General features: G+C 65.2%; 50 protein-coding genes (1 of these 50 cut by a window edge). 27 read left to right on the forward strand and 23 right to left on the reverse strand.

Going from position 1 to position 56,680, the window contains the following annotated elements; genetic code table 11:
• The 4 genes in view from KSS90_RS11330 to qhpG are tightly spaced (at most 3 nt apart) and all read left to right on the forward strand, a layout consistent with a single transcriptional unit that may run on beyond the window.
• Positions 1 to 760 carry the end of a sigma-54-dependent Fis family transcriptional regulator gene (locus KSS90_RS11330; RefSeq protein ID WP_217869452.1) on the forward strand. 1,151 nt of this gene lie to the left of the window's left edge, so the window shows 760 of its 1,911 coding nt (coding positions 1,152-1,911); its start codon lies beyond the left edge, outside the window; it ends in the stop codon at positions 758 to 760.
• Between the two features lie 3 nt (positions 761 to 763).
• A complete protein-coding gene (locus tag KSS90_RS11335; protein WP_217869453.1) occupies positions 764 to 2,491 on the forward strand; it encodes an ABC transporter ATP-binding protein in 1,728 nt (575 codons plus the stop codon).
• A complete protein-coding gene (gene qhpE, locus KSS90_RS11340; protein WP_217869454.1) occupies positions 2,481 to 3,158 on the forward strand; it encodes a subtilisin-like serine protease QhpE in 678 nt (225 codons plus the stop codon). Before KSS90_RS11335 ends, qhpE begins: the two co-directional genes overlap by 11 nt.
• Complete coding sequence (gene qhpG / locus KSS90_RS11345; protein WP_217869455.1) at positions 3,151 to 4,449, forward strand: flavin-dependent monooxygenase QhpG; 1,299 nt, start codon at positions 3,151 to 3,153, stop codon at positions 4,447 to 4,449. Before qhpE ends, qhpG begins: the two co-directional genes overlap by 8 nt.
• A 36-nt stretch (positions 4,450 to 4,485) precedes the next feature.
• Here qhpG and KSS90_RS11350 read toward each other — a convergent pair whose 3' ends face one another.
• Together KSS90_RS11350 and KSS90_RS11355 are read right to left on the reverse strand one after the other, a co-directional pair.
• A complete protein-coding gene (locus tag KSS90_RS11350) occupies positions 4,486 to 5,799 on the reverse strand; it encodes an alginate export family protein (protein ID WP_217869456.1) in 1,314 nt (437 codons plus the stop codon).
• A 94-nt stretch (positions 5,800 to 5,893) separates the two neighbouring features.
• A complete protein-coding gene (locus KSS90_RS11355) occupies positions 5,894 to 7,387 on the reverse strand; it encodes an aldehyde dehydrogenase family protein (protein ID WP_217869457.1) in 1,494 nt (497 codons plus the stop codon).
• A 485-nt stretch (positions 7,388 to 7,872) separates the two neighbouring features.
• Here KSS90_RS11355 and peaA point away from each other — a divergent pair, with 485 nt between their 5' ends.
• From peaA to KSS90_RS11380, 5 genes are all read left to right on the forward strand, one after another.
• A complete protein-coding gene (gene peaA / locus KSS90_RS11360) occupies positions 7,873 to 9,438 on the forward strand; it encodes a quinohemoprotein amine dehydrogenase subunit alpha (RefSeq protein ID WP_217869458.1) in 1,566 nt (521 codons plus the stop codon).
• A gap of 36 nt (positions 9,439 to 9,474) precedes the next feature.
• Positions 9,475 to 10,905, forward strand: coding sequence for a quinohemoprotein amine dehydrogenase maturation protein (peaB, locus tag KSS90_RS11365; protein ID WP_217869459.1), 1,431 nt, complete (start codon positions 9,475 to 9,477; stop codon positions 10,903 to 10,905).
• Position 10,906: 1 nt separating this feature from the next.
• A complete protein-coding gene (gene qhpC, locus KSS90_RS11370; RefSeq protein ID WP_046855356.1) occupies positions 10,907 to 11,230 on the forward strand; it encodes a quinohemoprotein amine dehydrogenase subunit gamma in 324 nt (107 codons plus the stop codon).
• Between the two features lie 19 nt (positions 11,231 to 11,249).
• Positions 11,250 to 12,371 carry a quinohemoprotein amine dehydrogenase subunit beta gene (gene peaD, locus KSS90_RS11375; RefSeq protein ID WP_217869460.1) on the forward strand — a complete coding sequence of 374 codons (1,122 nt, stop codon included), beginning with the start codon at positions 11,250 to 11,252 and terminating at the stop codon, positions 12,369 to 12,371.
• Positions 12,372 to 12,509: 138 nt separating this feature from the next.
• Entirely contained in the window at positions 12,510 to 14,192 is a 1,683-nt protein-coding gene (locus KSS90_RS11380; protein WP_217869461.1) for an AMP-binding protein, read from the forward strand.
• A gap of 12 nt (positions 14,193 to 14,204) precedes the next feature.
• Here the strand turns inward: KSS90_RS11380 and KSS90_RS11385 are convergent, their stop codons facing one another.
• The 5 genes from KSS90_RS11385 to KSS90_RS11405 form a co-directional block, all read right to left on the reverse strand.
• Positions 14,205 to 14,762, reverse strand: a complete 558-nt coding sequence (locus KSS90_RS11385; RefSeq protein WP_217869462.1) for a TetR/AcrR family transcriptional regulator — start codon at positions 14,760 to 14,762, stop codon at positions 14,205 to 14,207.
• Between the two features lie 155 nt (positions 14,763 to 14,917).
• Positions 14,918 to 16,069, reverse strand: coding sequence for an acyl-CoA dehydrogenase family protein (locus KSS90_RS11390; protein WP_217869463.1), 1,152 nt, complete (start codon positions 16,067 to 16,069; stop codon positions 14,918 to 14,920).
• Between the two features lie 16 nt (positions 16,070 to 16,085).
• Positions 16,086 to 17,156 (reverse strand): enoyl-CoA hydratase/isomerase family protein, encoded by a 1,071-nt coding sequence (locus KSS90_RS11395; protein WP_217869464.1) that lies wholly within the window; start codon positions 17,154 to 17,156, stop codon positions 16,086 to 16,088.
• Positions 17,157 to 17,364: 208 nt separating this feature from the next.
• Positions 17,365 to 18,726 carry a S1 family peptidase gene (locus tag KSS90_RS11400; RefSeq protein ID WP_217869465.1) on the reverse strand — a complete coding sequence of 454 codons (1,362 nt, stop codon included), beginning with the start codon at positions 18,724 to 18,726 and terminating at the stop codon, positions 17,365 to 17,367.
• Entirely contained in the window at positions 18,723 to 19,586 is an 864-nt protein-coding gene (locus KSS90_RS11405) for a hypothetical protein (protein WP_217869466.1), read from the reverse strand. The genes KSS90_RS11400 and KSS90_RS11405 overlap by 4 nt, the downstream gene beginning before the upstream one ends.
• A gap of 233 nt (positions 19,587 to 19,819) precedes the next feature.
• Between KSS90_RS11405 and KSS90_RS11410 the strand changes: the two genes are divergently transcribed.
• The 3 genes from KSS90_RS11410 to KSS90_RS11420 all read left to right on the forward strand — a co-directional run bounded on the left by KSS90_RS11410 (position 19,820) and on the right by KSS90_RS11420 (position 23,640).
• Complete coding sequence (locus KSS90_RS11410; RefSeq protein ID WP_217869467.1) at positions 19,820 to 20,668, forward strand: helix-turn-helix transcriptional regulator; 849 nt, start codon at positions 19,820 to 19,822, stop codon at positions 20,666 to 20,668.
• A gap of 67 nt (positions 20,669 to 20,735) precedes the next feature.
• The gene (locus KSS90_RS11415; RefSeq protein WP_217869468.1) at positions 20,736 to 22,226 is read left to right on the forward strand and encodes an aldehyde dehydrogenase; all 1,491 of its coding nucleotides are present in this window, start codon (positions 20,736 to 20,738) and stop codon (positions 22,224 to 22,226) included.
• 22 nt (positions 22,227 to 22,248) lie between these two features.
• Positions 22,249 to 23,640 carry an aspartate aminotransferase family protein gene (locus KSS90_RS11420; RefSeq protein ID WP_217869469.1) on the forward strand — a complete coding sequence of 464 codons (1,392 nt, stop codon included), beginning with the start codon at positions 22,249 to 22,251 and terminating at the stop codon, positions 23,638 to 23,640.
• Between the two features lie 167 nt (positions 23,641 to 23,807).
• On the opposite strand, the gene KSS90_RS11425 is transcribed toward KSS90_RS11420, so the two are convergent.
• Positions 23,808 to 24,014: a tautomerase family protein gene (locus KSS90_RS11425; protein ID WP_046855364.1), complete on the reverse strand. Its 207-nt coding sequence runs from the start codon at positions 24,012 to 24,014 to the stop codon at positions 23,808 to 23,810.
• 16 nt (positions 24,015 to 24,030) lie between these two features.
• Positions 24,031 to 24,765, reverse strand: coding sequence for an SDR family NAD(P)-dependent oxidoreductase (locus tag KSS90_RS11430; protein WP_217869470.1), 735 nt, complete (start codon positions 24,763 to 24,765; stop codon positions 24,031 to 24,033).
• Between the two features lie 125 nt (positions 24,766 to 24,890).
• Between KSS90_RS11430 and KSS90_RS11435 the strand changes: the two genes are divergently transcribed.
• From KSS90_RS11435 to KSS90_RS11445, 3 genes are all read left to right on the forward strand, one after another.
• Complete coding sequence (locus KSS90_RS11435) at positions 24,891 to 25,811, forward strand: LysR family transcriptional regulator (protein WP_217869471.1); 921 nt, start codon at positions 24,891 to 24,893, stop codon at positions 25,809 to 25,811.
• A gap of 165 nt (positions 25,812 to 25,976) precedes the next feature.
• Positions 25,977 to 26,675 (forward strand): MOSC domain-containing protein, encoded by a 699-nt coding sequence (locus tag KSS90_RS11440; protein WP_217869472.1) that lies wholly within the window; start codon positions 25,977 to 25,979, stop codon positions 26,673 to 26,675.
• Positions 26,676 to 26,716: 41 nt separating this feature from the next.
• Positions 26,717 to 27,652: a 5'-nucleotidase gene (locus KSS90_RS11445; protein ID WP_217869473.1), complete on the forward strand. Its 936-nt coding sequence runs from the start codon at positions 26,717 to 26,719 to the stop codon at positions 27,650 to 27,652.
• 122 nt (positions 27,653 to 27,774) lie between these two features.
• Here KSS90_RS11445 and KSS90_RS11450 read toward each other — a convergent pair whose 3' ends face one another.
• Both KSS90_RS11450 and KSS90_RS11455 read right to left on the reverse strand, forming a co-directional pair.
• On the reverse strand, positions 27,775 to 28,092 hold the full coding sequence (locus KSS90_RS11450; protein ID WP_102684839.1) for a DUF2388 domain-containing protein: 318 nt from the start codon (positions 28,090 to 28,092) through the stop codon (positions 27,775 to 27,777).
• A gap of 66 nt (positions 28,093 to 28,158) precedes the next feature.
• Positions 28,159 to 28,935, reverse strand: coding sequence for an RHS repeat-associated core domain-containing protein (locus tag KSS90_RS11455; protein WP_225933152.1), 777 nt, complete (start codon positions 28,933 to 28,935; stop codon positions 28,159 to 28,161).
• Between the two features lie 291 nt (positions 28,936 to 29,226).
• On the opposite strand from KSS90_RS11455, the gene KSS90_RS11460 reads away from it, so the two are divergent.
• A complete protein-coding gene (locus KSS90_RS11460; protein ID WP_217869475.1) occupies positions 29,227 to 29,853 on the forward strand; it encodes a glutathione S-transferase family protein in 627 nt (208 codons plus the stop codon).
• Between the two features lie 157 nt (positions 29,854 to 30,010).
• On the opposite strand, the gene KSS90_RS11465 is transcribed toward KSS90_RS11460, so the two are convergent.
• On the reverse strand, positions 30,011 to 30,691 hold the full coding sequence (locus KSS90_RS11465; protein ID WP_217869476.1) for a class I SAM-dependent methyltransferase: 681 nt from the start codon (positions 30,689 to 30,691) through the stop codon (positions 30,011 to 30,013).
• A gap of 166 nt (positions 30,692 to 30,857) precedes the next feature.
• Between KSS90_RS11465 and KSS90_RS11470 the strand changes: the two genes are divergently transcribed.
• Positions 30,858 to 32,978, forward strand: coding sequence for a KAP family NTPase (locus KSS90_RS11470; protein WP_217869477.1), 2,121 nt, complete (start codon positions 30,858 to 30,860; stop codon positions 32,976 to 32,978).
• A gap of 78 nt (positions 32,979 to 33,056) precedes the next feature.
• Here KSS90_RS11470 and mrdA read toward each other — a convergent pair whose 3' ends face one another.
• A complete protein-coding gene (mrdA, locus tag KSS90_RS11475; protein ID WP_217869478.1) occupies positions 33,057 to 34,949 on the reverse strand; it encodes a penicillin-binding protein 2 in 1,893 nt (630 codons plus the stop codon).
• Between the two features lie 155 nt (positions 34,950 to 35,104).
• Entirely contained in the window at positions 35,105 to 35,275 is a 171-nt protein-coding gene (locus tag KSS90_RS11480; RefSeq protein ID WP_177182955.1) for a hypothetical protein, read from the reverse strand.
• Positions 35,276 to 35,478: 203 nt separating this feature from the next.
• Here KSS90_RS11480 and KSS90_RS11485 point away from each other — a divergent pair, with 203 nt between their 5' ends.
• The 8 genes from KSS90_RS11485 (at position 35,479) to KSS90_RS11520 (ending at position 44,732) form a co-directional block, all read left to right on the forward strand.
• A complete protein-coding gene (locus KSS90_RS11485) occupies positions 35,479 to 36,501 on the forward strand; it encodes a LacI family DNA-binding transcriptional regulator (RefSeq protein WP_217869479.1) in 1,023 nt (340 codons plus the stop codon).
• 72 nt (positions 36,502 to 36,573) lie between these two features.
• Positions 36,574 to 37,344, forward strand: coding sequence for a sugar phosphate isomerase/epimerase family protein (locus tag KSS90_RS11490; protein ID WP_217869480.1), 771 nt, complete (start codon positions 36,574 to 36,576; stop codon positions 37,342 to 37,344).
• On the forward strand, positions 37,337 to 38,296 hold the full coding sequence (locus KSS90_RS11495; RefSeq protein ID WP_217869481.1) for a sugar kinase: 960 nt from the start codon (positions 37,337 to 37,339) through the stop codon (positions 38,294 to 38,296). Before KSS90_RS11490 ends, KSS90_RS11495 begins: the two co-directional genes overlap by 8 nt.
• Before the next feature lie 57 nt (positions 38,297 to 38,353).
• Positions 38,354 to 39,631 (forward strand): MFS transporter, encoded by a 1,278-nt coding sequence (locus KSS90_RS11500; protein WP_046855376.1) that lies wholly within the window; start codon positions 38,354 to 38,356, stop codon positions 39,629 to 39,631.
• Positions 39,632 to 39,641: 10 nt separating this feature from the next.
• Positions 39,642 to 40,628 carry a 2-hydroxyacid dehydrogenase gene (locus KSS90_RS11505; RefSeq protein ID WP_217869482.1) on the forward strand — a complete coding sequence of 329 codons (987 nt, stop codon included), beginning with the start codon at positions 39,642 to 39,644 and terminating at the stop codon, positions 40,626 to 40,628.
• A gap of 238 nt (positions 40,629 to 40,866) precedes the next feature.
• Positions 40,867 to 41,613 (forward strand): gluconate 2-dehydrogenase subunit 3 family protein, encoded by a 747-nt coding sequence (locus KSS90_RS11510; RefSeq protein WP_217869483.1) that lies wholly within the window; start codon positions 40,867 to 40,869, stop codon positions 41,611 to 41,613.
• Between the two features lie 12 nt (positions 41,614 to 41,625).
• Positions 41,626 to 43,401: a GMC family oxidoreductase gene (locus tag KSS90_RS11515; protein ID WP_437180089.1), complete on the forward strand. Its 1,776-nt coding sequence runs from the start codon at positions 41,626 to 41,628 to the stop codon at positions 43,399 to 43,401.
• Positions 43,402 to 43,412: 11 nt separating this feature from the next.
• Complete coding sequence (locus tag KSS90_RS11520; protein WP_217869485.1) at positions 43,413 to 44,732, forward strand: cytochrome c; 1,320 nt, start codon at positions 43,413 to 43,415, stop codon at positions 44,730 to 44,732.
• 186 nt (positions 44,733 to 44,918) lie between these two features.
• Here the strand turns inward: KSS90_RS11520 and KSS90_RS11525 are convergent, their stop codons facing one another.
• The 3 genes from KSS90_RS11525 to KSS90_RS11535 form a co-directional block, all read right to left on the reverse strand.
• Positions 44,919 to 45,248 (reverse strand): hypothetical protein, encoded by a 330-nt coding sequence (locus KSS90_RS11525; protein ID WP_217869486.1) that lies wholly within the window; start codon positions 45,246 to 45,248, stop codon positions 44,919 to 44,921.
• A 74-nt stretch (positions 45,249 to 45,322) separates the two neighbouring features.
• On the reverse strand, positions 45,323 to 45,973 hold the full coding sequence (locus KSS90_RS11530) for a DUF998 domain-containing protein (protein WP_217869487.1): 651 nt from the start codon (positions 45,971 to 45,973) through the stop codon (positions 45,323 to 45,325).
• A 64-nt stretch (positions 45,974 to 46,037) separates the two neighbouring features.
• Positions 46,038 to 46,853, reverse strand: coding sequence for a sulfite exporter TauE/SafE family protein (locus KSS90_RS11535; protein WP_217869488.1), 816 nt, complete (start codon positions 46,851 to 46,853; stop codon positions 46,038 to 46,040).
• 109 nt (positions 46,854 to 46,962) lie between these two features.
• Between KSS90_RS11535 and KSS90_RS11540 the strand changes: the two genes are divergently transcribed.
• Both KSS90_RS11540 and KSS90_RS11545 read left to right on the forward strand, forming a co-directional pair.
• A complete protein-coding gene (locus KSS90_RS11540; RefSeq protein WP_217869489.1) occupies positions 46,963 to 47,730 on the forward strand; it encodes an AraC family transcriptional regulator in 768 nt (255 codons plus the stop codon).
• 79 nt (positions 47,731 to 47,809) lie between these two features.
• Positions 47,810 to 48,559, forward strand: coding sequence for a FadR/GntR family transcriptional regulator (locus KSS90_RS11545; RefSeq protein WP_023632887.1), 750 nt, complete (start codon positions 47,810 to 47,812; stop codon positions 48,557 to 48,559).
• A 163-nt stretch (positions 48,560 to 48,722) separates the two neighbouring features.
• Here the strand turns inward: KSS90_RS11545 and KSS90_RS11550 are convergent, their stop codons facing one another.
• From KSS90_RS11550 to KSS90_RS11575, 6 genes are all read right to left on the reverse strand, one after another.
• Positions 48,723 to 50,303, reverse strand: coding sequence for an aldehyde dehydrogenase (NADP(+)) (locus KSS90_RS11550; RefSeq protein ID WP_217869490.1), 1,581 nt, complete (start codon positions 50,301 to 50,303; stop codon positions 48,723 to 48,725).
• A 123-nt stretch (positions 50,304 to 50,426) separates the two neighbouring features.
• Complete coding sequence (gene garD / locus KSS90_RS11555; protein WP_217869491.1) at positions 50,427 to 51,980, reverse strand: galactarate dehydratase; 1,554 nt, start codon at positions 51,978 to 51,980, stop codon at positions 50,427 to 50,429.
• Positions 51,981 to 52,053: 73 nt separating this feature from the next.
• Positions 52,054 to 53,403, reverse strand: a complete 1,350-nt coding sequence (locus KSS90_RS11560) for an MFS transporter (protein WP_217869492.1) — start codon at positions 53,401 to 53,403, stop codon at positions 52,054 to 52,056.
• Between the two features lie 102 nt (positions 53,404 to 53,505).
• The gene (gene kdgD, locus KSS90_RS11565; RefSeq protein WP_046855388.1) at positions 53,506 to 54,417 is read right to left on the reverse strand and encodes a 5-dehydro-4-deoxyglucarate dehydratase; all 912 of its coding nucleotides are present in this window, start codon (positions 54,415 to 54,417) and stop codon (positions 53,506 to 53,508) included.
• A 380-nt stretch (positions 54,418 to 54,797) separates the two neighbouring features.
• A complete protein-coding gene (locus tag KSS90_RS11570) occupies positions 54,798 to 55,607 on the reverse strand; it encodes a gamma-glutamyl-gamma-aminobutyrate hydrolase family protein (protein ID WP_102685229.1) in 810 nt (269 codons plus the stop codon).
• Between the two features lie 364 nt (positions 55,608 to 55,971).
• Positions 55,972 to 56,637 carry an HAD family hydrolase gene (locus tag KSS90_RS11575; protein WP_217869493.1) on the reverse strand — a complete coding sequence of 222 codons (666 nt, stop codon included), beginning with the start codon at positions 56,635 to 56,637 and terminating at the stop codon, positions 55,972 to 55,974.
• Between the last annotated feature and the right edge of the window lie 43 nt (positions 56,638 to 56,680).

A 56,680-nucleotide genomic window follows, 5' to 3' on the forward strand; every position in this document is an offset into this window, starting at 1 on the left:
TGCCGACAAGCCATTCGTGGCGGTCAACTGCGCGGCGATTCCCGAGGGGCTGATCGAGTCCGAGCTGTTCGGCTACCGCGACGGCGCCTTCACCGGCTCGCGCCGGGGCGGCATGGTCGGGCGGCTGATGCAGGCCCATGGCGGCACGCTGTTCCTCGACGAGATCGGCGACATGCCGCTGGCCCTGCAGGCGCGCCTGCTGCGTGTACTGCAGGAGCGCCGGGTGGCGCCCCTTGGCGCTGGCGACGAGCAGGACATCGACGTGGCGCTGATCTGCGCCACCCATCGCGATCTCAAACGCCGAGTCGCCGACCAGCACTTCCGCGAAGACCTCTACTACCGGGTCAATGGCGTGTCCCTGCGCCTGCCGGCACTGCGCGAGCGCGACGACCTGGCAACGATCATCCAGGGCCTGCTGGACAAGGCCGGGGCCCGTGCTGTCAGCCTCGACCCGGCACTGGTCGCGCTGCTGGAGAACTTCGACTGGCCGGGTAACATCCGCCAGCTGGAAATGGTGGTGCGCACCGCCCTGGCAATGCGCGAGGAGGGTGAGCAGGTGCTGACCCTCGACCACCTCACCGACTGCCTGCTCGACGAACTGGCCAGCGGCGCCGCGCCGTCCGGCAGCCTGCGCGACAACGAACTGGAACTGATCCGCGCCGCGCTGGCCCGGCACCAGGGCAATGTCTCGGCCGCCGCCGAGGCCCTGGGCATCAGCCGGGCGACGCTGTATCGCAAGCTCAAGCAGTTGCGTGGTTGAGCCATGGGCGGACTGTTCTCCCGATTGATCGAATCCAGCGATCCGCAGTTGATGCGCCAGGCCCTGGCCTGGCTTTACGGCTTCGTGCGCCCGCAGCGTGGCGCCATCGGCGTGCTCCTGGGGTTGTCCCTGGGCGCCTCGCTGCTGGCCCTGGCGCAACCCTGGCTGGTCAAGACGCTGATCGACGAGGGCCTGCTGGCCAAGGATTACCAGACCCTCTGGCACATGGCGGCGATCATGATCGTTGCCGGCCTGCTCGGCACGTTGCTGGCGGGGATCAACCGCTACCTGCACACGCGCCTGTCCGGGCGCATCCTGTTCGCCCTGCGCGACGACTTGTACCGACACCTGCAACAACTTTCGCCGACCTTCTACGGGCGCCGGCGCACCGGTGACATCCTGTCGCGGCTCGATGGCGATGTCGCCGAGATCCAGCGCTTTGCCGTGGACTCGCTGTTCTCGGCGGTGTCGGCGCTGATCGGCCTGGTCGGCGCGGTGGCCTTGATGCTGATGCTGTCCTGGCAGCTGTCGCTGCTGCTGGCGTTGCTGATTCCGCTCGAAGTGCTGTGGCTGCGCTGGATGCGACGCAAGGTCGAGCGCGAGGTACGCAGCCTGCGCGAACGTTCGGCGGATGTGTCGTCGTTCCTGGTCGAGACGCTGCCGGCGATGAAGTTCATCCAGGCCGCCGGCCAGCAGCGGCGCGAGGCCGAGCGCCTCGAACAGTTGGGGCAGGGCTACATGGGGCAGTTGCTCAAGGTGCAGGTCACTGAGTTCTTTACCCAGGCGGTGCCCGGCACGCTGACTTCCTGGTGCCGGGCCTGCGCATTCCTGGTCGGTGGCTGGTGGGTGATCCAGGGCACCTGGCAACTGGGCGCGCTGATCGCCTTTTCTACCTACATGGGCATGGCTGTAGGCCCGGTGCAGAGCCTGCTGGGGCTGTACGTGGCGGTGCAGCGCATGGCGGTGAGCCTGGGACGGGTGATGGAGCTCAAGCGCGAACCGGTCGCGGTGCGGCCCGCCCAAGCTCCGCAGCCGATCGCCGACGGGCCCGGCACGTTGCGGCTCGAAGGCGTGCATTTTGCCCACGATGAGCGCCAGGGCGCTGTGCTGCGCGGTGCCGATGCCAGTTTGCCGGGCGGGCTCAAAATCGCCATCAGCGGCGCGTCGGGCGTCGGCAAATCGACCCTGATCGACCTGCTGCAGCGGTTCTACGATCCCGACACCGGGCGCATCCTGCTCGATGGTACCGACCTGCGCCAACTCGACTTGCAGGCCTTGCGTCGGCGCATTGCGGTGGTCAGCCAGGACATCGTGCTGTTCCGTGGCAGCCTGGCGCAGAACCTCGCCTACAGCACGCCCGAAGCGACCCGTGAGCAGCTGGAAGCGGTGGTGCGCCTGACCCGCCTGGATACTTTGCGCGACAGCCTGCCACTGGGCCTGGACGGGCTGCTCGGTGAGCGTGGGCAGCAGCTTTCCGGTGGCCAGAAGCAACGGATCGCCATCGCCCGGGCGCTGCTGCAGCAACCGGCGATCCTGGTGCTCGACGAGGCCACCTCGGCGGTGGACGAAGCCACCGAGCGCGAAGTGATCGCCGCCATCGATCAGCTGTTTGCCGGGCGCACGCGCATCCTGATCAGCCACCGTGCCTCGACCCTGGCCGATGCCGACCTGCACCTGCACTTGAGCGACGGCCTGCTGCGGGTCAAGGAGCCTGCCAAGCATGCCCAGTGAACTGCGCGTTGGCCTGATCGACAGCGGCTGCTCGCCCGCTCAGGCCGCCATGCTGCTCGATGCCCGGCGCTTCTGGTTGGCGGACGGCGTGCTGCAGGAAGGCGCAGTGCTGCCCGATGCCCTTGGCCATGGCAGCGCCGTGCTCGAGCGTTTTCGCAGTGAGGCCGGGGCCATGCCGCTGCTGCTGGCCCAGGTGTTCGAGGGCCAGTGGAGCACCAGCGCCCTGCAAGTGGCTGCCGCGCTGCTGTGGCTGGTGGAAGAGGGCGCCAGTGTGATCAACCTGAGCCTGGGCCTGCACCAGGACCGCCCGGTGTTGCGCCAGGCCTGCGCCGAAGCCCAGGCCGCCGGGGTGCTGCTGTGTGCCTCCAGCCCGGCAAGGGGTGAACCGGTGTATCCAGCGAGCTACCCCGGGGTGATCCGGGTGACGGGTGATGCCCGCTGTGCGCCGGGTCAATGGTCCTGGCTGGGTACCGCCCAGGCCGATTTCGGTGCGTATGTGGGTACTACCGGTGCGGCAGGCGCGAGCCTGGCCTGTGGTGCCTTCAGCGGTCGCCTCGCCGCGCTGTTGCGCAATCGGCCTGGGGCGGACCACCTGGCGTTGATCCACTGGTTGAAGCAGCACGCGGCGTTCACGGGCCCGGAGCGCAAGGGGCAGGCTGATGGCTGACGCACGCATCGTTGTGCTTGGCGCCGGCCCGGCCGGCGCGGCCACGGCCCTGGGGCTGCGCCGCCTGGGTTACGCGGTGACCGTGGTGAGCGACTGGCGCCGTTTCGCCGCCATCGAGGGGGTTTCCCAGCGCGTGCTCGACGGGCTCCGCCATGCCGGTCTGGGGGCGGCACTCGCGCAAGCCACCACCTCCGCCGCGCGGCAGGTGCAGTGGAATGGCCAACAGCTGCGCTTGAACCAGGAGTGCTTGCTCGACCGCCAGCGCTTCGACCGGGCGTTGCGTGATGACCTGCGCCGGGCCGGGGTCGAGGTGATCGAAGGCCGAGTACGCGAGGTGCTGCGCGAGGGTGGCCATCGGGTGCGCCTGGACGATGGCCAGGTCCTGCGCGGCGATTTTCTGGTCGAGGCCCGTGGCCGTCAGGCACCGCTGGCCGAAGGGCGTTTGCGCGGGCCGGAGACGGTCAGCCTGCTCAATCTCTGGCAGGGCGCACCGGGGCCCGCGGCTTCGGCGGTGGAGAGCCTGGCCGATGGCTGGGCGTGGATGGCGCGGCTGGCCGATGGCCGCTGCTACTGGCAAGTCACGCTGGATGCCGGTACGGCCAGCCTGCCGGGCAAGGCGCAGCTGGCGGCGTATTGCGCCGAACGCCGGCGTGCTTCGGCGCAGGTACTGGCGCTGTTCGATGAACAGGCCCTCGCTCCCGCGCAGGTGTATGCCCGTAGCAGCACGGCGACTTTGGCCTACGCCTGCGCAGGCGATGATTGGCTGCGGGTAGGGGATGCGGCGATGGCGGTCGACCCGCTGTCGGGCAACGGGATTTTCCAGTCGTTGTCATCGGCCTTGCAGGCGCCGGTGGTGATCAACACGCTGCTACGGCGGCCTGAGCACGCCGCCCTGGCGCAGCGCTTTCATCAGACGCGGATCGAGCAGTTGTTCCTGCGTTTTGCCCGGATTGGTCGGGACTTCTACGCCCAGGAGCAATTGCGGGCGAGTGCTGCGTTCTGGGCTGCGCGCCGCGCATGGCCGGATGCGCAACCGGTCCATGCGCAGGCCGCCTGGGGCGCGGTGACGCTCGAGCGTCGGCCCGTGTTGCGTGAGGATTTCGTGGAGGAGGCCGAGGTAGTGGTAACGGCAGACCAGCCGTTGGGGGTGTGGCACCTGCACGGGGTCGAGTTGGCGCCTGTGGTACGCGGGGTGCGGGCGGGGCTGTCGCTGCATGAGCTATTGCGAGATCGGTCTGCGCAGCAGCAGGCGATGGTGCGGCGGTGGCTGCTGGAACAGGGGTGTGTTTAAGACCCTGGGGCTGCGCGGCAGCTCCAGGGACTTGAGTCAGAAGAAGGTCCCGACCACCAGCTGCAGATAGGTCCCGGTTCCCCGGCTGCCCAGTTGCACGCCGCCGTTGTCGGCATTGCGCTCAGGTTTGTAGAAGCCCACCAACGGGCTGATCAGCCAGTGTTCGTTGACCATCCATTCCAGGTACAGGTCCAGTTCGCGCCCACCGAGGTTACCCCTGTCGGTGCTCAGCGGATCAAAGTCGAAGTACAGCGCGCCCAGGGCCAGCCCCTCCCGTGGCGTGGCCTTGAGCGCCACGTGGTGGACCTGGCTGTTGCTGTTGAAAGGCCCGGCGTAATTGGCCGCCACCTCGCCCTGGAACCAGGTGCCATAGCCCCGGCTCAGGCCATAGAACAGCGGGTCGAAGTGCTCCGAGAAGCGGCTGTAGCGGTAGGTGGCGGTGGGCGACCAGGGCAGTGCGGAGAAGGTCCAGTTGCCCTCCAGGTACCAGGCGTTCTCGCGCCCGTCGGTGCGGTCCTGGGTGACATACTCGGCGGCCAGTTCGAGGTCTTTCACTCCCAGGTTGCCACGCCCGCGCAGGCTCACCGTGTCCATGCCGTCGCGGTGCTCCAGGCCGAGGATCTCGGCGTAGCGCCGGTCGACATCCAGGCCGCGGATCCAGCTCAGGCCCAGGGTGCCCGCGTCGGCGACATGCTCGAGGTTGGCCACCGCCATGGCGGTGTCGGCCTGGAACGGGTTGTCGGACTTGAGCCACATCAGGTCGCCGCGCCAACCCTGCTTGCCGCCCAGACGCAACACGGCGGTGCGCTCGAACGCCTTGCGCGCCGCCAGGTAGTAGGCGCCGCCACGGTCGAAATCGGCGCCCAGGTCGACGTTGCCGGCATTGACCGGGTCGCCCTGGATCAGGAAACCGTCGCCGAGGGTGATGACCTGGCGCCCGCCGGAGAGGTCGATGCCATCTTCGCCAAGCGCCGGAAACAGGGTGCCCGAGCGCCATCCCAGGTAAGCGTCCTCGACGGCAGTGCGACGTTCGTCACCGAGCGTGAAACCCGCGGCGTCGCCATCGCCCCAGGTGGCCGAACTGAGCAGGCTGAAGGCGCCGTAAAACGTGCCGTTGCCGGCCAGCGCCTGGCTGGCGCTCAGGCCGTACTTGACGTAGCCCTCGCGCCAGTTGCTGCTGCCGGCCTGGCGGTTGCCGAACTGGTCGAAGCTTTCGTCGCTGTGGAATACGCCGAACAGCGCTTCGAGGTTGGCGTCCAGGGTGGTGCCGGCGTGGTTGTAGAGTTCGTGGGCCTGGGTGAGGGGAGTGGCCAGCAGCAGGGCCAACGTGCAGGCGAGCTTGTGCGTCATGGTGTGCTCCATGTTTTTGTTGTTTTCCGGCTTTTTCATTGCCTGGCCGGGCCTCATCGCTGGCTTGTCGACGATGAGGCCCGGCCAGGTGAAATCAGAGCTTGATCAGCACCGACTTGAGCTCGGTGTAATGCTCGATCGCCGCCGCGCCCATCTCGCGACCGACGCCCGACAGCTTGTAGCCGCCGAACGGCAGCGCCGGGTCCAGCGCGCTGTGGCAGTTCACCCACACCGACCCGGACTTGATCCGCGGGATCATCCGGTGCACCGCGGCCAGGTCGTTGGACCAGATGCTCGCGCCCAGCCCGTAGGGGTTGTCGTTGGCCAGGCCCACCACCTCGTCGAGGTCGTCGAACGGCATGGCCACCAGCACCGGGCCGAAGATTTCCTCTTGCACCAGCCGGTGACGCTGGTCGACATCGACGATTACCGTCGGCTTGACGAAGTAGCCCGGGCCGAAGCCTTCGCCGCCGCAGGCGATGGTTGCGCCCAACTCGCGACCCAGGTCGATGTAGCCGGTGACCCGCTCCTGCTGCTTGGCCGAGATCAGCGGGCCCATCTGTACCGACGGGTCCAGGCCGTTGCCGAGCTTCATGCCGTTGGCGATGCCGGCAATGTCGGCCACCACGTTGTCGAAGTGCTTGCGCTGCACATACAGCCGCGAGCCGGCGCAGCACACCTGGCCCTGGTTGAAGAAGATCGCCGTGGCGGCGCCGGCGGCGGCCTCCTGCAGGTTGGCGTCGGGCAGGACGATGGTCGGCGACTTGCCGCCCAGTTCGAGGGTGACGCGGGTCATGTTGTCCATGGCGGCCTTGCCGATCAGCTTGCCGACTTCGGTGGAGCCGGTGAAGGTCAGCTTGTCCACGCCCGGGTGGCGGCTCAGCGCGGCACCGGCGTTCAGCCCGGTGCCGGTGATCACGTTGAACACGCCGTCCGGGTAGCCGGCCTCGCTTACCAGTTCGGCGAGCTTGAGCGCGGTCAGCGGGGTTTCGTCGGCAGGCTTGAGCACCACCGTGCAGCCGGTGGCCAGGGCCGGGCCGAGCTTCCAGCAGGCCAGCAGCAGCGGGAAATTCCAGGCGACGATGGCGCCGACCACGCCCACCGCCTCGCGGCGCACGAACGCGTGGAAGTCGTCATTGGGCATCAGCGGCAGCGACGGCTCGACCGTGCTGCCTTCGAGCTTGGTCGCCCACCCGGCCATGTAGCGCAGGAAGTCGATGGCCAGTTGCACGTCCATCACTTGGGCCACGGCGGCACTCTTGCCGTTGTTCAGGCATTCCAGCTCGGCCAGCTCCTGGGCATCGCGTTGCATCAGGTCGGCCAGGCGCCACAGCAGGTTCTGCCGCTCGCGCGGACGCATCCGGCTCCAGGCCGAGTGCTCGAACGCCTGGCGGGCGGCCTGCACGGCGCGGTCCACATCCTGTGCCTCGGCCGCGGGCACCTCGGCGAGGGCCTCGCCACTGGCCGGGTTGCGCAAGGTCATGGTGCGGCCGCTGGCGGCGTCCTGCCAGTCGGCGCCAATGCGCATCTTCAGCGGGCGTGCGAGGAAGGCACGGGTGGCGGGCAGGATCGGCAGTTCGGAATGCATGGGGCGGTGCCTCTTGTCATGGTTGTGACCAGGGCAGGGCAATGGGCGTGCCAAGCCGGTCAACGCGTTCACAGCCCTTGATGCATGTGCTTTTCGCGTTACATGGCATGCAGTCAGGGAGGCTTGAGCTGTTGCACATTGAGACTTAGTGAGACGCAGATGACACGGACCGCTGTGCGGGCCAATCGCCGGCAAGCCGGCTCCCACAGGTACGGCGTTGGACTCGAAGGTGGCCAGATCCCTGTGGGAGCTGGCTTGCCAGCGATGGCCTGCGCAGCAGGCCCCCGTGTCTCAAGGTGAAACACCCCGTCGCGAAATGGCACGTTCGGCCACAGTCCGCGCTGCTGGGATTTACCCCAGCTTTTCGCCCAACTCGTTGATGCAAAACATATTTGCCGCAACTGGCACACTTTCTGTATCGCCATTGTCAGATGCACACCGCAGCGTGCGAATAACGATAAGAACGATACCGTGGAGGTCTGACCTTGAAGACGACTCGACTCCGGCGGCAGGCGGGCACACTGGCGCTGGTCGCCACCGCACTGCTGTCCGCCCAGGCCATGGCGGCCGAGCAGGGCCCGAGCCTGTTGCAGAACAAGTGCATGGGGTGCCATATCCCCGAAGGCAACGACAGCTACAGCCGCATCAGCCACCAGCGCAAGACCCCCGAGGGCTGGCTGATGAGCATCGCCCGCATGCAGGTGATGCATGGCCTTTCGATCAGCGACGACGACCGTCGCACCCTGGTCAAGTACCTGGCCGACAAGCAGGGCCTGGCGCCCAGCGAGACCGACGGTGTGCGCTATGCCATGGAGCGCCGGCTCAATACCGTCGAGCACTTCGACGACCAGCTCAGCCAGATGTGTGGGCGTTGCCACTCCGGCGCCCGGGTCGCCCTGCAACGGCGTCCGGCCAAGGAATGGGAACACCTGGTCAACTTCCACCTCGGCCAGTGGCCGTCCCTTGAATACCAGGCCCAGGCCCGTGACCGCGACTGGCTGGACATCGCCCTCAAGCAGATGGTGCCCGACCTGGCCAAGCGCTTCCCCCTCGACAATCCGGCCTGGGCCGAGTGGCTCAAGGCCCGGCCCGAGTCCAAGGTCCTGGCCGGGCAATGGGCGTTCAGCGGCCATATGCTGGCCAAGGGTGAAGTGCGTGGGGTGATGACGGTCAGCGCCGAGCAGGGCGATACCTTCAAGGTCGAGGTCAAGGGCGCCTACGCCGACGGTACGCCGTTCAACGGCAGCGGTGCGGCGATCCTCTACAACGGCTATGAATGGCGCGGCAACGTCAAGGTCGGCGAGGCCAACCTGCGCCAGGTGTTCGCCGCCATCGACGGGCAGATGAAGGGCCGCATGTTCGAGGCCGAGCACGACGAGCGCGGCCTGGACTTCAGTGCGGCGAAGGCCGGGCAGGGGCGCCTGCTGGCGGTGCAGCCGGCGTTCATCAAGACCGGCAGCGACAGCGAGATCACCCTGGTGGGCAGCGACCTGTCCGGCAAGCCCGACCTGGGCGCGGGCGTGCAGGTGACCGAAGTGCTGGAGTCGACGCCGACGCTGATCCGGGTCAAGGCACGGGCCGCCAAGGATGCCGCCGCCGGCCCCCGCGAGGTGGCGGTGGGCGCGCTCAAGGGCGTGCAGCTGGCGGTGTACGACAAGGTCGATGAGGTCAAGGTGGTGCCGGCGTTCTCCATTGCCCGCATCGGCGAGAACGGCGCCTCGGTGCCGAAGGTGCAAGGTCGCTTCGAGGCTGAAGCCTGGGGCAAGGACGCCAGTGGCCAGCCGCTGCGCATCGGCTACCTGCCGGCGACCTGGAAAGTCGAGCCGTTCAACGAACGGGCGGTGGAGGACGAGGACGTCAGGTTCGCCGGGCAGATGCAGGCCGACGGCGTGTTCGTGCCGGGCGGGGCAGGGCCCAACCCCGAGCGCAAGATGATGACCAACAACGCCGGCAACCTGAAGGTGATCGCCACCCTCGCCGACGGTGGCCAGCAGGGCGAGGGCCACATGATCGTTACCGTGCAGCGCTGGAACAATCCGCCGCTGCCATAGGCATCAACCTGACCAATTGCTTATCGGGAGGTCGCCATGGGCGTACTACTGAACCTGGTCGAACGCAACCTGCACGAAGTGCAGGTCGATGCCGACCGCATGCTGTTCCATATCCCCAGCAGTTCGCTGTTCGCCACCGATGCGGTGACCGGCGGCATCATCGACACCCTGCGCCGCCAGGGCTGTTCCGCCGAGGAGCTGCTGCAGCAGCTCGGCCAGCAGTTCGACGGGCAGGACATCGAGGAAACCCTGCGCGAGCTGATCGCCCTGGAAGTGGTCAGCGACGGCTCGCCGCTGACCCCGGAAATCGCCCTGAAACAGGTCGAGCGCACCGCGCTGAACACCGTGGTGCTCAACGTCAACACCGGCTGCAATCTGAGCTGCACGTACTGCTACAAGGAGGACCTCGACAAGCCCTCCGCCGGCAAGAAGATGAATAGTGCCACCGCCGAAGCCTCGGTGGAGATGCTGCTCGAGGAGTCGCCGAACGAGGAGCGCTACAGCGTGGTGTTCTTCGGCGGCGAGCCGCTGTCCAACCGGGCGTTGATCGAGCACATGGTGGCGTATTGCGAGCGGCGTTTCGCCGAGGCGGGCAAGCAGGTCGAGTTCATCATGACCACCAATGCCACGCTGCTCAGCGAAGAGATCGTCGACTGGCTCGATGCCCACCGCTTCGGCCTGTCGATCAGCATCGACGGGCCCAAGACCGTGCATGACCGCAACCGCATCACCGTGGGCGGGCAGGGCACCTACGACGTGGTGCGGCGCAAGGCCGACATGCTGCTGTCGCGCTACCGCAGCCGGCCAGTGGGCGCGCGGGTGACCCTGACCCGTGGCATCACCGATGTCGAGACCATCTGGAACCACCTGTTCAACGAGGTGGGTTTCGCCGAGGTGGGGTTCGCCCCGGTGACCTCCGGTGACATGGCCGACTTCAACCTCACCGGCGACGAGCTGGTGCAGGTGTTCGCCAACATGAAGGCCCTGGGCCGACGGTACCTGGAAGCGGCGCTGGAGCACCGCAACATCGGCTTCTCCAACCTGCACCAGCTGATCACCGACATTCACGAAGGCCACAAGAAGGCCCTGCCATGCGGTGCCGGGCTGAAGATGCTGGCGGTGGATCACGAGGGCGAGTTGAACCTGTGCCACCGCTTCACCGGCTCCAGCCTGCCGACCTTCGGCAATGTGCATCAGGGCGTGAAGCAGGCGCAGCTCAACGATTTTCTCTCGCAGCGCCTGGACCGCAGCGGCACCGGCTGCGACAGCTGCCGCATCCGCAACCTGTGTTCCGGCGGTTGCTACCACGAAAGTTACGCCCGCTACGGCGACCCGCAGCACCCGACCTACCACTATTGCGAGCTGATGCGCGACTGGGTCGACTTCGGCATCGAGGTCTACAGCCGCATCATGGCCGTTAACCCGGCCTTCATCGATCGCTACATCACTCCCCGGAAGGCGCACTGACATGAAGCACCTCAAACCGCTGAACAACAAGGCGCGCATCCTCGAGCAGGCGGCCGCCGAAGACCGCGTCGAGGAAGTGCTGGCGATGAGCGCCGTGGCCGGCTGCACCGCCACCACCGACCCGGGCTGGGAAGTGGACGCCTTCGGTGGCGTCAGCTCGCTGTGCCAGCCGATGGAGGCCGACTTGTACGGTTGCTCCGACCCTTGCTGGTGGCCAGCCCAGGTGCCGGACATGATGAGCACCTACCAGGACTGGAACGCCCAGGCGACCAACTCCGCCGAAGACTGGCGCAACCTCGGCACCGTATTCCCGAAAGACAAATAGAACGACAAGGGGAAACCGCATGAAACCTGGATTCTGCGCGCAACTCGCGCTCACCGTCGCTGCCACGGCCTGCGCCTGGGCGGCCCAGGCCGACGACGCAGGCAAGGCCCTGAAGGCCGGCCATGAATACCTGATCGCTACTAATTACCCGAACAACCTGCACGTGGTCGAGGTGGCCAGCGACACGCTGTACAAGACCTGCCGCATGCCCGATTCGTTCGGCCCCGGCACGGCGATGATGGCGCCGGACAACCGCACCGCCTACGTGCTCAACAATCATTTCGCCGATATCTATGGCATCGACCTGGACAGCTGCAAGACCACCTTCCACGCCAACCTGTCCAGCGTGCCGGGCGAGGTCGGCAAGGCCATGTACTCCTTCGCCATCAGCCCCGACGGGAAGGAGGTGTACGCCACGGTCAACCCCAGCCAGCGCCTGAACGACCACTATGTGGTCAAGCCGCCGCGCCTGGAGGTGTTCCGCACCGGCGACGGCCTGGATGCCAAGCCCGTGCGCACCTTCCCGATGCCGCGCCAGGTGTACCTGATGCGCGCCGCCGACGACGGCAGTCTCTATGTGGCCGGGCCGGATATCTACAAGCTGGACGTCAACACCGGCAAATACACCGTCGCGCTGCCGCTGCGCAGCTGGAACCGCCCGGGCTACAGCGCGCCGGACGTGCTGTACTTCTGGCCGCACCAGAGTTCGTTGCACGAGTTCTCGATGCTCTACACCATCGCCAGGTTCAAGGACGCCAAGCAGGACCCGGCCACCGCCGAGCCGCTTTACGGCTACCTGAGCATCGACCTGAAGACCGGCAAGGCCCATACCCAGGAGTTCGCCGAGCTGACCGAGCTGTACTTCACCGGCTTGCGTTCGCCGAAGGATCCGAACCAGATGTATGGCGTGCTCAATCGCCTGGCCAAGTACGACATCACCCAGCGCAAACTGATCAAGGCGGCTAGTCTGGAGCACACCTACTACTGCGTGACCTTCGACAAGGCCGGCGACAAGCTCTACCTGGGCGGGACGTTCAACGACCTGGCGGTGTTCGACCCCAATACGCTGGAGAAGGTGGGGAACATTAAGCTGCCCGGTGGCGACATGTCGACCACCACGCCGCAGGTGTTCATTCGGTAGAGCGGTGTTGGCCCTATCGCCGGCAAGCCGGCTCCCACAGGTACGGTGCTGCCCTCGGGCCTGCAGCGATCTCTGTGGGAGCCGGCTTGCCGGCGATAGGGCCGGATCAATTCCTACAAGAACAACAAGAGACACCCCATGACCCAGCCCAGCCACACCGTAGGCAGCAACGCCATTCCCTTGCTCAATTCGTGCATCGGCGACGCCTTCGACGCCACCGTCGCCCGCTTCCCCGACCGCGAGGCCCTGATCGTCCGCCATCAGCAGTTGCGCTACACCTGGCGGCAGCTGGCCGATGCGGTCGATCGCCACGCCCGCGCACTCATGGCCCTGGGCGTACAGGTCGGCGACCGTCTGGGCATCTGGGCGCCCAATTGCGCCGAGTGGTGCATCACCCAATTCGCCAGCGCCAAGATCGGCGCGATCCTGGTCAACATCAACCCGGCCTACCGCAGCAGCGAGCTGGAATACGCCCTGGGCCAGTCGGCCTGCCAGTGGGTGATCTGCGCCGACGCCTTCAAGACTTCCGACTATCACGCCATGCTGCTGGGCCTGGTGCCTGAACTCGGCACCTGCCGAGCGGGCGAGCTGCAAAGCGCGCGGCTGCCCGCGTTGCGTGGTGTCACCAGTCTGGCGGCCAATCCACCTGATGGCTTCCTGGCCTGGTCGACGTTGCAGGACCGCGCCGCACAAACCAACGCCCAACAGTTGGCGGTACGGCAGGCCAGCCTGCACCGGCACGCGCCGATCAACATCCAGTACACCTCCGGTACCACCGGCTTCCCCAAGGGCGCGACCCTCAGCCACCACAACATCCTCAACAACGGCTACATGGTCGGCGAAAGCCTCGGATTGACCGAGCAAGACCGGCTGGTGGTACCGGTGCCGCTGTACCACTGCTTCGGCATGGTCATGGCCAACCTAGGCTGCATGACCCACGGCAGCACCCTGATCTACCCCAACGACGCCTTCGATCCGCTGCTCACCCTGCAAGCGGTTGCCGAGGAACGTGCCACCGCCCTGTACGGCGTACCGACCATGTTCATCGCCGAACTCGACCACCCGCGTCGCCATGAATTCGACCTGTCCAGCCTGCGCACCGGGATCATGGCTGGCGCCACCTGTCCGATCGAGGTGATGCGCCGGGTGATCGACGAGATGCACATGGGCGAGGTGCAGATCGCCTATGGCATGACCGAGACCAGCCCGGTGTCGTTGCAGACCGGCGCCGCCGACGACCTGGAGCGCCGGGTGACCAGCGTCGGCCGCACCCAGCCGTGGCTGCAGAACAAGGTGATCGACAGCGAGGGCCGCACGGTGACGCGCGGCGAGATCGGCGAGCTGTGTACCCGCGGTTACAGCGTGATGCTCGGCTACTGGGACAACCCCAAAGCCACCGCCGAAAGCATCGACGCCGAGGGCTGGATGCACACCGGCGACCTGGCGGTGATGGACGAACAGGGCTACGTGCGCATCGTCGGGCGCAGCAAGGACATGATCATCCGCGGTGGCGAGAACATCTATCCGCGGGAGCTGGAGGAGTTCTTCTTCACCCACCCGGCGGTGGCCGACGTGCAGGTGATCGGCATTCCCTGCAGCCGCTATGGTGAGGAGATCGTCGCCTGGATTCGCCTGCACCCGGGGCAGGTGCTGGGCGAGGAGGAACTGCGTGAATGGGCGCGGGCGCGCATCGCGCATTTCAAGGTGCCGCGCCATTTGCGCTTCGTCGACGAGTTCCCGATGACAGTGACCGGCAAGGTGCAGAAGTTCCGGATGCGCGAGATCAGCATCGAGGAACTGGCGGGCGGCCAGGGGCGGTAGTCGCCCCTGAGTTCAGGCGTGGGCCCGCGCGCCGTTGAGGAACAGCTGCTCCACGGTCTGCGCGGTGTTGGCGCTGGCGGCGCGGCCACGGCGCTCGGCATCGACCATGCCGTAGATCATGGTCATGAACATCTCGGTGAACACCGCCGCGCTGATGTCGATGCGCAGCACGCCCAGTTGCTGGGCGCGCAGGAAGAACGCATCCATGGCCTGGGTGTAGGCCTGCCAGCGCAGATCCTCGGCGTTGTTGAGCAGGGTGTCGGGGCGGTACTGGAACATCAGGAACACCAGCATTTCGCGGTGCTTGAGATGTTCGGCGATCAGGTGGCGAATGCCGACCAAGGGTTCGGTGCGCTCCAGGTCGGCTTCCTGGATGACCTGGTTGAGCACTTGCTCGCCGTGGTCCTCGAGCAGGTTCACCAGGTTCTCGCGGGTGCCGCAGAAGCGGTGCAGGGTGGCCTTGCTGACACCGGCGGTTTCCGCCAGTTCTTTCAGGGTGGCGCGGGGGTGGACGACAATGGCATGGGCCAGCGCCTTGAGCAGGCGTTCTTCTTGGAGGGATCTGCGCATGTTGGACCTCGAGTCGGGGTTCGGCTGTCGGGCAGGCGAAAAGAGACGAAAGATCCACTACTGTATCATATGAGACGAATAAATCTCATGCGCTGGGCAACTTATCGCGGGTCAAGTGCTCCACCATGGAGTGGGCTCGACCCGCGATGGGAACGTCAGATCGGATAATGCTTCAACTCACGGGCGATCAGCATCCGTTGGATTTCGCTGGAGCCCTCGTAGATCTGGGTGATGCGTGCGTCCCGATAGTACTTCTCCACCGGGTAGTCTTCCAGGTAGCCGTAGCCGCCGTGGACCTGGATCGCCATCGAACAGACCCGCTCGGCCATCTCGGAGGCGAACAGCTTGGCCTGGGAGGCTTCCGACAGGCAAGGCTTGCCCGCGCTGCGCAGACGCGCGGCGTGCAGGATCAGCAGGCGGCTGGCGTTGATCTGCACCTGCATGTCGGCCAGCAGGTTGGCGATGCTCTGGTGCTCGTTGATCGGCTTGCCGAATTGGATGCGCTCGCGGGAGTAGGTCAGTGCCGCCTCGAAGGCTGCGCGGGCGATGCCCAGGGCCTGGGCGGCGATGCCGATGCGCCCGCCTTCGAGGTTGGACAGGGCGATGGCCAGGCCCTTGCCGCGCTCGCCGAGCAGGTTGGCGGCCGGGATGCGGCAGTTGTCCAGGGTCACCGCGCAGGTGTCGGAGGCGCGGATGCCCATCTTGTGTTCGCTGCGGTCGACCTTGAACCCAGGGTTGTCGGTGGGCACCAGGAACGCAGAGAGGCCTTTCTTGCCCAGCTCCGGGTCGGTCACGGCGAAGACGATGGCCAGCTTGGCGCGGCGGGCATTGCTGACGAACTGCTTGGCGCCATTGATCACCCACTGGCCATCGACCAGTTCGGCGCGGGTACGCAGGTTGTGGGCCTCGGAGCCTGCCTGGGGCTCGGTCAGGCAGAAGCAGCCGATCACCTCGCCGCTGGCAAGTGGCGGCAGCCAGGCCTGCTGTTGTTCAGGCGTGCCGTAGGCCAGCAACGGGCCACAGCCCACCGAGTTGTGGATGCTCATCAGTGCCCCGATGGCGCCGTCGCCGGCGGCGATCTCCTCGACCGCCAGGGCATAGGCGACGTAGTCGGTGTAGCTGCCGCCGAAGTCTTCCGGCACCACCATGCCGAGCAGGCCCAGCTCGCCCATCTTGCGTACCACGCCGTCATCGATCCAGGCGGCTTTCTCCCAGGCCTGGGCATGGGGGGCGATCTCGCCACGGGCGAAGTCGCGCGCCATGTCGCGGATCATTATCTGTTCTTCGCTCAGTTCCAGGTCTTGCATCTGTGTACTCCCGGGCTCACAGGCCTTCGAAGAATTGGTCGACGCGCTGCGCGGTGAGTTCGCCCAGGGTCGGCGGGTTCCAGCGCGGCTGCTTGTCCTTGTCGATGATCAGGGCGCGCACGCCCTCGATGATGTCGCCGTACTCGAACCACTGGCGGTCGATGTGCAGTTCCATGGCGAAACAGTCTTCCAGGCTCAGGTGGCGGCCACGGCGCAGCAGCTCCAGGGTCACGGCCATGGCCAACGGCGAGCGGGTTTCCAGCAGGGCGGCGGTATCCAGCGCCCACGGGTGGCTGTTGCCGATGGTCACGGCGCGCAGTTGTTCGATGATGCTGGGCAGGTCGGGCAGGGCGAAGAAGTGGTCGATCACCGGGCGTAGGCGCGCCAGCGGGGCGTCCTCGAGCACCTGGGTGCCGAGCTTGGCCAGCAGGCCTTGCAGATCCTTGAGCGGGTGCTCGCCGAACACCAGGCGGTCCAGACCTTCATCCAGCGCGGCCAGCCTGGTGCTGTCCAGGTACCAGTCGGCCAGGCCGCAGTACAGGGCGTCGGCGGCCTTGACCTGGGTGCCGCTGACACCCAGGTAGATGCCCAGCTCGCCGGGCACGCGGGACAGGAAGTAGCTGCCGCCGACGTCCGGGAAGTAACCGATACCCACCTCGGGCATCCCCAGGCGGCTGCGCTCGGTGACGATGCGCAGATCGCAGCCCTGGGCCAGGCCCATGCCACCGCCGAGGGTGAAGCCGTCCATCAATACCAGCACCGGCTTGCGGTAGCGGTGCAGGCACAGGTCCAGGGCATATTCCTCGACGAAGAAATCCTCGTGCAGCTTTTCGCCGGCCTTGAAACTGTCGTGCAGCGAGCGGATGTCGCCACCGGCGCAGAAGCCCTTGGGGCCCTCGCCACGCAGCATCACGGCTTTTACCTGCGGATCCTGCGCCCACTGGTCGAGGTGGTGCTGCAGGTTGCGCACCATGTCCAGGGTCAGGGCGTTGAGGCCGGCGGGGCGGTTGAGGGTGAGGTGGCCAATATGGTTGCGGACCTCGGCCAGTACCTGATCCGTTGCCGAGGGTTGAGCGTGCGCGGTCATCGCGGTCTCCCTGCTTTGTTATTGATTTTCCAAGTGAAGTCCTGGAGTGCGCGAGCGGATCGGACGATCCTGTCATGCAAAATTACCTTGCACAATTGGCAAATCTGCAGGGCTGCCGTGCGTTTTTGTCGTGAGTGCTCATAGCGGGCGCTGCTGTCTGCGGTGAGCATGCACGATACGGATTGCCACAGGAAAGGTCAGAAGGCACTCATCGCACCCGGCTTGCCAACCATCCTTGGAACGCATCGACACGCGTTTCGTAGCCTCTTTTACAGGCATCGTCCCCGCCAGAAGTTATTGCCACTTGTACGATACTGCTGTTTTCAATCAGGAACGCTGGGCCTCCGGAGTCTCCCTTGCAGGTGTTCTTTCCTTTCACGCTGAACGCTACGCGGCGATTTTCAATGTCGTCCACCCACCACGACGCTGCGCGTTTGATGCCTTCGCCAACTTTGTCGTTGTCCACCACGTCAAAGCCGAATCCTACAAATGTCAGGGAAACACGTTGGTCGACAAGCTGTTCCCAGTTGGGATTTCCGCTATGCAGTCTTACCGGCGTGACCGATAGGTCTTCCTGGGTGTAAAGCAAAGCGATGTCGTCTTCCAGCGTGATGGGGTTGAATGAGTAGCCCGTAGCACTATCTCTTGGCAAGTCGAAGTCGATGACCTTTACCCGCGCGAACGCTGGGTCGTGCAGATTCGAGCCGAGCTTGAACGCCATATCGGTCAACTGTTTCTCATAACCGCTGATACAGTGTGCGGCCGTCAGTATGGTTCGCTTGCCAAGCACCGTCCCCGTACAGTGAAGAGATTCGCCCAGCATGATTGCGCCTACATTTTTATAGGCGTGTGTTTGCTTCCCTCCTACGATGTAGGGCTTTAACAAGCTTTTGCTGGCCAGTATGGGGGCTTTGCGAATCCTTACATCGACACGGGCCGAGTTACCCGCCCGTTGCTCGCAGCATTCACCCTCGTTGCGTGTTGTGGTAGGGAGTTCGACGAACAATTGCGTTGATGAGCCGGGCTCGGCCGTCAGTGTCAGGGAATGGCTCACCAAAGCTTTGCCCTGTGCCAGGTCGGTGCCATCGAGCAGTAGTTTGAAGGCGTTATTGCTGGACGTGCCAGCGATATCCACGATGTAGTCGGCTTTTGGATAATCCGGGTTGAAATGCAGGGTGATGGTGGCCGAGGAGCGTGCCGATGCCTGGGCACTCGTATCGTGTCCCAGGACACCCAGGCAGGTTCTATAACTACCACCCCGGGAAAATGAGCTACTGGTCAAGCTCAACGTCACGCTGCTGTCCGTTACCGAGCTTTGTGCATTAGCCTGGGCCGAGGTGTAGCTTTTTCTGCCGTACTCGAAGCACCCACTTGATTCGTCGCCCAGCAGGTTTGCCGACAACTCCGTCGCGCCTTGTAGAACCTTGGGTAAAACGCCAAAGGCTTGCAGCGAGATATCGTTATCGGGCAAGACCTCGATGGTAAAAGGAGGGGGAGCAGCAGCCTGTACGCTTGCGCTGACGGCCAGTAATGCAACGAGCATTGACGAAGCCAGGTTGGGTACTGTCATTTCTTGTCACCCTGCTTCGCAGCGTCGATTGCATCCTTGATGGCCTTGGCTTGGGTGGCCAGGGCATCGACAACTTCGGTGTTGGTTGAAACACTATCCTTTTCATTCGTTGTGGAAGCACCGCATTCGCTGTGGAACACAACTTTGCCGTTTTTCGGCAGGACCGCGAATTGATAGAACTGTGGGTCACTGAGCTTAAAGCTCTTCTGATAGACACTGTTGTTATATTTGAAAAATACCGTTGCGGGCCGGCATGCCGCATAGATCGCATAGTTGACACGGCCCTCCGGGAGCTCGCCGATAGGCCTGGCATCGGGGGGAAGGGCGCCCAAGATCAGCTGGACACCATTGCCCAGTGAAATCATCTTTTCACCTTTTGGGGCGTCCCGTACGACGTTGTCGAGTTTGATGCTCTGTGGCAGCTGGGCAAGGTCCAGGTCCTTGACGGAGTTTGATGACGTACCAAATGCAACGGCTTTTATGGCAATCGCCGCCACTGTATTGATGATCTTGATTCTATAATCGGCGACTTCGCTACCCACTTCGTTCCAGAGGTCGGTATTGGGCAATTTGGTGATATTAAGGGTGGTGCGGGCGTAAAATGGATCGTCACGAGTTACCGCCAGACGCTTGCTCAAAGATTCGACCGCTTGCGTTTGCAGAGTAAATCCCGTGAGAGTTCCTTTTGCGTCCTTCGTGGCGTCAATATCCACACGTGATGAGCGCAAGTAGAAGAAGTTGGCCTCTTTTCCAGTAACATCGGCGTTCGAAGTGATTGCCGAGTACTTTACGCTCGGTGCGACGGCGCAAGCTGATAATGACAGTGCAGCTAGGACGGCCGAGATTCTGACGTTGTTCATGATGGCTCCTTGCATGATCAATTAGAGTGATGGCAGATTGACAGTTAGTTGTCTTTGTTAAAAGAGGAGGAAGAGAAAAACGATAGGTGCCGTTTCATCGATGAAACAGTTTCGCGCCCACTCCCGCCTCCGCACGGTCCACATTGCACTGACTCACCCCGAAGGGTGATAGCCGCCCAGTCCCCCCCATGAAACAATCCCGGCCAGCACTCACCCTGGCGGGGAAGACAATAATGAGCAATGCCCAGCTGAATTCGCCCGACTGGTATGCACAGATGGCCCGCGTGGTCGATGCCATCGGCACCCCCGGCTTCGTCGAGGCTCTGTTCGCCGCGCTCAACCAGCTGGCAGCGTGCCAAGCCATCACCGTATTCCTCTGCCCGCGCAAGGGCCTGCCATCGGCGCTGTTCGCCAAGGACGACGAGGGGCCATGGCTGCCCGAGGGCAACGTGCAGAAGTACCTCGAAGGCTACTACCTGTTGTGCCCGTTCTACCGGGCCTGCATGGACGGCGTGCCCGCCGGCTGCTATCGCCTGAGCGATGTCGCCCCCGACCATTTCAAGCGCAGCGAGTACTACACCTCGTTCTACCAGCACGCCCATCTGGAGGATGAACTCAACTACCTGGTGCCGCTGGACGCCCAGCTGACCATCGCCGTGGCCCTGGGCAGCACCCGGCGCCTGGGTAGCCGCCAGGTGGCCGAACTGAAGTGCGTCGCCGCCTGGGTGGTGGCGGTGGTGCGCCGGCACTGGGGGCAGCTGGATGCCGAGGCCCTGGGCGGGCGCTTCGAAAGCGCGCTGGGGCGGCAGATCAACGCTGCGCTGAACAACTTCGGCTCGTCCTTGCTCACCGAGCGTGAGTGCCATATTGCCCAGTACCTGCTGCGCGGCCATTCCACGCGTTCACTGGCCGAGCGCCTGGGCATCAGCGAAGACACGGTCAAGACCCACCGCAAGAACCTCTACGCCAAGCTCGATATCGCCACCCAGGCCGAGCTGTTCTCGCTGTTCATCGCCTCGCTGGCCCAGGCCCAGGAAGGCTTGAGCAAGGACCCGCTGGAAAGCTACCTGCGACGGCGCTGACCCACCGCTTCACCTCATCCAGACAACGACAATCACCGGCCCGCGTGTGGCCGGAGGGGAGACCTGCGTGCATACGAAAAGCGATTGGCAGCAGCGCGCCGCGCGGCAAAGCTTCATCACCACCGCGTTGATCGACGGACGCCCGGTGGTGGCCCGCGACGGCGCCACCTTCGCCGCCATCAACCCGGCGACCGAGCAGTGCCTGGCCCAGGTCGCCGCCTGCGCCGACAGCGAGATCGACCAGGCGGTGTGCGCCGCCCGTCGCGCCTTCGAGCACGGGCCCTGGGCGCGCATGGCACCGGCCGAGCGCAAGCGCGTGCTGCTGCGCCTGGCCGAGTTGATGCTGGCCCACCGCGAGGAGCTGGCGCTGCTCGACTCGCTGAACATGGGCAAGCCAGTGATGGATGCCTACAGCATCGATGTGCCCGGCGCGGCCCAGGTGTTCGCCTGGTATGGCGAGGCGCTGGACAAGCTCTATGACCAGGTCGCGCCGACCGCCGCCAGCGCGGTGGCGATGATCAGCCGCGAGGCGCTGGGCGTGGTCGGCGCGGTGGTGCCGTGGAACTTCCCGCTGGACATGGCCGCCTGGAAGGTCGCCCCGGCACTCGCCGCAGGCAACAGCGTGGTGCTCAAGCCCGCCGAGCAGTCGCCGTTCTCGGCCCTGCGCCTGGCCGAGCTGGCCCTGGAGGCCGGGTTGCCGGAGGGCGTACTCAACGTGGTGCCGGGCCTGGGCGAAACCGCTGGCCGTGCCTTGGGCCTGCACCCGGACGTCGATTGCCTGGTGTTCACTGGCTCCACCCAGGTGGGCAAGTACTTCATGCAGTATTCGGCGCAGTCGAACCTCAAGCAGGTGTGGCTCGAATGCGGCGGCAAGAGCCCGAACCTGGTGTTCGACGACTGCCGCGACCTCGACCTGGCGGCGCAGAAGGCCGCGTTCGGCATCTTCTTCAACCAGGGCGAGGTGTGCTCGGCCAACTCGCGGCTGTATGTGCAGCGCTCGATCCACGATGAGTTCGTCGAGCGTCTGCTGCGCCAGGCACGCGAATGGCTGCCGGGCGACCCGCTGGACCCCGCCAGCCGTGCCGGGGCTATCGTCGATGCCACGCAGACCGCGCGTATCGAGGCCGCCATCGGCCAGGCCCGGGAGCAGGGCGCGCGTCTGCGCTGCGGCGGTGAGCGCCTGAGCGTGAACGGCTCGCGCAACTTCATCACGCCGACGATCTTCACCGACGTACGCCAGGACATGGCCCTGGCTCGCGACGAGATCTTCGGCCCGGTGCTGGCGGTCAGCGCCTTCGACGATGAGGAAGAGGCTATCGTCCTGGCCAACGACAGCGTCTATGGCCTGGCCGCGTCGGTGTGGAGCGACGATCTCAACCGCGCCCACCGCGTGGCCCGGCGGCTCAGGGCCGGCACGGTGTCGGTCAACACCGTCGACGCCCTGGACGTGACCGTGCCCTTCGGCGGTGGGCGCCAGTCCGGTTTCGGCCGCGACCTCTCGCTGCATTCGTTCGACAAATACACCCAGCTCAAGACCACCTGGATCCAGCTGCGCTGACATTCACCCGAGGAGAACAACAATGAACGCACCCATCACCCCGGCGACCGGCAAACGCGATACCCGCGACTACCAGGCTGGCGACGCCGCCCACCACATCCACGCCTTCCTCGACCAGAAGGCGCTCAACGCCGAGGGGCCGCGGGTCATCACCCGCGGCGAGGGCCTGTACCTGTGGGACAACGATGGTCGCCGCTACCTGGACGGCATGTCCGGCCTGTGGTGCACCCAGCTCGGCTATGGCCGCAAGGATCTGACCGCCGCTGCCGCCGCGCAGATGGATCAGCTGCCGTACTACAACATGTTCTTCCACACCACCCACCCGGCGGTGATCGAGCTGTCCGAGCTGCTGTTCAGCCTGCTGCCCGGCCACTACAGCCACGCTATCTACACCAACTCCGGCTCCGAGGCCAACGAAGTGCTGATCCGCACCGTGCGGCGTTACTGGCAGGTGGTCGGCCAGCCGCGCAAGAAGATCATGATCGGCCGCTGGAACGGCTACCACGGCTCGACCCTGGCGGCTACGGCGCTGGGCGGCATGAAGTTCATGCATGAGATGGGTGGGTTGATTCCGGATGTGGCGCATATCGACGAACCATACTGGTTCGCTGCCGGTGGCGAGCTGACCCCGGCGGAGTTCGGCCGCCGTTGCGCTCTGCAACTGGAGGAGAAGATTCTCGAACTGGGCGCCGAAAATGTCGCAGGCTTCATTGCCGAGCCGTTCCAAGGTGCCGGCGGCATGATCTTCCCGCCCGAGAGCTACTGGCCCGAGATCCAACGTATCTGCCGGCAGTACGACGTGCTGCTGTGCGCCGACGAGGTGATCGGTGGTTTTGGCCGCACCGGCGAATGGTTCGCCCACCAGCACTTTGGCTTCGAGCCGGACACACTGTCCATCGCCAAGGGTCTGACCAGCGGCTACGTGCCCATGGGCGGCCTGGTGCTGAGCAAGCGTATCGCCGAGGCTCTGGTGGAGCGGGGCGGGGTGTTTGCCCACGGCCTGACCTATTCCGGCCACCCGGTGGCGGCGGCGGTAGCCATCGCCAATCTCAAGGCCCTGCGCGACGAGGGCATCGTGCGCCAGGTCAAGGATGACACCGGCCCGTACCTGCAGCGCATCCTGCGCGAGGTGTTCGCCGATCACCCGTTGATCGGTGAAGTACAGGGCACCGGCCTGGTGGCAGCCTTGCAGTTCGCCGAGGACAAGGCCACGCGCAAGCGCTTCGCCAACGAGAACGACCTGGCCTGGCAGTGCCGCACCTTTGGTTTCGAGGAAGGGGTGATCATCCGCTCGACCCTGGGGCGGATGATCATGGCGCCGGCCCTGGTGGCCAGCCGTGGCGAGCTGGACGAACTGGTGGAGAAGACGCGTATTGCGGTGGACCGTGTAGCACGATCGGTGGGCCGCGGCTGAAACCCGGGGCGCGCAGGCGCCCCTTCGCCGGCAAGCCGGCTCCCACAGGGTCCGCGCAATTCGTGAGTTCCGCGCTGTACCTGTGGGAGCCGGCTTGCCGGCGATGGGTTGCGTAGCAGCCCCAGTGACGCGAACTGACAGACATTACCCTTGCGCCCGTGATGGCTTCAGCGACGTTCGCGCTGGCGCAGCGCCGTCACTGTCTCGCCAGCGACACCCCAGTTGTCGGTGGGCACCTCCTCGATGACCACGAAGGTGCTCGCCGGTGGCTTGTTCAGCACCTGTTCCAGCAAACGGGTGGTGCCTTCGATCAGCTGGCGTTTGTGTTCGGCGGTGACGCCTTCTTCGGTGACGCGGATATGGACATAAGGCATGTGCGTGGCTCCCGTTTCAGTGCCAGGTGCCGGCGGTGCTGCCACCGTCGACGGGCAGGACGGCGCCGCTGACGAAGCGCGCGTCGGTCAGGTACAGCACGGCGTTCACCACGTCCTCGGGCTGGCCGGTGCGTCCGCTCGGCGACAGTGCGCCGAGGCCTTCGGTGTTGCCGCTATGCAGCGGGGTGTCGATGATCCCCGGGGCCACGGCGTTGACCTGCACGCCGCTGGCAGCCAGTTCCAGCGCCAGGCCCTTGACCGCCTGGTTCAGCCCGCCCTTGACCAGCACCGGCAACAGTGCCGGCACACGGGTGTCCGGTTGCAGCGCCACCGAAGCGGTAATCGCGACGATATGCCCATGCCCCTGCGCCTTCATCACCCGGGCGGCGGCCTGGGCGGGGTAGAAGAAGCCCTTGAGGTTGGTGCCGACCAGCGCGTCGACATCGGCCTCTGTGTAGTCGGTCACCGGTTTCGGGATGAAAATGCCGGCGTTGTTGACCAGGATATCGACCCGGCCAAAAGCTTCCTGGGCGGCGGCGAACAGCCGCTCGGCGGTGGCTTTCTCGGCGATGTCGCCGGCCACGCCGATAAAACCTGGCGGGTTGCCCAGGCGGGCGGCGGCCTGGTCCAGGCGCGCCTGGGTGCGGGCGTTGCCGACCACGTTGTCGCCACGCTCGAGGAAGGCCTGGGCCAGGGCGAAGCCCAGGCCGCTGGAGGCGCCGGTGATGATGACGGTTCTTGCGGTGCTCATGGGGAAAGTCTCCAGTGGTTCGAGCCAGTGCTCGGGTGTGTAGGCACTGTAGGCTGCAACGCCCACTTGAAAAATGAGGCATGAGGCATTTCAATCGATACATCATGTAATCAATCGAGCCACCCATGACCCGCCACTTCGATGACCTGCAACTGGGCAGCCTGGAGCTGTTCTGCCTTGCCGCAGATGCCGGCAGCTTTACCGAGGCCGCGACCCTCGCCAGTGTCACGCCCGCGGCGGTGAGCCGTTCGGTGGCGCGCCTGGAGGAGCGCCTGGGCGTGCGCCTGTTCGTGCGCACCACCCGGCAGATGCGCCTGAGCGAGGCCGGCCAGGCCTATTACCAGCATTGCCGTCAGGCACTGGGTCAGTTGGTGGAGGCCGAGCGCCAGGTGACCGGTGGCCAGCTCGAACCCGCAGGCTGCCTGCGCATCAGTGCGCCGACGCCTTACGCCCATCACCGCCTGTTGCCACTGCTGCCACGTTTTCGCCAACGCTATCCGCGGGTCCAGGTGGATGTGCATGTGAGCAACCGCAACGTCGATTTCGCCGAAGAGCATTTCGACCTGGCGGTTCGCGGTCGCGCACCGGCCGACTCGCGCTTGGTGGCCCGGCGCCTGGAGGATGCCGAGCTGGTGGTGGTCGCCACTCCGGACTACCTGAAGCGGGCTGGCGTTCCACAGACTCTGGAAGACCTGGCCGGGCACGAATGCATTCAGTTCGAGCTGCCCAGCAGTGGCCGGCGTCCTCCGTGGAGTTTTCGCCGCGATGGGCAATGGGTCGAGCTGGAAACCGAGGGCGCGTTCACCTGCCTGGGCGATTTTCTTGCCACCACTACCCTGGTGCGTCATGGCGGCGGCTTGATGCAGGCCTACCGGTTCACCGTGCAGGACGCCCTGGACAGCGGCGAACTGGTTGAGGTGCTGGCTGCGTATGGCGGCACCTCGCGACCGTTCATGCTGGTGTATCCCCAGGCCCGGCACATGCCGCTGAAGGTCCGTGTGTTCATCGACTTCCTGGTGGCCGAGGTGGCTGCACCGTTGGGCTGAAGCCCTGTGGCGGCGACCTTGGCGGACTCAGGCGCTATTCGAAAACGCTCGGGGCAAGCACGTGCCTGCAGGAGCGGGCTTGGAGGCAGCCCCAGCAACCGGCCGGTTGGGCCTCTCACGGGCTCTGGTGTAAGCTCTCCCGGTCCTTTCCACGAGACCCGCCGCATGACCTCGCCCAGCCCACGCCTGGACAGCCTGCTCACCGGCAGCGCCCGGCCTTTCACCCGCCCAGGTTCCTTCAGCGCCATCGACAAGCAACCGCGCCAGGGGCCTTTGCAGCTGACCTTCCTCGGCATCACCGGTGACGAGCAGGGCGATTTGCGTGTGCACGGCGGCTTCGAGAAAGCCATCCACCATTATCCTCGCGATCACTACCCTGACTGGGCTGCAGAGCTCGGCGAACACCCCTTGCTGACCCGGCCCGGCGCCTTCGGCGAGAACTTCAGCAGCAGCGGTTGGCGCGAGGCCGATGTATGCCTGGGCGACCGTATCCGTGTCGGCACGGCGTTGCTGGAAATCTCCCAGGGGCGCATGCCGTGCTGGAAGCTCAACGACCGCTTCGACGTGGCGCAGATGGCGCTGCGGGTGCAGCAGAGCGGACGCACCGGCTGGTACTACCGGGTGCTGGAGGAGGGCGAGGTACAGGCGGGCGATACCCTGCAACTGGTCGAGCGGCCCTATGCCCAGTGGTCGGTGGCGCGGCTTTCGACGGTGCTGTTCGACAAGCAGCTGGAGCCCGGCCTCTTACGCGAGTGCCTGGAACTGCCGCTGGTGCCGAACTGGCGCCGGACCCTGGAAAAACGCCTGGAGCAACGCCAGGTCGAGGACTGGACTTCGCGCCTGCAAGGTCGCAGCGAAAGCTGAACGGCATCGCGCACAACATTTACCCACACAAGGAATGCCCCATGGCCTTCGAACTGGATGATCGCCTGGTCATCGGTGTCGCTTCCAGCGCCGTGTTCGACCTGAGCGAGTCGGACGCCGTGTTCCGCCGCGACGGTGAGGCGCAATACCGCAAGTATCAGGAGCAGCATCTGGACGTGCCGCTGGGCAAGGGCATTGCCTATCCCTTCATCAAGCGCTTGCTGGCGCTCAATGACCTGCGCGGCGATCCAGAGGATCCACTGGTGGAGGTGGTGTTGCTGTCGCAGAACGACCCGGACACCGGCATGCGAGTGATGAAGACCATCGGTCACTACGGCTTGAACATGACCCGGGCGATCTTCACCCAAGGCCGCTCGCCTTATGAGTACATTCCGGCGTTGAACATCGCGCTGTTCCTGTCCGCCGACAAGCAGCACGTGGACGCCGCGATCAAGGCCGGCTACCCGGCTGGGCAGGTGCTGGATTCGAAGTTCGACGACGATGAAAGCGACGACAACCTGCGCATCGCCTTCGACTTCGATGGCGTTCTGGCCGGCGATGAGTCCGAAGCAGTGATGCAGTCGGGCGGCCTGGGCAGTTTCCACGCCCATGAAGTGATCAATGTCACCCAGCCGCACAACCCGGGGCCGCTCAAGGAGTTCTTCGTGCGCATCGCCCGCATCCAGGCGGCCGAGGAACAGCACAAGCTGGCCAATCCCAGTTACGAGAACCGCCTTCGAGTATCGATCGTCACGGCGCGCAACGCTCCGTCACACGAGCGAGCGCTCAATACCCTGAAAAGCTGGGGGGTGATGGCCAACGACGCGTTTTTCCTGGGCGGCATCGAGAAGCGCAGGGTATTGCAGGTGCTCAAGCCGCACATCTTCTTCGATGACCAGTCCGGGCACCTGAAGAGCACCAGCACGGTGGTGCCGTCGGTGCATATTCCGTTCGGTGTGACCAACCGAGCAAGCTGAGTCAGTTTGCCAGCTACACCGTCGGCAACAGGCCCCCACTGAACTCAAGGGTGACGCGCACCCTGTGGGAGCCGGCTTGCCGGCGATGCACCGCGCAAGCGGTGCCTGAATCCCCTTGCCTGTCAGTGATCCGCCAACCTGTCATCCTGCGACAGCAACGCCTGGGCCAGCTCTTCGTCACTGGCCTGCAGCCCCGGATTGGCCTGGCGCACCTCAGCCAGCGCCGCCTCCAGATAGGCCCCGCGAATGGCACCGCCGCTGGCGACAAAGGCCGACAGCTCGTCGCGGGCCGGGATGATCCGTTTGTCGTCCTTGAAGGTGGAGTACAGCGAGGCGGAGACCCCCGCCGAGGTGGCGACGTCCCCGGCATCGACGCGGGCCAGGGCGGCACCGGCAGGGAGCAGGAGCAGCAGCGAGGGAACGAGCAGTAAGTGGCGCATGGCGAGTCCTCCGGAAAGGTGATGCCCAAGGGTGTTACTGCATGTTCATAAGAGCCGCGGCGGGGGTCAGGAGTTCCTTGAGTTGTCTTGCCTCTCCTGAACCCACCATATGTCGCTTGGCTGATTTCTAACGGCGCTGAGATTGATGCGGCCGTTTTGGCTGATATTCGGCAACACTTGAACGCCGCGCACGGACGCTTCTGTGTAGGCGCGTTTGCTTGATGCATTCCCGCTATCGCTATCGCTATCGCCATCGTAGCCCGAACTCCAGTCCGAATCCGAATCCGGTGTGGTGCCATGAGTGCGTATAACCTTCGGCGAGTTCGAAGTGTCATGGGTACCTGATTGCTGACCTGACTGAACACGTTGGCGGGAGCCTGCGGTTGAGGACAAAGCCTCGGGAGCGAAATTGCTGGTCGTTCTCCGTGAAGAATCTACAGGAACGCTCTTGGGCTTGCGGGTGGAGGAAGCACTTGATCTTTGGGCACTGCTCATGTTCATCCGCAGCATATGTCCTGACGGATCAATGTGGTTGACCGGATCGCCCCCGCAATAGGCGTAAGCATTGATCCCTCCTTCAGCGAAAGGACTCAGGCTGTCCACGGAAAAAAAACGCATCAGAATGGGGCTGTACACTCGATAGCCTTTGCCCAGCACGTAGCCCTCAAAGGGCTCATGTACCTGTGCGGTGAAGCGCAGCGCACGACTGTTGAAAGGAGTATGGCCGAAGGCTGTATAGCAAAATGCCGTTCCATCACGTGTGTTCTGATGCCTCACGATGGAATCTTGGAAGTCGATGGCCAGGATCGTGGAGTACTGCGTTGTTCGTCGGTAGATTTCCATGGCTGTGCTATTCGCAGGGTAATGCGGTGACATTGAGCGAGGTTCTGTTCTTCGACAACTGGCAAAATTGATAGGAATCCCAAGCCCTATTCGCAAACGCCGCTGTCCGCCTGCGCGTTCAGGACGAGACGTTCATCCTGCACCAGGACCGCAAGGGCGGTGAGGCGTATGTGCTGATGCGTTCGAACTGCGCAGTTGCCGGCGTCGGCTCAGTTTGCCTACATTGACCTCGGCCTTTGCCCATGATTTGCTCGCTGTCCTGCAGCCTGCCAATCAAAGGAACCGTATGCCATGGCCGAATATACGCTCCACTGCTTTGCCGAGTCGGGAAACGCCTACAAGGCCGCGCTGATGCTGGAACTCACCGGCCAGGACTGGGCGCCGGTGTTCGTCGACTTCTTCCATGGCCAGACCCGTGGGCAGGACTGGCGTGACGCGGTCAACGAGCAAGGGGAGGTGCCGGTGTTGGAACATGCCGGCGAGAAACTTACCCAATCGGCGCTGATCCTCGACTACCTGGCCGAGCGCACCGGCCAGTTCGGCCCGCGTGACGATCACGAGAAGCGCGAGATCTGGCGCTGGATGCTGTTCGACAACCACAAGTTCACCAGCTACTACGCGGCGTTGCGCTTCATCTACTGCCTCAAGCAGATGGGCGAGTCGGATGTCACCCGCTTCCTGCGCGAGCGGGCCAGGGCGGCCTACCAGATCGTCGATGCGCACCTGGCGAAGACACCGTTCATGGTGGGTGGACGGCTGACCATCGCCGATCTTTCGCTGGCGGGCTATGTGTACATGCCCGAGGATACCGGCCTGGCGGTTGCCGAGTTCGAACATATCGAAGCCTGGAAGCAGCGAATCCAGGATATGCCAGGGTGGAAACACCCCTATGACCTGATGCCGAGAACTGTTGGTTGAGTAAATGAAGGCCTGTAGGAGTGGGCTCAGCGTCAATCACCGGCGCACTGGTAGCCTGCGCGGAGCAGACTACCTCTTGACTTGATGCTGGTGCGGCTCCGCGTTTGGACTGCTTTGTGATCTGAGCAGGACTCTATTTTACAGGGAGCGGCAATTACTAAAGCCCAGCGACATGCCCCACCCAGCCTTTGAAGGTGAAGCCGGCATAGAACAGTTCGACCCCTTCGAAACCGGCTTGGCGCAGGATGGCTTCATCTTCCTCGGCAGAGATCAGTGGCAGGCGACTGGCAATGGCACCTATCGCGCTCTGCGCCTGCTCCCGGTTGACTCCATTGCTTTCGGCGAAGGCTGCATAGCGTTGCAGCCAGCGAGTCTTGTCTGGTTCGACTTGCGGGAAACTGTGGTGTGCGACTACCAGCGGGGCACCGGGCTTCAGGCGCCGTGCCAACTGCCTGAGGGTCTGCAGCCGCTGCGCTGCGTCCAGGAAGTGCAGCGTCAGCAGGCAAGTAGCCCCATCATGCAGGTCATCAGGTGCGGTATCGATGTAACCCTCGTGCAGCGTGGCGCGAGGGAGCAGATCTCCCAGGGTCTGCCGGGCCAGACCGAGCATTTCGGCGGAGGGATCGACTCCGAGGAAACGCCAGCCTGGGTGGGCGAGGGCGAAGGTCTTGAGTTCCAGACCACCGCCGGCACCAAGTACGAGCACCTGGCCGTCCTCGGGCACCTTCTCGGCCAATAACAGGCTGGCCATCTGATGCAGGGCTTGGAGTCCTGGCACCTGACGCACGGGCCCATCGGCATAGTGGGCGACATGTTGCGGATTGCTAAAGGTGGACATGAGTGGCTCCGGCTCGGCGGGGTGGCGGACGTAGGTTTCAACGCGTGCTTCGTTGTTGGCCGATGTAATCATGTGTTCTAGGATGCGCACCAGCAAGGTCGCGCGCCGAAATTTATCATCCGCGATTCAATGGTTTACTTCTGCCCTCCAGGATTGCAATTGCCGCATGGACACTGAAAAACAGCTTTCTCGAGAAGACCGCCCGCTTACCAAGTTGGAGGACGATGCCTTGGACCGTGGGCCGTTCGTGCAGAGCCTGGTCAAGGCCCTGGTCAACATCGAAGAGAAAAATGGCAGGCGAATCATTCGTGGCACTGGTGTGGTCGTCGGCCTGACTGGAGAGTGGGGGCTTGGCAAGTCGAGCGTGCTGAATTTCCTGAGTGAAAAGCTTTCGCAGACCGACGGCATAGTCGTCGCCACCTTGAATCCCTGGTTGTTCAAAGGTCGTGAAGAGCTGCTACAAGCTTTTTTCAACAGCCTGCGCGAAGCGCTCGGAAAGTCTCCCAAGGAAAAGATTGGAGCCCTGCGCGGGCAGCTTGCACGCTACAAGGCTGCTATCGAGTTTACGGGTACTGGCGTTGCCTCAGTAGTTGACGCACTTACGGGAACGAAGATTGCGACGGGTTTCTGGAAAAAGTATCTGGTGAAGGGGCTTGCCCTGCTGGTAAAACCCACCGCGCTTTCGGCCAACGAAGAGCGAAAGGAGCTCGAAGCGAAGCTGGCCCAGGCCAATGTTGCCGTGGTGGTGCTTATCGATGAGCTGGATCGGGTGGAAGACGAGGATGTACGTGCTATCGCGCAGTTGGTCAAGGCGGTGGGTGACATCAAAGGTATTTCATACCTCGTTGCCTATGATGGCGCCCGCGTTACAGAGGCATTGGGCAAAGGCACGACAGCCGAGGAACGACGCCGCACAGGCGGGCACTATCTGGAGAAGATCATTCAGTTCGCTATCCCCCTGCGACCGCTGTTCGGAGACGAAGTGCAGCAATTGCTTAAAGCCTCGTTGCAAAGCATTGGTCGTCCGCTGCAAGCCGCTTCGAAAAACGACCAAGGCGTGATCCTGCAGTGCGTCGTGAGTTCGATCAGAACACCGCGAGATATCAAACGGCTTGTCGAGACCTATAGGGTCCTGGCGAACATTCTCGAAGGGGAAATCTGCCCGTATCAGTTGCTGGGCTATTGCTGGCTCGTGTCCAAGACTCCGCAGTTGCGTGATGTCATGGCTGAGAAATTCGAGCGCCTTGTCGATGATCCAGGCAAGGAAGAGCGAGTTCGGCGGTCGCGACGGAATGACTCACCGATTGTCATCACCGAAGAGCTCGGAGCAACGGCCGAAGCTCAGGCGGAATTGCTCAAATTGCTGTTCCCCAGGCTGTCGCAGCGCACTTCAGGGGGGTGGCAAACCGGTAACTTGAGTAAGCGCAGCAATCTGGTACGGGTGCTGTATCTGGGAGACCCTCCAGGGATGGTCACGCTGTCGGAGGTGGCAAGGCTCGTAGACATCAATGACCTTTCCTCTATGCAGGAGGCACTGCGCAGCTTGCATGATGCTGACCTGATACCTGCCGTGCTGGATCGCCTGAAGGACCTGTTCATCGAGCAGCGCTTCCCGCGTCATGGTGTCTTCTGGTTGGCCGTTTCCAGGGTTCTGGAGAGACGCCATGAATGGCTTCGGGGCGTTGAGGATCGTGCTGGCCTGGCAAGAAGCGCCGCCGACGGGCTTTGGCAATTCTTCGAGTCAGGATCTCTGGTTCAGACACAGCTCAAAGATATCGTGGAAAACCTGACACGCGGCGGGGATCTGCAGCTTGTGCCCAGGTTATTGAGCCACCACTTCCGGGCCCACGGAATGTTTGGCTGGCGCCAAGCGAAAGAAGCCAGGACGTTCTTCAGCGAGGAGGAAATATCGGCATTGTTGCAAAAAGAAATGCCTCGCTATGGCGAAGCGGTGCGTTCAGGAAAGTTACTGAAATTCATTGCCTCCCCGGACTTGGTACGTTGTCTGGTCGAGAGCGGCAAGTGGGGCGAAGACATGCGGCGCTCGATGACGGAGCAATTGTCCAGTATCGAAGCGTTGATGACGTTTGCGGCCTGGTTCCTGGCTGACAACCAGTATGTAGAGGGGATTGAGTTGGATCACGTCATTGATTGCAAGGTGGTGTTTGCCATCATTGAAACGCTGGAAAAAGAGCGAGGGCCTCTCGAGGAACCTTGGTTGCAAACGATGCTCAGCAGATTGAAGACCAACATGGGGCAACGAGTGATGGCAGGCGAGCCGTCCTGAAAGTGTGCTGCTGGCTGGGATACCCACGGTGCTTCGGGGATGAAGCCAACCGGTTGTCCCGCTCCGAAGTAGTACCGATCAGCTGTGAGGAACAACCTTGGTCTGTGACCACGTTGCATACCGCTCTTTCAAATGTCCCTGCTCATCCAGCAGATACGCATCCATCACCTCGCGCACCACCGGCCCCGCCACGCGGCCGCCGGCTTCACCGTTCTCGATCATCACCGCCACCACCAGCGCCGGGTGATCGGCCGGGGCAAAACCGACGAACAGGGCGTTATCGCGGTGGCGCTCGAGGGTCTTGTTGCGGTTGTAGCGCTCACCCTGCTTGATCGCCACCACCTGCGCGGTGCCGCTCTTGCCGGCGATGCGGTACTGGGCGCCGGCGGCGGATGCGCGGGCGATGCCGCGTGGGTCGTGCATGACCATCTGCATGCCCTGGCTGACCTGGTCCCAGGCATGCTTGTCGTGCAGCACGATATCCGCCATCGGGTGCGGGTCGACCGGCGCCTGGCCACCGATGGTCAGGGCCAGGTGCGGGCGGTGCCACACGCCCTTGCTGGCCAACAGGCTGGTGGCCTGGGCCAGCTGCAGCGGGGTCACTTGCATGTAGCCCTGGCCAATGCCGAGAATCAGCGTTTCGCCGGGGAACCAGGCCTGGCGCCGGGTGGCGCGTTTCCACGCCTGGGACGGCATCAGCCCCGGGGCTTCCTCGAACATGTCCAGCGAGACCTTCTGGCCGAGGCCGAACTCGGCCATGTAGTCGTGCAGGCGGTCGATGCCCAGCTTGTGCGCCAGGTCGTAGAAGTAGGTGTCGTTGGAGCGCATGATCGCGCTGTACAGGTCGACCCAGCCATCGCCCGTGCGGTTCCAGTTACGGTACTTGTGCTCGTAGTTGGGCAACTCGTAGTAGCCGGGGTCGAACACCCGGCTGCCGGGGGTGATCACGCCGCTGTCGAGGCCGGCGATGGCCACCTCGGGCTTGACCGTCGAGCCTGGGGCGTACAGCCCGCGCAGCACGCGGTTGAACAGTGGCCGGTCGATGGAGTCGCGCAGGGCGGCGTACTGCTTGAAGCTGATGCCCTTGACGAACAGGTTGGGGTCGAACGCCGGGTTGCTGACCATCGCCAGCACGTCGCCGTTGGCCGGGTCGAGCACCACCACCGCGCCGCGCCGATCGCCCAGGGCTTTCTCGGCGGCTTGCTGCAGGTGGGCGTCGAGGCTCAGCACGATGTCCTTGCCCGGCACCGGGTCGTGATGATTGAGCACGCGCATCACCCGGCCCTGGGCGTTGGTCTCGACTTCCTCGTAGCCTACCTGGCCATGCAGCTGGTCCTCGTAGAAACGCTCGATGCCGGTCTTGCCGATGGACTGGGTGCCACGGTAGGCGGTGCTGTCGAGGCTCTTGGCTTCCTTCTCGTTGATGCGTCCGACGTAGCCGACCGAATGGGCGAAGTGTTCGGCCAAGGGGTACTCGCGAATGAATTGCGGCTCCACCTCCAGCCCCGGCAGGCGGAACTGGTTGACCGCGATCAGGGCGATCTGCTCCTCGCTCAGACCGACCAGCAGGGTCACCGGCTCGAACGGCTTGCGGCCGCGGCGCAGGTCCTTGTCGAACTGCTGACGGTCGTCCTCGGACAGTCCCAGGACTTGCGCCAGGTTGTCGAGCACCTTCTTCGAATCGCCGGCCCGCTCGCGGGTCATGGTCAGGTTGAAGCTGGGCTTGTTGTCGGCCAGCACCACGCCATTGCGATCGTAGATCAGGCCGCGTTCGGGCGGGATCGGCAGCACATGCACGCGGTTGTTTTCCGACACCGCCGACTGCTGGTCGTGCTGCAACACCTGGAGCACGTAGAGCCGGCCTACCAGCACCGCGACCAGGCCGAGCACCAGCAGGGCGCAGGCCAGCAGCCGGCGGTTGACCAGGTGCTTTTCCTTTTCGTGGTCCTTGAGGGGAATGGGTTGCGGCATGAGCACAGGGGAGCGGCGGGTGGGGCGGCGATGCTACGCGGGCAGGCAGTGAGGCTCAAGGCGCAGCGCCCCGCGCAATGCTGGCCAGGCATTGCTCTGGCCCGCAGGCAAGGGCTCTGCGGCAATCATGAAGCTTCTTTCATGTGGGCACAGGCCTAGGCAATGAACTCCGATTCTCTTGCCGGCTGAGCAACCGCATCCTGGCGAATGCTGAGCACCACGGCCCCTGCGCACAAGCCCAGCAGCCCGACACTGGCCACCACGATATCCCCCATCCCCATGCCGGCGAGCATTAGCACCAGGCTGATACGAAACACTGCGGTCATGGCGATCTCCAGGGCAGGGCGAGCGAAGTCCGAAGTGTCACCATACCGCTCCGAAGGCCGAGGTACAGGGTAGGAGGGAGGGTTTGGCAGTGTATGCGCCTGCTTTGGCACAAAGCCCGCCACTTGACGGCATGGGCCATCCCTGATTTCATTGAAACCGGTTTCATCAACCCTGCACAAACACCTACAAGAAGGGCTCAGGGGTGGATAAAGACGCAGTTCCCGTTCGCGGACGGGTCACTATCAGCGAGGTCGCCAAGGCGGCCGGCGTCTCCAAGGCAACCGTCTCGCGCTATATGGGCGAGGACCGGCAACTGCTCGCCGAGGCAACCGCGCAGCGGATCGAAGCTGTCGTCGAGCGCCTGGGCTATCGCCCCAACCGCATGGCCAGTGCCCTCAAGCGCGGTCGCACCGGGCTGGTCGGCATGCTCCTGGCGGATATCCGCAACCCTTATTCCGTGGCGGTGATGCACGCTGTCGAGACGGCCTGTCGCCAGCACGGCTACAGCCTGGTGGTGTGCAACACCGACTGTGACGACGCCCAGGAGCGCAGCCAGCTGCAGGCCCTGCAGGCGTACAACGTCGACGGCCTGATCGTGAACACCCTGGGCCACCGCGCCGGAGAGCTGGCCAGCCTGGCCCGCGACCTGCCCATGGTGCTGGTCGACCGGCAACTGGCGGGCCTGCCGGTGGATCTGGTGGGCCTGGACAACAGCGACGCCGTCGAGCAGGCGCTCGATCACCTTGAACACAACGGTTATCGCGACATCCTCGCCGTCACCGAGCCACTCGATGGCACCAGCTCGCGGCAGGAGCGCGTGGATGCCTTCCAGGCCTCCATCGCCCGGCGTCGTGGGTTGCGCGGGCAGGTGCTGGAGGTAGGCCCGGGCCTCGCCGAGCAGCTGGGCGCGTTCATCGCCGGGGCAGGGCACGGCCCGCAGGCGCTGTTCAGTTGCAATGGTGTCGCCACTTTGGAAGTGGTGCGGGTGCTGCACGCCAGGGGCGGGCCGCTGTTCCAGGACCTGGGCCTGCTGGCGCTGGACGACCTGGACTGGTACCCGCTGGTGGGCGACGGCATCAGCGCATTGGCGCAACCCACCGGGCGCATCGGCGCTGCGGCGTTCCAGTGCCTGCTGGAGCGCCTGCAAGGCAGCCCTCTGCCGGCCCGGCGCCTGGATTTGCGCGCGCAGCTCATTGCGCGAGGCTCTACCCGATCACAACACTGACGGCGCCCTGGACGCCGTTGTTGCCGGGAAAAAATGAAACCGGTTTCATCCACAAGAACAAGGACTACCACGATGCGCACGCACACTGTTTCCATCAGCTTGTCGAGTTTCGGGGCCGATGCCGTGAGGCGGTTGGGCCAGGCCAGCTACCTGCCGTTGCTCGCTGCGGCGGGTGCGCGGCGGGTGGAGTGGCGCGAGGAGCTGTTCGACGCCGCGCCTGATGCCGCTACCCTGGCCAGCCTGGCCGCCGAGCATGGCCTGCAGAGTCTCTACTCCACGCCACTGGAACTGTGGCGCGAGGACGGTAGCCTGGAGCCCGCGATTGCCCAGCGCCTGCAGCTGGCGAGCGAGATCGGCGCGGTGGCGCTCAAGGTGTCGCTGGGTCATTACCAGGATGGCTGCGATTTACTGGCGCTGGCGCCACTGTTGCAACACAAGACGGCGCTGTACGTGGAAAACGACCAGACGCCCTACGGCGGGCAGCTGCAGACCTTGGTGAAGTTCTTTCGCGAGGCCCAGGCGCAAGGCGTGGCGCCGGGCATGACCTTCGACATCGGCAACTGGTACTGGCACGACGAGTCGCCGCTGCTGGCCGCGCAATTGCTGGGGCGTTGGGTGCGCTACGTGCATTGCAAGGCGGTGGCGCGGCGCGCCGACGGGCGCCTGGTGGCCGTGGTGCCCGAGGACCTCGACCTGGCCCAGTGGCGCGAATTGATGACGCATTTCTCCCCGGGCCTGCCGCGTGCCATCGAGTACCCCCTGGCCGGCGAGGACCTGCTGGCACTGACGGCACGCCAGGTCGCGCAACTGGCCGAGCTGGAAGGGCAGGTGTGCCATGGTTGAGCATGACGTGCTGTGCTTCGGTGAAACCATGGCCATGTTCGTGGCGGCGCAGCCGGGCGACCTGGCCCAGGTCGAGGGCTTCGGCAAGCGCATCGCCGGTGCCGACAGCAACGTGGCCATCGGCCTGTCACGCCTGGGCCTGCGGGTGCAATGGCTGAGCCGGGTCGGTGACGACTCGCTCGGTGCCTTCGTGCTCGACAGCCTGCGCCGCGAAGGCCTGGACTGTTCCAGCGTCGAGATCGATGCCGGGCACCCCACGGGGTTCCAGCTCAAGGAGCGCTGCGACGATGGTCGCGACCCCAGGGTCGAGTACTTCCGCCGTGGCTCGGCGGCCAGTCGGCTGTCGCCCGCACTGGTGCGGCCGGCGTTGTTGCAGGCCCGGCACCTGCATGCCACGGGCATTCCGGCGGCACTTTCAGGCAGTTGCCGCGAACTGTGCCACCAGTTGCTGGACGGCATGCGCGCCAATGGCCGCAGCATCTCCTTCGACCCCAACCTGCGTCCGTCGCTGTGGCCCGACCGCCAGACCATGGTGCGCGAGGTCAACGCCCTGGCGGCCAAGGCTGACTGGGTGTTGCCAGGGCTGGAGGAGGGGCGCCTGCTCAGCGGCCGGCAGTCGCCGCAGGCCATCGCCGAGTTCTACCTTGAGCAGGGCGCGCAATACGTGGCCATCAAGCTGGGGGCCGAAGGCGCCTACTGGCGCGATGCCCAGGGTGCCCATGGCGTGGTGCCCGGCCAGCCGGTCGCGCGGGTAGTGGACACCGTGGGCGCGGGCGATGCCTTCGCCGTCGGGGTGATCAGTGCCTTGCTCGAAGGCTTGCCGCTGCGCCGCGCCGTGGCCCGCGGCAACTGGTGCGGCAGCCGCGCGGTGCAGAGCCGCGGCGACATGGAAGGCCTGCCGCAACGTCATGAACTGGACCACCACGAAAACCCTGTGTGCGAAGCACGCTGAAGCGCCGGCCTGCGCGCAACCTGATGTGACAAGAACAACAAGACCAGGAGAACACCCATGCAGATCGATCGACTCGCCCCCAGACGCTGGTGGTACATCATGCCCATCGTCTTCATCACCTACAGCCTGGCCTACCTCGACCGGGCCAACTACGGCTTCGCCGCGGCCTCGGGCATGGCCGACGACCTGAAGATCACCCCGGCGCTGTCGTCGCTGCTCGGCGCGCTGTTCTTCCTTGGCTACTTCTTCTTCCAGGTGCCGGGCGCCCTGTACGCGCAGAAGCGCAGCGTGAAGAAGCTGATCTTCGCCAGCCTGATCCTCTGGGGCGGGCTGGCCACGCTGACCGGGATCGTCCACGACGTCTATTGGCTGATCGCCATCCGCTTTCTCCTGGGCGTGGTCGAGGCGGCGGTGATGCCGGCCATGCTCATCTACCTGTGTCACTGGTTCACCCGCGCCGAGCGGTCGCGGGCCAACACCTTCCTGATCCTCGGCAACCCGGTGACCATCCTGTGGATGTCGGTGGTCTCGGGTTACCTGGTGCAGCAGTTCGACTGGCGCTGGATGTTCATCATCGAGGGCGCGCCGGCCATTCTCTGGGCGTTCATCTGGTGGCGCCTGGTCGATGACCGACCGGAGCAGGCCAAGTGGCTCGATGCCCGGGAGAAGGCCGCGCTACGCCAAGCGCTGGACGCCGAGCAGCAGGGCATCAAGCCGGTGAAGAATTATGCCGAGGCATTCCGTTCGCCCACGGTGATCATCCTGTCGTTGCAGTACTTCTGCTGGAGCATCGGCGTGTATGGCTTCGTCCTCTGGCTGCCGTCGATCCTCAAGCAGGCCGCCGCGCTGGACATCGTCACCGCCGGCTGGCTGTCGGCGGTGCCGTACCTGGGGGCGGTGCTGGCCATGCTCGGGGTGTCGTGGGCCTCGGACCGCCTGCAGAAGCGCAAGCGCTTCGTCTGGCCGCCGCTACTGATCGCCGCGCTGGCGTTCTACGGCTCCTATGCCCTGGGTACCGAGCACTTCTGGTGGTCGTACGCCTTGCTGGTGATCGCCGGCGCCTGCATGTACGCGCCCTACGGGCCGTTCTTCGCGATCGTTCCCGAACTGTTGCCGGCCAACGTCGCCGGGGGCGCCATGGCGCTGATCAACAGCATGGGCGCGCTGGGCTCGTTCTCGGGCTCGTACCTGGTCGGCTACCTCAATGGTGTCACCGGCGGCCCCGGCGCTTCGTATCTGTTCATGTGCGGTGCACTGCTGCTGGCCGTGGCCCTGACCGCCGTCCTCAACCCCTTGCAACAGGCGCGCCGGCACAGCCTGGCGCCGAGCCGATAGGAGCCTCAGCATGAAAAAGCGCATCGTCGCCTACAAACGCCTGTCCGATGAACTGATGGCGCGCCTGCACGCGCAGGCCGAGGTGACCCTGGTGGAAGCGCCGGCCGCCGATGGCCTGGCGCGCTTGCGCGCGGCGCTGCCGGGCGCCCATGGCCTGCTGGGCGCCAGCCTGCGCCTGGACCGCGCGCTGCTCGACCTGGCGCCGCAGCTGGAGGTGATCTCCAGCGTGTCGGTGGGCGTGGACAACTACGATATCGAGGCGCTGGATCAGCGCGGGGTGCTGCTGACCAACACCCCCGACGTGCTCACCGAAACCACCGCCGACACCGGTTTCGCGCTGATCCTGGCCTGTGCCCGGCGTGTGGTCGAGCTCGACGGCTGGATTCGCGCCGGTCAGTGGCGGGCCGGGATCGGGCCGGCGCAGTTCGGCTGCGACGTGCAGGGCAAGACCCTGGGCATCGTCGGCATGGGCCGTATCGGCGAGGCCCTGGCCCGACGCGCGCATGCCGGTTTCGGCATGCGCGTGCTGTACCACACCCGTCAGCCGCGGCCCGAAGTGGAGGCGCGGTTCGCCGCCGCGCATCGCAGCCTGGAGGCATTGCTGGCTGAGTCCGATTTCGTCTGCCTGTGTTTGCCGTTGACCGCCGCGACCGAGAACCTGATCGGCGCGCCACAGCTGGCGCTGATGAAGCCATCGGCGATCCTGGTGAACATCTCCCGTGGCCGAGTGCTGGACGAGACGGCTTTGCTCCAGGCCCTGGCCGAGCGGCGCATTCGCGGCGCCGGGCTGGACGTGTTCGTGCAGGAGCCGCTGGCGGCCGATTCGCCGCTGCTGCAACTGGACAACCTGGTGGTCACCCCGCATATCGGCTCGGCCACGCTGGAGACCCGCGAAGCCATGGCCCGCTGCGCAGTGGACAACCTGCTGGCCGCGCTGGCTGGCGAGCGGCCGACGAACTTGGTCAACCCGAGGGCGTGGGAGTTGCGTATGCGTTGAACCTGGCAAGCGTTCGTTTGCCTGATAACAACAGCTCTTGTGTGATTTCGAGGAGTCGGGGCCGCTGCGCGCCCCTTTCGCCGGCAAGCCGGCTCCCACAGGGACGGCGCTTGGCTTCAGGGCGGCGCGGTCGGTGTGGGAGCCGGCTTGCCGGCGAAAGGGCTGCGCAGCAGCCCCGGCCCCACCCACCAAAGGAGCGACGATTCCCGTATGACCTGATCAACAGAGAGACATCCTCATGTCCAAGGACCAACCCGCCTCCGTGCAACCGGCGCGCCGGGCGTTCCTGCGCCAATCCCTGACCCTGATCCCGGTGGCGACCCTCGCCAGCACGGGACTGGGTGGCGCAGTGCTCGCCGACAGCGCCACCCCGGCAGCCGCCGAACCGGCCCGGCTGGTTACCGCGCGCGCCTACCAGCCGACCTTCTTCACCCAGGAGGAGTGGGCCTTCGTCAGCGCCGCCGTGGCCGTGCTCATCCCCACTGATGCCCTGGGCGCGGGCGCGGCCGATGCCGGCGTGCCCGAGTTCATCGACCGCCAGCTCAACACCCGCTACGGCAGTGGCGGGCTGTGGTACATGCAGGGGCCATTCCACCCCGACGCCCCCAGCGAGCTGGGCTACCAGCTCAAGCTCAACCCCCAGGAGATCTACCGGCTGGGCATCGCCGAGACCGATGCCTGGTGCAAGGCGCGGTTCGGCAAGGCGTTCGCCCAGCTCGACTTTGCGCGCCAGCAGCAGGCATTGGAGGCACTGGACGGCGGCACGGCGACGTTTGCCTCGTTGCCGGCGGCCACCTTCTTCAACATGCTCTGGCTCAACACCCGCGAAGGCTTTTTCAGTGATCCGCTGCACGGCGGCAATCAGGGGTTGGTCGGCTGGAAGCTGGTGGGCTTCCCAGGCGCCCGCGCCGATTTCATGGACTGGGTGGAGCGCGACGAGCGTTATCCGTTCCCGCCGGTCTCCATCAGCGGCGAGCGGGGTTGAAGCATGAGCCAGATGAAAAAAGTCGATGTAGTCATCGTCGGATTCGGCTGGGCCGGGGCGATCATGGCCAAGGAGCTGACAGAGGCCGGCCTGCAGGTGCTCGCCCTGGAGCGTGGCCCGGCACGGGACACCTACCCGGATGGCGTCTACCCGCAGACCATGGACGAGCTGACCTATAACTCGCGCAAGAAGCTGTTCATGGACATCTCCCGCGAGACCGTGACCCTGCGCCACAGCGTCAATGACGTAGCCGTGCCGTATCGCCAGTTCGGCGCGTTCCTGCCCGGCACCGGCACGGGTGGGGCGGGGCTGCACTGGTCCGGCGTGCATTTTCGCGTTGACCCGGTGGAGCTGCGCCTGCGCAGCCACTACGAGGAGCGCTACGGCAAGGCCTTCATTCCCGAAGGCATGACCATCCAAGACTTCGGCGTGAGCTACGAAGAGCTGGAGCCGCATTTCGATTTCGCCGAGAAGGTGTTCGGCACCTCCGGCACGGCCTGGTCGATCAAGGGCCAGGTGGTGGGCCGCGACAAGGGTGGCAACCCGTTCGCCGCCGACCGCTCCAGCGACTTCCCGCTGGTGGCGCAGAACAACACCGTGTCGGCGCAACTGTTCGAGAAGGCCGCCCGTGAAGTCGGCTACCACCCCTACAACCTGCCGTCGGCCAATACCTCCGGGCCTTACACCAACCCCTACGGCGCGCAGATGGGACCGTGCAACTTCTGTGGTTACTGCAGCGGCTATGCCTGCTACATGTACTCCAAGGCCTCGCCCAACGTTAATATCCTGCCAGCCCTGCGCCAGGTGCCCAACTTCGAGTTGCGCAACAATGCCCATGTGCTGCGGGTCAACCTGACCGAGGACAAACGCCTGGCCACCGGCGTGACCTATGTCGACAGCCAGGGGCGCGAGGTCGAGCAACCGGCCGACCTGGTGATCCTCGGCGCCTTCCAGTACAACAACGTGCGCCTGATGCTGCTCTCGGGCATCGGCAAGCCTTACGATCCGGTCAGCAACCAGGGGGTGGTGGGGCGCAACTTCGCCTACCAGAACATCTCCACCGTGACCGCGTTCTTCGACCGCGACAGCCACCATACCAACCCCTTCATCGGTGCCGGCGGCAACGGTGTGGCGGTGGACGATTTCAACGCCGACAACTTCGACCATGGCCCCCACGGTTTCGTCGGCGGCTCGCCGTTCTGGGTCAACCAAGCGGGCGCCAAGCCGATCTCCGGCACCAAGGTACCACCGGGCACGCCGAAATGGGGCAGTGGCTGGAAGGCCGCGGTGGCCGACAGCTACCGGCACATGCTGTCGATGGACGCCCACGGCGCGCACCAGTCCTACCGCGACAACTACCTCGACCTGGACCCGGTATACAAGGACGCCTACGGCCAGCCGTTGCTGCGCATGACCTTCGACTGGAAGGACAACGACGTGAAGATGAACCGCTTCATGGTCGAGCGCATGGGCAAGATCGCCGAAGCCATGGGGCCCAAGGCGATCAGCGCGGGGAAAAAGGCCTTCGGCCAGCACTTCGATGCCTCCACCTACCAGACCACCCACCTCAATGGCGGCGCCATCATGGGCACCGACCCGAAGACCAGCGCGCTCAACCGCTACCTGCAATGCTGGGACGTGCATAACGTGTTCGTGCCTGGCGCCTCGGCCTTCCCCCAGGGCCTGGGCTACAACCCCACCGGGCTGGTGGCGGCGTTGACCTACTGGTCGGCGCGGGCGATCCGCGAACGCTACCTGAAGAACCCCGGCCCACTGGTGCAGGCATGAGGAGGCCGGTCATGAAACTCAAGACACTGTTCATCGCCATGCTCGGCCTGGGGGCGAGCACCTTGCTGCACGCCGCCGACGGCGTCGATCCAGCCTTGGTCAAGCAGGGCGAGTACCTGGCCCGTGCCGGCGATTGCGTGGCCTGCCATACCGCCAAGGGCGGCAAGCCCTTCGCCGGCGGGCTGCCGATGGAGACGCCGATCGGCACCCTGTATTCGACCAATATCACCCCGCACGCCAGCGGCATCGGCCAGTACCGCTACGAAGACTTCGAGCGCGCCGTGCGCCAGGGCATCGGCAAGGATGGCAGTACGCTGTATCCGGCCATGCCATACCCGTCCTATGCCCGGGTCAGCGATCAGGACATGCAGGCGCTGTATGTCTACTTCATGCACGGCGTGCAGCCTGTGGCGCAGCAAAACAAGGCCAGCGACATCCCTTGGCCATTGAGCATGCGCTGGCCGCTGGCGTTCTGGCGTGGGTTGTTCGCGCCCGAGGTCAAGCCGTTCGAAGCCGCAGGGCGTGATCCGGTGGTGGCGCGGGGTGCCTACCTGGTCGAAGGGCTGGGCCATTGCGGGGCGTGTCACACGCCACGGGCGATCACCATGCAGGAAAAGGCACTGGATACCACCGAAGGCGACTCCTTCCTGGCCGGCAGCGCACCGCTCGAGGGCTGGATCGCCAAGAGCCTGCGCGGCGACCACAAGGACGGCCTGGGCAGTTGGAACGAGGCGCAGATCGTCGCCTTTCTCAAGACCGGCCGCAATGAACGCACCGCGGTGTTCGGCGGCATGAGCGATGTGGTCGAGCACAGCATGCAGTACATGAGCGATGCCGACCTGACGGCCATTGCCCGCTACCTGAAGACCTTGCCGCCGAGCAACCCGGATGACCAGCCGTTCCAGGCGGACCCCAGCGTGGCCCAGGCGCTGTGGCAAGGCAATGACGGCAAGGCGGGCGCGGCGTTGTACGTGGACAACTGCGGGGCTTGCCACCGTACCGACGGCCAGGGCTATGCCCGGGTGTTCCCTGCTCTGGCGGGCAATCCGGTGGTGCAGGGGCAGGATGCTACCTCGCTGATCCACATCGTGTTGGAAGGCGCGACCCTACCGGCCACGGCGAGCGCGCCGTCGACGTTCAGCATGCCCGGCTTCGCCTGGCGGCTGTCGGACCAGCAAGTGGCCGACGTGGTCAACTTCATTCGCAGCAGCTGGGGCAACCAGGCCGCGGCGGTGACTGCGGGGCAGGTGGCGGCGCTGCGCAAGGCGGCACCGGTGCCGCTCAAGGCGCAGACGCTGATCGGCGATACCACGGGGATTGCCGAGCCTTGATCGACAGGCCCGATTGATCGGGAGGTGTTGTGGGAGCGGGCTTGCCCAGCGATGACGCTTGGCCAGATCGCAGGGCTAGCCCGCTCCCACGTGGCGCCTATTACGCAGTCGAACATCTCGAAATGACTTCAAGAAATTCTCATAATTTACATTTCAAATGGTTCATAACTACATGATTTATAAGAATTATCTTTTAGCAACTGCGTGCTGTGTACATTGCTCGTAATACGTCTGCTTGATCGCCGCAGGCTTCAGCCGCGAGCGGCTGTTGTACGTCTGCTCGGTGATCCCGAACGCCGTCATGCGCATCCATGGCTTGGCGAACTTGCGTACCTGCAGCTTCTTGCGCGTGGCATACAGGGTCACCCCGGAAAGCTTGGCCTGTTGCGCCTCGGCGGCGATCTGCGCGCCCCAGCCGCACACCTGGCGATCGTTCTGGCTCAGGGCCCGGGCCTGGGCGCCGAAGGCGGTAGTGGCCAGCAGGCAGCCAGCCACGGTTGCTAGAATTACGCGCATGTTGCTGTCCTAAGCATCTGAAGGAAAACGAAGTTTGCCCGCGCTTTCGACGCCTGGGGGCCAGCAGTTTGCCGTCAGGCGATGGCCATTTGCAGGCCATCGCGGAAACGCCAGCGCAACGATTGCAGGGCCAGGGCGGCAACCCACAACACGCTGATACCGTAGTTGAGGCGCTGGTACAGGCCGAACAGTTCACCGCCTTGCGCGGCCTTGGCCATCAGCACCACGGTGATCATCGCCAGCACCGAGCACAGCAGCGACCACCTTCCCAGCCACGGGGAGCCTGCCACGCGTTTGCCCAGCCAGATCCACAACACACTGGCCAGGGTCAGCGAGAGGAACATCAGCAGGCCGCTGAGGTTATGCATCTGTTGCGAGAACGACGGCTCTAGCGGCGCGCAGCCCTGGTCGCAGGGGAACCAGCCGGTGCCCAGGCTGCCGACAGCGTGCAACAGCACCAGGCCCGCGCTCAACCGGGCCAGCCCTGAGTGCCGCCAGCGCCGCGCCAGGCCCCAGGCGAACAGGCCGAAGAGCAATGCCAGCGGGAAGTTGTTGACCCAGGGCGAGAAGCCATGGGTCGGCGCGCCGACCGCGCCTAGCTGGCTCATGGCCTGTTGCAGATGGTCGTAGCCGGGATAGGCCAGGGCGGTCAGGCCAACGCCCGCCAGCAGCCAGAGCGGGATGAGCAGGCCAGTAGCGAGCAGCAGGCGATCAAACGTCTTCATGCGGTTTCCTTCCTTGGAGAGAGCAGGTCGCAGCCTACAGCGCGGGCATGGCCGATGGCCAGGCTCAATTGCCGGCGAGCAGCATCACCAACAGTACGCAGGCCAGCAGCGCCAGGTAGGCCCGGGCATGCACGTGGTCGGGGATGCGCCCCAGCAACGGCGCGGCCAGGTGCATGCCCAGCCAGGCACCGACCGTCATCACCAGGGCGGCGCGCAGGTCGATCAGCCCGAGCAGGCCGGAGCCCAGGTCAGTCTGGTTGCTCGGTACCAGGGCATAGACCAGCGTGGCCGCCAGGGCCATGGGCAGTGACAGCGGATTGGCCATGGCGGTGGCGGTGCGCATGCTGGCGCCGCGGCGGCGCATCAGTGGCACGGTCATCACGCTGCCACCGACGCCAAGTAGCGCCGCCAGCGCGCCGATGGGCAGGCCGGCCAGGGTTGCGCCGGTACGGCTCATTTCAGCCAGTGCCTGTCCGCCGGTGCGGACGAAGCCCGGGCGCAGCCAGGCATCGAGCAGGCTGAGCAGGAGATAGCCGATGAACAACCCGCGCAGCCAGGCGCTGGTCACGTACAGGGCGGCCCAGGCGCCGAGCAGGGCCCCGACGGCAATGGCCGGCGCCAGGGGCCGCACCAGGTCCCAGCGCAGGCTGCCGGCGCGGTGGTGGCGCCAGGTGGCCAGGGTGCTGCTGAAGATCATTACCGTGGCCGAGGTGGCCACGGCGATCTGCATGGCATGCTCCGCCACGGCCGTGCCGGCGCCGTGGCTGGTCAGCAGCAGGGCATAGAGCAGCGGCACGGCGAAGAACCCGCCGCCGAAGCCGAACAGCAAGGTGGTGACGCCGGCACACAGGCCGAACAGGCCAAGCAGGGGGTAGAGCATGGGAACAGCCTCAGGGCCAGGACAGGGGCTCTCAGCGTAGGCGCCTACCCCTTGGCCGGCTTGCGCCAATTGGCCAATAATCATCGCATTACGGCCAGAGCCTGTTGTCATGCGCAATGTTCCCCTGTCCCAGATCGATGCCACCCCCCGTGCGGTACTGGCCATCGCCACCGATTACCCGCCCGACACCCTGTTGCCCAGGCACGTCCATCGCCGGGCGCAATTTCTGTATGGGATGAGCGGGCTGATGGAGGTGCTGACCGACGATGGCGCCTGGGTCATCCCACCGGGCAGCGGCGTGTGGATTCCTCCCGGCAAGCCGCACCAGGTGCGCATGCGCGGCGTGAGTACCCGCAGCCTGTACATCGAGCCGACAGCGGTGCCTCGCCCGGGCCCGCTATGCGAGGCATTGCGCGTCGAACCGCTGCTGCACCAGCTGTTGCTGGCCAGCGCCGAAGTGCCGGCCCTGCACGACGAGGCGGGGCGCGACGGCCTGCTGCTGGGGCTGCTGCTGCACGAGCTGGGCCAGGCCGAGCGCCTGCCGCTGTTCGCGCCGATGCCAACGGAGCCACGTTTGGCGGCCCTGTGCCAGGCGTTCCTGGCGCAGCCGTTGATCCATGCCCGCGCCGAGGCCTGGGCCCGTCAACTCAACTGCAGCCCGCGCACCTTCAGCCGGCGTTTTCGCGAGCAGACCGGGCTGTCGTTCGGCCAATGGCGCCAGCAGGCCTGCCTGATGGCGGCGGTGACACGCCTGGCGACGGGCGAGGCGGTGACGGCCATCGCCCTGGACCTGGGCTACGAGAGCCCCAGCGCATTTTCCAGCCTGTACCGCAAGGTTATGGGTCACACGCCCTCGGCGGCGCGCCAGGGCGCATGAAAACCCGCCCGGACGTATGTGATCGTACAACTGCTTGCGCTATCATCGCGCCTGTCTTCCACAACCAGACAGACAGGGCATGACAGAGCAGCAGGTACAGGCACGGACCCGGCGCAAGCCACGCAGTCTGGCCCAGGAACTGGTCACGGTGCTGACCGAGCGCATTCGCAGCGGCCAGCTCAAGCGCGGCGACAAGCTGCCCACCGAATCGCAGATCATGGCCGAGGAAGGGGTAAGCCGCACGGTGGTGCGTGAGGCCATCTCGCGGCTGCAGGCCGCAGGTCAGGTCGAGACCCGCCACGGTATCGGCACCTTCGTGCTGGACACCCCAAGTACCGGGGGTTTTCGTATCGACCCGGCGACCATCGTCACCCTGCGCGAGGTGCTGGCGGTGCTGGAGTTGCGCATTGCCCTGGAGATCGAGTCGGCGGGCCTCGCGGCCGAGCGTCGCAGCGACGAGCAACTGGCCGGCATGCGCGCCGCGCTGGACGAGCTCAACGAGGGCGCGGCCCATGCCTCGGATGCGGTGTCGGCGGACTTCCAGTTCCACCTGCGCATTGCCCAGGCCAGCGGCAATCACTACTTCGCCGACATCATCAATCACCTGGGCACCAGCATCATCCCGCGTACCCGGCTCAACTCGGCGCGCCTGGCCCATGACGACCAGGCGCATTACATGAGCCGGTTGATGCATGAGCACGAGGCGATCTACGAGGCTATCGCCCGGCGCGACAGCGAAGGCGCCAAGATGGCCATGCGCATGCACCTGAGCAACAGCCGCGAACGCCTGCGCCAGGCCCATGAAGAGGCCGAGGCGCAGCGGGGCTGATCACCTTGGTAGGGGCCGCTCGCGGCCCATCGCCGCGGTTCGTCGCCACGGCAAGCCGGCTCCCACCCCGACCGCGCGACCTCACAGCCAAGCGCCATCCCTGTGGGAGCCGGCTTGCCGGCGATGGGCTGCGTAGCAGCCCCAAGTGACGCTTTCAGGGCGCTCAAATCGCCCTGTCGGACCACCGCCCATTAACCAGGCGCCGCACGTCCAGTGGGTTGCCATCGCGCAACGCCTCCGGCAGCAAAGCCTGCGGGTAGTTCTGGTAGCACACCGGGCGCAGGAAGCGATCGATCGCCAGCGTTCCCACCGAAGTGCCACGGGAGTCCGAGGTCGCCGGGTAAGGCCCGCCATGGACCATGGCGTCGCACACCTCGACCCCGGTCGGGTAGCCATTGACCAGGATGCGCCCGACCTTCTCTTCGAGCAGCGGCACCAGCCAGGCAAAGGCCTCGAGGTCGTCCGGCTCGCCGATCAGCGTGGCGGTGAGCTGGCCGCGCAGGCCAAGCAGGGCGGCGCGCAACTGCGCCTCGTCGGCGACCTCCACGGCTACCGTGGCCGGGCCGAACACTTCCTCTTGCAGCAACGGGTCGGCCTCCACCAGCAGGCGAGCGTCAGCCTTGAACAGCTGGGCGCGGGCCTGATCGCCTTGCTGCGGCTGCCCCGCCAGATGCTGGATGCCGGCGTGGGCCTGCAGATGCTCCAGGCCGCCGACATAACTGCGCAGGCCGCCGGCATTGAGCAACGTCTGCCCGGCCTGCTGATCCAGGTGCTGGCCCAACTCGCCCAGCAGTTGGCTGAAGCCTGGGGACTGCAAGCCGATGACCATCCCGGGATTGGTGCAGAACTGGCCGGCGCCCAGGCACACCGAGCCTGCCAGTTCGCGGGCGATGGCCTCGCCGCGCTTGGCCAGGGCGCCGGGCAGGACGATCACCGGGTTGATGCTGGACATCTCGGCGAACACCGGAATTGGTTGCGGCCGCTCGGCGGCCATGCGACACAGCGCGTCGCCGCCCTTCAACGAGCCGGTGAAGCCGACGGCCTGGATGGCCGGGTGCTTGACCAGCCATTCGCCGACACCACCGCCGAACACCATGTTGAACACGCCCTTGGGCATGCCGGTGCGGTCGGCGGCGCGCAGGATGGCGCAGGCCACCAGATCGGCGGTGGCCATATGGCCGCTGTGGGCCTTGAACACCACCGGGCAGCCGGCGGCCAGGGCCGCGGCGGTGTCGCCACCGGCGGTGGAGAAGGCCAGCGGGAAGTTGCTGGCACCGAACACCGCCACCGGGCCGACCCCGATGCGCATCTGGCGGATGTCCACCCGGGGCAGCGGCTGACGCTCGGGCAGCGCCAGGTCGATGCGCGCACCGAGGTAGTCGCCGCGACGCAGCACCTGGGCGAACAGGCGCATCTGGCCGCTGGTGCGGCCGCGCTCGCCCTGGATGCGCGCGGCGGGCAGGGCGGTTTCACGGCAGACGATGGCGACGAAGTGGTCGTCGAGTTCGTCCAGTTCGGCGGCGATGGCTTCGAGGAACTCGGCGCGGCGGGCCGGGGGCAGTTGGCGGAACGCGCTGAAGGCGTCGGCGGCGGCGCGGGCGGCACGGTCGACTTCGCCCTCGGTGGCCTGGGCGAAGCTGTAGGGCAGGGCTTCACCGCTGGTGGCGTCGAGGCTGTGCAGGCGTTGCGGGCCAAGGGCGCTGCGCTGGCCGGCGATGAAGTTGTGGCCGAGGATTTCGGGCATGGAATGCTCCTGTAGATGAATGGCTGGGTTCAGGGCCTGGGCGAGTGCTACGCACTCGTTTCGCCGGCAAGCCGGCTCCCACAGGGGGGCGTGTTGTCGGTGAAGGGGCCCAGGCAGGCTTCGTCAGGTGATGGGCGCCGGGTTGAACAGGGTGATGTCGTTGTGCAGCCCGTGCTGTTCGGCCCAGGTCTGCCTGCGGCCGCTGGCCACGTCCAGGTAGTAATGGAACAGCTCCCAGCCCAGCTCCTCGATGCTCGCCCGGCCGCTGGCGATGCGCCCGGCGTCGATGTCGATGAGGTCCGGCCAGCGCTGGGCCAGCTCGCTGCGGGTGCACACCTTGACCACCGGCGCCATGGCCAGGCCATAGGGCGTGCCGCGGCCAGTGGTGAACACATGCAGGTTCATCCCGGCCGCCAGCTGCAAGGTGCCGCAGACGAAGTCGCTGGCCGGGGTGGCGCAGAAGATCAGGCCCTTGCGCGTTACCCGCTCGCCGGGCCCGAGCACGCCCTGGATCGCGGCGCTGCCGGACTTGACGATCGAGCCCAGGGCTTTTTCGACGATGTTGGACAAGCCGCCTTTCTTGTTGCCCGGCGTGGTGTTGGCGCTGCGATCGGCGGCGCCCTGCTGCAGGTAGCGGTCGTACCAGTCCATTTCGCGCACCAATGCTTCGGCGACCTCCGGCGTTTCGGCGCGGGAGGTGAGCATGTAGATGGCGTCGCGCACCTCGGTGACTTCCGAGAACAGCACCGTCGCGCCTGCGCGCACCAACAGGTCGGCGGCATAGCCCAGCGCCGGGTTGGCGGTGATGCCGGAGAAGGCGTCGCTGCCGCCGCACTGCATGCCGAGGATCAGTTCACTGGCCGGCACGCTCTCGCGGCGGCGCTGGTCGAGCTTTTTCAGGCGGGTCTCGGCCAGGGCCATGATCTGCTCGATCATCTCGCCGAAGCCCAACGTCGCATCCTGCAGGCGGTACAGCCACGGCTCGCTGAGGTCCACGGACGGATCGCCGTCGTGCATCACCTGGCCGGCCTGGAGCTTTTCGCAGCCCAGGCTGATGACCAGCGCCTCGCCGCCAAGATTGGGGTTGCGCGCCAGGTTGCGCACGGTGCGGATCGGGATGTAGGCGTCGCGGGCGTTGATCGCCACGCCGCAGCCGTAGCTGTGGGTGAGGGCGACCACATCGTCGACATTGGGATAGCGGGGCAGCAGTTCGGCGCGGATACGCTTGACCGCGTGGTCGAGCACGCCGGTCACGCACTGCACGGTGGTGGTAATGCCGAGGATGTTGCGGGTGCCGACCGTGCCATCGGCGTTGCGGTAGCCCTCGAAGGTGAAGCCGTCGAGCGGCGGCAGGGCGGCGGGCACGGCGTCGCAGCGTGGCAGGCTGGCAAGCTCGGGCGCGGCCGGCATCGCCAGTTGATCTTCCTTGACCCAACTGCCCTGGCGCAGGTCTGCCAGGGCATGGCCGATGACCTGGCCATAGCGGCGCACCGCCTCGCCCTTGCGGATGTCCACGGTAGCGACCTTGTGGCTCTGCGGTACGCCCTCGACCAGGGTCAGGCCATCGGCAAAGCGCGCGCCTTCGCCCAGGCCGCCGTCGTTGACCACCACCACGACGTTGTCGTCGGGGTGCAGGCGCACGTAGCGGGGCGACTCGGAATGTTCGATCAACTGCATGGTCAGGCCCTTCTTGTCTTGTCTCTCAGGCGTGGTGCTGTCGCCGGCGCCGTTGGGCGCCGACGTGTCCGGCTTACTGGCGGGCCAGTTCGGCGTCTGGCGCAGGTTCGCACTTGGGCGGTTCCTTGAGCTCGATGCGCTTGATCGGGCCGACGATCACCAGGTAGCTGAACACCGCCACCAGGGCGTTGGCGCCCACATATACCAGGGCCCATTTGAACGAACCGGTGGCGCTGATGATGTAGCCGATGACGATCGGCGTGGTGATCGAGGCGATGTTGCCGAAGGTGTTGAACAGCCCGCCCGACAGGCCGGCGATCTGCTTGGGCGAGGTGTCGGCGACCACCGCCCAGCCCAAGGCGCCGATGCCCTTGCCGAAGAACGCCAGGGTCATGAAGCCGACCACCATCCACTCGGCCTCGACGTAGTTGCAGAACACCATGGTGGTCGACAGCAGCAGGCCGCAGACGATCGGCAGCTTGCGCGAGAAGGTCAGCGAGTTGCCGCGGCGCAGCAGCCAATCCGACAGCACCCCGCCCAGCACCCCGCCGATGAAGCCGCATACCGCCGGCAGCGAGGCGATGAAGCCGGCCTTGAGGATGGTCATGCCGCGCTCCTGCACCAGGTACACCGGGAACCAGGTAAGGAAGAAGTAGGTGATGGCGTTGATGCAGTACTGGCCGAGGTAGACGCCCAGCAGCATGCGACTGGTCAGCAGCTGCTTGATGTAGCCCCATTTCGGGCCGTCGCCGCCGCGTTTCTGGTCCATGTCCACCAGGCCGCCGTTCTGTTCGATATGCTCGAGTTCGGCCTGGCCTATGCGTGGGTGCTGGCGCGGGTTGTAGATGGTCTTCATCCACACCGCCGAGAACACGATACCCAGCGCGCCCATGACCACGAATACATGTTCCCAGCCGAAGGTGAAGACGATCCAGCCCATGATCGGGGCGAACAGCGCGGTGGCGAAGTACTGCGCCGAGTTGAAGATCGCCGAGGCGGTGCCGCGCTCCTGGGTGGGGAACCAGGCCGCGACGATCCGCGCGTTGCCGGGGAACGACGGCGCTTCGGCAAAGCCCACCAGGAAGCGCAGGGTGAACAGCGTGACCACCGCCCAGGCCACCGGCAGCCCGCCGACGAAGCCCTGCAGCAGGGTGAACAGCGACCAGGTGAAGATGCTGAAGGCGTAGACGTTCTTCGAGCCGAAGCGGTCGAGCAGCCAGCCGCCGGGGATCTGCCCGGCCACGTAGGCCCAGCCGAAGGCGGAGAAGATATAGCCGAGGGTGACCGCGTCGATGCCCAGGTCTTTCTGCAGGCTGGAGCCGGCGATGGCGATGGTGGCGCGGTCGGCGTAGTTGATGGTGGTCACCAGGAACAGCATCAACAGGATCAGGTAGCGTACATGCGTCTTTTGCGTCGCTTGCATGCTGGTTACTCCCACTCGTTATTTTTATACGGGGATTGGTTGTAGGCCGGAGCGGGGCGTCCCTGCTCCGGCGGCGGCTTTGGCAGGCCGCGGGGTGCTCGCTTATTGCGGGCCCATCTTGTCCATCAGCGCGGCGAGCATCTCGTACTCCTGCGCGGTGAGGTCGGTCAGCGGCGTGCGCACGGGGCCCGCGTCATAACCGGCAAGCTTCGCCCCGGCCTTGACGATGCTCACGGCGTAACCGGCCTTGCGGTTGCGGATGTCCAGGTACGGCAGGAAGAAGTCGTCGATCAGCTTGGCCACGGTGGCGTGATCGTCGCGGGCGATGGCGTGGTAGAAGTCCATCGCGGTCTTGGGCACGAAATTGAACACCGCCGACGAATACACCGGCACTCCGAGCGCCTTGTACGCCGCAGCATACACCTCGGCGGTGGGCAGGCCACCCAGGTAGCTGAAACGATCGCCCAGGCGGCGACGAATCGACACCATCAGCTCGATGTCGCCCAGGCCGTCCTTGTAGCCGATCAGGTTCGGGCAGCGCTCGGCCAGGCGTTCCAGCAGGTCGGCGTTCAGCCGGCAGACGTTGCGGTTGTAGACCACCACGCCGATGTTCACCGCCTTGCACACCGCCTCGACATGGGCGGCGACGCCGTCCTGGCTGGCTTCGGTGAGGTAGTGGGGCAGCAGCAGCAGGCCTTTGGCACCCAGGCGTTCAGCCTCTTTGGCGTATTCGATGGCCTGGCGGGTCGAGCCGCCGACACCGGCGAGGATCGGTACCGAGGTGGCGCAGGTGTCGACGGCGGTCTTGATCACCTGGCTGTACTCGCTGGCAGCCAGGGAGAAGAACTCGCCGGTGCCACCGGCGGCGAACAGCGCGCTGGCGCCATACGGGGCGAGCCATTCCAGGCGTTTGACATAGCCTGCGGGGTTGAAGTCGCCGGCCGCGTCGAAGTCGGTGACGGGGAACGACAGCAGGCCGTGGGAGAGGATGGATTGCAGTTCTTGTGGATTCATTGTTGTAGGCATCCTGTGGCGCTTGGAAGGAGGAGGTACCAAGGTGAGAGGTAAGTTATCGTACAACTATTGAGATGACTAGACCCTGGACATGGAATTTTTTGGACGCACGGGACGGGTGACCTCATCGCGGATGAATCCGCTCCTACAGGATCGCGCGAATCTGTAGGCGCGGATTCATCCGCGATGAGGCCAATGCAGGCGAGACGACTTTTTCAAGTCATCGTATCTCTTGAGGGAAGGAAAAAAGATCGCGGAGACAGGCACAAGCCCGCCGCCCGCTTCCACGGGAGGTGTTCTGGGACCAGCAGAGGGTGACCGTGGGAAACGGGGGCGACCTTGCGCCGCCCCGCGATCAAAGCTAACGAAGCTTCAGAGGGTCAGGCGGCCTGGTTGCGCTTGACCTGGGACTTGCGGACCTGGGCGCGGCAGGCGTCGCCGAAGGCCTGGAACATCTTGATCGAGTCGGGGTTCTTCGCCGCCTGCCACTCCGGGTGCCACTGCACCGCGAACAGGAAGGGCGAGATGCTCGGGGCGTGGATCGCCTCGACCAGGCCATCCTCGGCATGGGCGATCGGCTCGATGCCGGCGCCCAGGTTGCGCAGGCCCTGGCCGTGCAGCGAGTTGACGCGAATTTCGTCGCTGCCAAGGGTGTCACGCAGCCAGCTGCCCGGCTTGATCTTCACGCCATGCACTTGGGCGTACTGGACCTCGACCGGATCTTCCGGGTTTTCCCGGTGGTCGTTGAAGCCTGGCTCGGCGTAGACCTTCTGGTAGATGTCGCCACCAAGGGCCACGTTGATTTCCTGCATGCCACGGCAGATGCCGAAGATCGGCAGGCCACGCTTGATCGCCGCCTTGACCAGCGGGATGTCGAACAGGTCGCGGTCCTTGTCCTGGCCCTTGCCGGGCGTCTGGTTGTCCTGGCCGTAGAGGGCCGGGTCGATGTTGCTGCCGGCACCGGTCAGGTATACGCCGTCGGCCATGTCCAGGTAGGTCTCGAGGTCTTCGACGCCGCAGCAGGTGGGCACCAGGACCGGGACACAACCGGCGAACTCGACCAGCGGGGAGATGTATTTGTGGGTCATGACCTGATAGTCATGGCCTTTGCGCTCTTGGCTGCCCATGGTCATCAGGACGACGGGTTTGCGCAGGGAAGGTTGCTTGTTGCCAATGTTGCTGTTGGACATATGTCACCTTGAGACAGGTCATGCCTGTCGTTGTTGTGCAGGCGCACGGCCGGGGCCTTGTAGTGCTGCCTGAAGCCCCGAGCACTGCCGGCTCGCCATGCAGGCGATGTCGGTCGGGGCCTGACTCATAGCTTGCCAGAGCCGTTCGATATGTCAAACGAGTGGCGCAGCGTCCAGGCGCCGTTTTTCGGGGGCTTGGGGCCGGCGGGGCCTTTGGCGACAAGGGTTTGGCAGGGGCTGAGGTCAATAATATTTAACGACGCAGTCGGGTCTTTGCGTGAGTGCAATGATCATGCTTGGCATGAGCAACGCCAGCTTCGTTTCGCGGCCGATGTGCCTTGTTTACGCGCTTGCTCCCAATGGCTCAGGCAGTGGCTTGCATCCGCGCGATAAGGCCCCACAGGCGCGGATCGTCATAATCCTCGATCACCAACTGCGCCCCGGCCTCCAGCAGCCGTTCGGCCGGCTGGGTAGTGGCCAGGCCCACGGTGAAGATGCCCGCATCGACCGCCGCCTTGACGCCTGGCAGCGAGTCCTCGAATGCCAGCGCCTGCCCAGCCTCGGCCTGCAGGCACTGCAGCCCGGTGAGGTAGGGCAGTGGATCTGGCTTGGGCCGTGCCAGTTCATCGGCGACCAGGACATGGGCGAAACGCTCGCCCAGGCCCATGGCCCCGAGCATGTGCTCGGCGTTCAGGCGCGGCGCGTTGGTCACCACGCACATGCCGATGCCGTGCCGCTCGGCATGTGCCAGCAGGCGCAGCAGGCCGGGCATTGGCGTCAGGCTTGGCGACAGGTCGCGGAACAACGCCTCCTTGCGTTCGGCCAGGGCCTGGCGGTGGACGGCATCGGCCTGAGGGAACAGCTCGGCGAACAGCAGGCCGTTGGAGCGGCCGCTGACCTGGGTGTTGAACTGCTCCTGGGTGAGCTCTCGGCCGTCGTGGTCGTGCAGCAGCTTGCGGAAGGCTTGCAAGTGCAGGGTGTCGGTGTCGGTGAGGGTTCCATCGAGGTCGAACAGCAGGGCGGTCAGCATCGGGCATCCTTAGGGGAGGAGAAACCATTCAGCAGCATCTTAA

Origin of the sequence: Pseudomonas maumuensis (genome assembly GCF_019139675.1) — a bacterium.
GTDB lineage: Bacteria > Pseudomonadota > Gammaproteobacteria > Pseudomonadales > Pseudomonadaceae > Aquipseudomonas > Aquipseudomonas maumuensis.

Coding starts and splice junctions, on each gene's coding strand:
- KSS90_RS11335 (WP_217869453.1), top strand. CDS start 764: ATGGGCGGACTGTTCTCCCGATTGATCGAATCCAGCGATCCGCAGTTG.
- KSS90_RS11395 (WP_217869464.1), bottom strand. CDS start 17,156: ATGACCGCGCACGCTCAACCCTCGGCAACGGATCAGGTACTGGCCGAG.
- KSS90_RS11515 (WP_437180089.1), top strand. CDS start 41,626: ATGAAAAAAGTCGATGTAGTCATCGTCGGATTCGGCTGGGCCGGGGCG.
- KSS90_RS11525 (WP_217869486.1), bottom strand. CDS start 45,248: ATGCGCGTAATTCTAGCAACCGTGGCTGGCTGCCTGCTGGCCACTACC.
- KSS90_RS11420 (WP_217869469.1), top strand. CDS start 22,249: ATGAACGCACCCATCACCCCGGCGACCGGCAAACGCGATACCCGCGAC.
- KSS90_RS11465 (WP_217869476.1), bottom strand. CDS start 30,691: ATGTCCACCTTTAGCAATCCGCAACATGTCGCCCACTATGCCGATGGG.
- KSS90_RS11445 (WP_217869473.1), top strand. CDS start 26,717: ATGGCCTTCGAACTGGATGATCGCCTGGTCATCGGTGTCGCTTCCAGC.
- KSS90_RS11495 (WP_217869481.1), top strand. CDS start 37,337: ATGGTTGAGCATGACGTGCTGTGCTTCGGTGAAACCATGGCCATGTTC.
- garD (WP_217869491.1), bottom strand. CDS start 51,980: ATGCAGTTGATCGAACATTCCGAGTCGCCCCGCTACGTGCGCCTGCAC.
- peaB (WP_217869459.1), top strand. CDS start 9,475: ATGGGCGTACTACTGAACCTGGTCGAACGCAACCTGCACGAAGTGCAG.
- KSS90_RS11540 (WP_217869489.1), top strand. CDS start 46,963: ATGCGCAATGTTCCCCTGTCCCAGATCGATGCCACCCCCCGTGCGGTA.
- KSS90_RS11355 (WP_217869457.1), bottom strand. CDS start 7,387: ATGCATTCCGAACTGCCGATCCTGCCCGCCACCCGTGCCTTCCTCGCA.
- KSS90_RS11550 (WP_217869490.1), bottom strand. CDS start 50,303: ATGCCCGAAATCCTCGGCCACAACTTCATCGCCGGCCAGCGCAGCGCC.
- qhpE (WP_217869454.1), top strand. CDS start 2,481: ATGCCCAGTGAACTGCGCGTTGGCCTGATCGACAGCGGCTGCTCGCCC.
- KSS90_RS11575 (WP_217869493.1), bottom strand. CDS start 56,637: ATGCTGACCGCCCTGCTGTTCGACCTCGATGGAACCCTCACCGACACC.
- KSS90_RS11430 (WP_217869470.1), bottom strand. CDS start 24,765: ATGAGCACCGCAAGAACCGTCATCATCACCGGCGCCTCCAGCGGCCTG.
- qhpG (WP_217869455.1), top strand. CDS start 3,151: ATGGCTGACGCACGCATCGTTGTGCTTGGCGCCGGCCCGGCCGGCGCG.
- KSS90_RS11535 (WP_217869488.1), bottom strand. CDS start 46,853: ATGCTCTACCCCCTGCTTGGCCTGTTCGGCCTGTGTGCCGGCGTCACC.
- KSS90_RS11520 (WP_217869485.1), top strand. CDS start 43,413: ATGAAACTCAAGACACTGTTCATCGCCATGCTCGGCCTGGGGGCGAGC.
- KSS90_RS11560 (WP_217869492.1), bottom strand. CDS start 53,403: ATGCAAGCGACGCAAAAGACGCATGTACGCTACCTGATCCTGTTGATG.
- kdgD (WP_046855388.1), bottom strand. CDS start 54,417: ATGAATCCACAAGAACTGCAATCCATCCTCTCCCACGGCCTGCTGTCG.
- KSS90_RS11490 (WP_217869480.1), top strand. CDS start 36,574: ATGCGCACGCACACTGTTTCCATCAGCTTGTCGAGTTTCGGGGCCGAT.
- KSS90_RS11510 (WP_217869483.1), top strand. CDS start 40,867: ATGTCCAAGGACCAACCCGCCTCCGTGCAACCGGCGCGCCGGGCGTTC.
- KSS90_RS11480 (WP_177182955.1), bottom strand. CDS start 35,275: ATGACCGCAGTGTTTCGTATCAGCCTGGTGCTAATGCTCGCCGGCATG.
- KSS90_RS11385 (WP_217869462.1), bottom strand. CDS start 14,762: ATGCGCAGATCCCTCCAAGAAGAACGCCTGCTCAAGGCGCTGGCCCAT.
- KSS90_RS11350 (WP_217869456.1), bottom strand. CDS start 5,799: ATGACGCACAAGCTCGCCTGCACGTTGGCCCTGCTGCTGGCCACTCCC.
- KSS90_RS11410 (WP_217869467.1), top strand. CDS start 19,820: ATGAGCAATGCCCAGCTGAATTCGCCCGACTGGTATGCACAGATGGCC.
- KSS90_RS11435 (WP_217869471.1), top strand. CDS start 24,891: ATGACCCGCCACTTCGATGACCTGCAACTGGGCAGCCTGGAGCTGTTC.
- KSS90_RS11570 (WP_102685229.1), bottom strand. CDS start 55,607: ATGTCCAACAGCAACATTGGCAACAAGCAACCTTCCCTGCGCAAACCC.
- KSS90_RS11530 (WP_217869487.1), bottom strand. CDS start 45,973: ATGAAGACGTTTGATCGCCTGCTGCTCGCTACTGGCCTGCTCATCCCG.
- KSS90_RS11505 (WP_217869482.1), top strand. CDS start 39,642: ATGAAAAAGCGCATCGTCGCCTACAAACGCCTGTCCGATGAACTGATG.
- KSS90_RS11390 (WP_217869463.1), bottom strand. CDS start 16,069: ATGCAAGACCTGGAACTGAGCGAAGAACAGATAATGATCCGCGACATG.
- KSS90_RS11450 (WP_102684839.1), bottom strand. CDS start 28,092: ATGCGCCACTTACTGCTCGTTCCCTCGCTGCTGCTCCTGCTCCCTGCC.
- KSS90_RS11405 (WP_217869466.1), bottom strand. CDS start 19,586: ATGAACAACGTCAGAATCTCGGCCGTCCTAGCTGCACTGTCATTATCA.
- mrdA (WP_217869478.1), bottom strand. CDS start 34,949: ATGCCGCAACCCATTCCCCTCAAGGACCACGAAAAGGAAAAGCACCTG.
- qhpC (WP_046855356.1), top strand. CDS start 10,907: ATGAAGCACCTCAAACCGCTGAACAACAAGGCGCGCATCCTCGAGCAG.
- KSS90_RS11545 (WP_023632887.1), top strand. CDS start 47,810: ATGACAGAGCAGCAGGTACAGGCACGGACCCGGCGCAAGCCACGCAGT.
- KSS90_RS11400 (WP_217869465.1), bottom strand. CDS start 18,726: ATGACAGTACCCAACCTGGCTTCGTCAATGCTCGTTGCATTACTGGCC.
- KSS90_RS11440 (WP_217869472.1), top strand. CDS start 25,977: ATGACCTCGCCCAGCCCACGCCTGGACAGCCTGCTCACCGGCAGCGCC.
- KSS90_RS11425 (WP_046855364.1), bottom strand. CDS start 24,014: ATGCCTTATGTCCATATCCGCGTCACCGAAGAAGGCGTCACCGCCGAA.
- KSS90_RS11500 (WP_046855376.1), top strand. CDS start 38,354: ATGCAGATCGATCGACTCGCCCCCAGACGCTGGTGGTACATCATGCCC.
- KSS90_RS11460 (WP_217869475.1), top strand. CDS start 29,227: ATGGCCGAATATACGCTCCACTGCTTTGCCGAGTCGGGAAACGCCTAC.
- peaD (WP_217869460.1), top strand. CDS start 11,250: ATGAAACCTGGATTCTGCGCGCAACTCGCGCTCACCGTCGCTGCCACG.
- KSS90_RS11380 (WP_217869461.1), top strand. CDS start 12,510: ATGACCCAGCCCAGCCACACCGTAGGCAGCAACGCCATTCCCTTGCTC.
- KSS90_RS11455 (WP_225933152.1), bottom strand. CDS start 28,935: ATGGAAATCTACCGACGAACAACGCAGTACTCCACGATCCTGGCCATC.
- KSS90_RS11470 (WP_217869477.1), top strand. CDS start 30,858: ATGGACACTGAAAAACAGCTTTCTCGAGAAGACCGCCCGCTTACCAAG.